The organism is Allobosea sp. GW821-FHT10B12, assembly GCF_059415545.1.
Genome location: NZ_JBWKNL010000013.1, coordinates 1 through 56,537 on the forward strand (window position 1 = coordinate 1; position 56,537 = coordinate 56,537).

The 56,537-nt window shown below is 66.2% G+C and carries 49 protein-coding genes (1 of these 49 running past the window's edge); 17 read left to right on the plus strand and 32 right to left on the minus strand.

Annotated elements, in window-relative coordinates; genetic code table 11:
* Positions 1-245 precede the first annotated feature (245 nt).
* From AC07O0_RS27630 to AC07O0_RS27650, 5 genes are all read right to left on the minus strand, one after another.
* Complete coding sequence (locus AC07O0_RS27630) at positions 246-1,229, minus strand: peptide ABC transporter ATP-binding protein (protein WP_494627632.1); 984 nt, start codon at positions 1,227-1,229, stop codon at positions 246-248.
* Positions 1,226-2,248: an ABC transporter ATP-binding protein gene (locus tag AC07O0_RS27635; RefSeq protein ID WP_494627634.1), complete on the minus strand. Its 1,023-nt coding sequence runs from the start codon at positions 2,246-2,248 to the stop codon at positions 1,226-1,228. The genes AC07O0_RS27630 and AC07O0_RS27635 overlap by 4 nt, the downstream gene beginning before the upstream one ends.
* 4 nt (positions 2,249-2,252) lie before the next feature.
* Positions 2,253-3,158, minus strand: a complete 906-nt coding sequence (locus AC07O0_RS27640) for an ABC transporter permease subunit (protein WP_494627636.1) — start codon at positions 3,156-3,158, stop codon at positions 2,253-2,255.
* Positions 3,159-3,198: 40 nt separating this feature from the next.
* The gene (locus AC07O0_RS27645; protein ID WP_494627638.1) at positions 3,199-4,209 is read right to left on the minus strand and encodes an ABC transporter permease subunit; all 1,011 of its coding nucleotides are present in this window, start codon (positions 4,207-4,209) and stop codon (positions 3,199-3,201) included.
* Positions 4,210-4,490: 281 nt separating this feature from the next.
* A complete protein-coding gene (locus AC07O0_RS27650) occupies positions 4,491-6,083 on the minus strand; it encodes an ABC transporter substrate-binding protein (protein WP_494627640.1) in 1,593 nt (530 codons plus the stop codon).
* A gap of 273 nt (positions 6,084-6,356) precedes the next feature.
* Between AC07O0_RS27650 and AC07O0_RS27655 the strand changes: the two genes are divergently transcribed.
* Entirely contained in the window at positions 6,357-7,691 is a 1,335-nt protein-coding gene (locus AC07O0_RS27655) for an 8-oxoguanine deaminase (RefSeq protein ID WP_494627642.1), read from the plus strand.
* Here the strand turns inward: AC07O0_RS27655 and AC07O0_RS27660 are convergent.
* The 4 genes from AC07O0_RS27660 to AC07O0_RS27675 all read right to left on the minus strand — a co-directional run bounded on the left by AC07O0_RS27660 (position 7,688) and on the right by AC07O0_RS27675 (position 11,065).
* Positions 7,688-8,446 (minus strand): pyrimidine 5'-nucleotidase, encoded by a 759-nt coding sequence (locus AC07O0_RS27660; RefSeq protein ID WP_494627644.1) that lies wholly within the window; start codon positions 8,444-8,446, stop codon positions 7,688-7,690. The two genes, AC07O0_RS27655 and AC07O0_RS27660, sit on opposite strands and share 4 nt — an antisense overlap.
* A gap of 123 nt (positions 8,447-8,569) precedes the next feature.
* Positions 8,570-9,466 carry an acetylglutamate kinase gene (gene argB, locus AC07O0_RS27665; RefSeq protein ID WP_494627646.1) on the minus strand — a complete coding sequence of 299 codons (897 nt, stop codon included), beginning with the start codon at positions 9,464-9,466 and terminating at the stop codon, positions 8,570-8,572.
* 89 nt (positions 9,467-9,555) lie between these two features.
* Positions 9,556-9,927, minus strand: coding sequence for a DUF423 domain-containing protein (locus AC07O0_RS27670; RefSeq protein WP_494627648.1), 372 nt, complete (start codon positions 9,925-9,927; stop codon positions 9,556-9,558).
* Between the two features lie 112 nt (positions 9,928-10,039).
* On the minus strand, positions 10,040-11,065 hold the full coding sequence (locus tag AC07O0_RS27675; protein WP_494627650.1) for a YihY/virulence factor BrkB family protein: 1,026 nt from the start codon (positions 11,063-11,065) through the stop codon (positions 10,040-10,042).
* A gap of 211 nt (positions 11,066-11,276) precedes the next feature.
* On the opposite strand from AC07O0_RS27675, the gene AC07O0_RS27680 reads away from it, so the two are divergent.
* Positions 11,277-11,987, plus strand: coding sequence for an outer membrane protein (locus tag AC07O0_RS27680; RefSeq protein WP_494627652.1), 711 nt, complete (start codon positions 11,277-11,279; stop codon positions 11,985-11,987).
* 11 nt (positions 11,988-11,998) lie between these two features.
* On the opposite strand, the gene AC07O0_RS27685 is transcribed toward AC07O0_RS27680, so the two are convergent.
* The gene (locus tag AC07O0_RS27685; RefSeq protein ID WP_494627654.1) at positions 11,999-12,823 is read right to left on the minus strand and encodes an AraC family transcriptional regulator; all 825 of its coding nucleotides are present in this window, start codon (positions 12,821-12,823) and stop codon (positions 11,999-12,001) included.
* Between the two features lie 68 nt (positions 12,824-12,891).
* Between AC07O0_RS27685 and AC07O0_RS27690 the strand changes: the two genes are divergently transcribed.
* Both AC07O0_RS27690 and AC07O0_RS27695 read left to right on the plus strand, forming a co-directional pair.
* Positions 12,892-14,067: an amidohydrolase gene (locus tag AC07O0_RS27690; RefSeq protein ID WP_494627656.1), complete on the plus strand. Its 1,176-nt coding sequence runs from the start codon at positions 12,892-12,894 to the stop codon at positions 14,065-14,067.
* Positions 14,064-15,194 carry an aminotransferase class I/II-fold pyridoxal phosphate-dependent enzyme gene (locus AC07O0_RS27695; protein WP_494627658.1) on the plus strand — a complete coding sequence of 377 codons (1,131 nt, stop codon included), beginning with the start codon at positions 14,064-14,066 and terminating at the stop codon, positions 15,192-15,194. Before AC07O0_RS27690 ends, AC07O0_RS27695 begins: the two co-directional genes overlap by 4 nt.
* A gap of 2 nt (positions 15,195-15,196) precedes the next feature.
* Here the strand turns inward: AC07O0_RS27695 and AC07O0_RS27700 are convergent, their stop codons facing one another.
* The 3 genes from AC07O0_RS27700 to AC07O0_RS27710 are packed head-to-tail and all read right to left on the minus strand — an operon-like array spanning position 15,197 to position 16,660.
* Complete coding sequence (locus AC07O0_RS27700) at positions 15,197-15,499, minus strand: DUF6958 family protein (protein WP_494627660.1); 303 nt, start codon at positions 15,497-15,499, stop codon at positions 15,197-15,199.
* Positions 15,492-16,028, minus strand: coding sequence for a GFA family protein (locus tag AC07O0_RS27705; RefSeq protein ID WP_494627662.1), 537 nt, complete (start codon positions 16,026-16,028; stop codon positions 15,492-15,494). The genes AC07O0_RS27700 and AC07O0_RS27705 overlap by 8 nt, the downstream gene beginning before the upstream one ends.
* Positions 16,025-16,660 (minus strand): TetR/AcrR family transcriptional regulator, encoded by a 636-nt coding sequence (locus AC07O0_RS27710; protein WP_494627664.1) that lies wholly within the window; start codon positions 16,658-16,660, stop codon positions 16,025-16,027. The genes AC07O0_RS27705 and AC07O0_RS27710 overlap by 4 nt, the downstream gene beginning before the upstream one ends.
* 108 nt (positions 16,661-16,768) lie before the next feature.
* Here AC07O0_RS27710 and AC07O0_RS27715 point away from each other — a divergent pair, with 108 nt between their 5' ends.
* Together AC07O0_RS27715 and AC07O0_RS27720 are read left to right on the plus strand one after the other, a co-directional pair.
* Positions 16,769-17,359, plus strand: a complete 591-nt coding sequence (locus AC07O0_RS27715; protein WP_494627666.1) for an ArsR/SmtB family transcription factor — start codon at positions 16,769-16,771, stop codon at positions 17,357-17,359.
* A 13-nt stretch (positions 17,360-17,372) separates the two neighbouring features.
* On the plus strand, positions 17,373-18,170 hold the full coding sequence (locus AC07O0_RS27720) for an SRPBCC family protein (protein WP_494627667.1): 798 nt from the start codon (positions 17,373-17,375) through the stop codon (positions 18,168-18,170).
* Positions 18,171-18,179: 9 nt separating this feature from the next.
* On the opposite strand, the gene AC07O0_RS27725 is transcribed toward AC07O0_RS27720, so the two are convergent.
* On the minus strand, positions 18,180-19,049 hold the full coding sequence (locus AC07O0_RS27725) for a LysR substrate-binding domain-containing protein (protein ID WP_494627669.1): 870 nt from the start codon (positions 19,047-19,049) through the stop codon (positions 18,180-18,182).
* Between the two features lie 131 nt (positions 19,050-19,180).
* Between AC07O0_RS27725 and AC07O0_RS27730 the strand changes: the two genes are divergently transcribed.
* Together AC07O0_RS27730 and tam are read left to right on the plus strand one after the other, a co-directional pair.
* Positions 19,181-19,885 carry an SDR family oxidoreductase gene (locus tag AC07O0_RS27730; RefSeq protein ID WP_494627670.1) on the plus strand — a complete coding sequence of 235 codons (705 nt, stop codon included), beginning with the start codon at positions 19,181-19,183 and terminating at the stop codon, positions 19,883-19,885.
* Positions 19,886-19,928: 43 nt separating this feature from the next.
* Entirely contained in the window at positions 19,929-20,711 is a 783-nt protein-coding gene (tam, locus tag AC07O0_RS27735) for a trans-aconitate 2-methyltransferase (RefSeq protein WP_494627672.1), read from the plus strand.
* A 10-nt stretch (positions 20,712-20,721) separates the two neighbouring features.
* On the opposite strand, the gene AC07O0_RS27740 is transcribed toward tam, so the two are convergent.
* The 6 genes from AC07O0_RS27740 to AC07O0_RS27765 form a co-directional block, all read right to left on the minus strand.
* Positions 20,722-22,365 (minus strand): Na+/H+ antiporter, encoded by a 1,644-nt coding sequence (locus tag AC07O0_RS27740; RefSeq protein WP_494627674.1) that lies wholly within the window; start codon positions 22,363-22,365, stop codon positions 20,722-20,724.
* 97 nt (positions 22,366-22,462) lie between these two features.
* A complete protein-coding gene (gene kce / locus AC07O0_RS27745; RefSeq protein WP_494627676.1) occupies positions 22,463-23,395 on the minus strand; it encodes a 3,5-dioxohexanoate:acetyl-CoA acetone transferase in 933 nt (310 codons plus the stop codon).
* A gap of 38 nt (positions 23,396-23,433) precedes the next feature.
* Entirely contained in the window at positions 23,434-24,375 is a 942-nt protein-coding gene (locus AC07O0_RS27750; RefSeq protein WP_494627678.1) for a 3-hydroxyacyl-CoA dehydrogenase, read from the minus strand.
* A gap of 196 nt (positions 24,376-24,571) precedes the next feature.
* Complete coding sequence (locus AC07O0_RS27755; protein ID WP_494627680.1) at positions 24,572-27,097, minus strand: branched-chain amino acid ABC transporter ATP-binding protein/permease; 2,526 nt, start codon at positions 27,095-27,097, stop codon at positions 24,572-24,574.
* Between the two features lie 7 nt (positions 27,098-27,104).
* Positions 27,105-27,980: a branched-chain amino acid ABC transporter permease gene (locus tag AC07O0_RS27760; RefSeq protein ID WP_092156502.1), complete on the minus strand. Its 876-nt coding sequence runs from the start codon at positions 27,978-27,980 to the stop codon at positions 27,105-27,107.
* Positions 27,981-28,158: 178 nt separating this feature from the next.
* On the minus strand, positions 28,159-29,418 hold the full coding sequence (locus tag AC07O0_RS27765) for an ABC transporter substrate-binding protein (RefSeq protein WP_494627683.1): 1,260 nt from the start codon (positions 29,416-29,418) through the stop codon (positions 28,159-28,161).
* A 192-nt stretch (positions 29,419-29,610) separates the two neighbouring features.
* Here AC07O0_RS27765 and AC07O0_RS27770 point away from each other — a divergent pair, with 192 nt between their 5' ends.
* From AC07O0_RS27770 to asnB, 7 genes are all read left to right on the plus strand, one after another.
* Positions 29,611-30,297: a GntR family transcriptional regulator gene (locus tag AC07O0_RS27770; protein ID WP_494627685.1), complete on the plus strand. Its 687-nt coding sequence runs from the start codon at positions 29,611-29,613 to the stop codon at positions 30,295-30,297.
* 38 nt (positions 30,298-30,335) lie between these two features.
* The gene (locus AC07O0_RS27775) at positions 30,336-31,112 is read left to right on the plus strand and encodes an SDR family oxidoreductase (RefSeq protein ID WP_494627687.1); all 777 of its coding nucleotides are present in this window, start codon (positions 30,336-30,338) and stop codon (positions 31,110-31,112) included.
* A gap of 188 nt (positions 31,113-31,300) precedes the next feature.
* Positions 31,301-31,738, plus strand: a complete 438-nt coding sequence (locus tag AC07O0_RS27780; RefSeq protein ID WP_494627688.1) for an SxtJ family membrane protein — start codon at positions 31,301-31,303, stop codon at positions 31,736-31,738.
* Between the two features lie 13 nt (positions 31,739-31,751).
* Complete coding sequence (locus tag AC07O0_RS27785; RefSeq protein WP_494627690.1) at positions 31,752-31,901, plus strand: DUF5989 family protein; 150 nt, start codon at positions 31,752-31,754, stop codon at positions 31,899-31,901.
* Positions 31,902-31,915: 14 nt separating this feature from the next.
* Positions 31,916-33,748 (plus strand): carbamoyltransferase family protein, encoded by a 1,833-nt coding sequence (locus AC07O0_RS27790; protein ID WP_494627692.1) that lies wholly within the window; start codon positions 31,916-31,918, stop codon positions 33,746-33,748.
* Positions 33,749-33,854: 106 nt separating this feature from the next.
* Complete coding sequence (locus tag AC07O0_RS27795) at positions 33,855-35,252, plus strand: DUF2793 domain-containing protein (protein ID WP_494627694.1); 1,398 nt, start codon at positions 33,855-33,857, stop codon at positions 35,250-35,252.
* 107 nt (positions 35,253-35,359) lie between these two features.
* Positions 35,360-37,258, plus strand: coding sequence for an asparagine synthase (glutamine-hydrolyzing) (gene asnB, locus AC07O0_RS27800; protein WP_494627696.1), 1,899 nt, complete (start codon positions 35,360-35,362; stop codon positions 37,256-37,258).
* Positions 37,259-37,313: 55 nt separating this feature from the next.
* Here asnB and AC07O0_RS27805 read toward each other — a convergent pair whose 3' ends face one another.
* Positions 37,314-38,075, minus strand: a complete 762-nt coding sequence (locus AC07O0_RS27805) for a hypothetical protein (RefSeq protein WP_494627698.1) — start codon at positions 38,073-38,075, stop codon at positions 37,314-37,316.
* A gap of 220 nt (positions 38,076-38,295) precedes the next feature.
* On the opposite strand from AC07O0_RS27805, the gene AC07O0_RS27810 reads away from it, so the two are divergent.
* Positions 38,296-40,113, plus strand: a complete 1,818-nt coding sequence (locus AC07O0_RS27810; protein WP_494627700.1) for a hypothetical protein — start codon at positions 38,296-38,298, stop codon at positions 40,111-40,113.
* A 22-nt stretch (positions 40,114-40,135) separates the two neighbouring features.
* Here the strand turns inward: AC07O0_RS27810 and AC07O0_RS27815 are convergent, their stop codons facing one another.
* The 9 genes from AC07O0_RS27815 to AC07O0_RS27855 form a co-directional block, all read right to left on the minus strand.
* Positions 40,136-40,666, minus strand: coding sequence for an HAD-IB family phosphatase (locus AC07O0_RS27815; protein WP_494627702.1), 531 nt, complete (start codon positions 40,664-40,666; stop codon positions 40,136-40,138).
* Positions 40,663-41,739 (minus strand): hypothetical protein, encoded by a 1,077-nt coding sequence (locus AC07O0_RS27820; RefSeq protein ID WP_494627704.1) that lies wholly within the window; start codon positions 41,737-41,739, stop codon positions 40,663-40,665. Before AC07O0_RS27820 ends, AC07O0_RS27815 begins: the two co-directional genes overlap by 4 nt.
* Positions 41,740-41,744: 5 nt before the next feature.
* Positions 41,745-42,551 (minus strand): class I SAM-dependent methyltransferase, encoded by an 807-nt coding sequence (locus tag AC07O0_RS27825; protein WP_494627706.1) that lies wholly within the window; start codon positions 42,549-42,551, stop codon positions 41,745-41,747.
* A gap of 21 nt (positions 42,552-42,572) precedes the next feature.
* The gene (locus AC07O0_RS27830; RefSeq protein WP_494627708.1) at positions 42,573-43,322 is read right to left on the minus strand and encodes a TylF/MycF/NovP-related O-methyltransferase; all 750 of its coding nucleotides are present in this window, start codon (positions 43,320-43,322) and stop codon (positions 42,573-42,575) included.
* A gap of 53 nt (positions 43,323-43,375) precedes the next feature.
* Positions 43,376-45,334: a hypothetical protein gene (locus tag AC07O0_RS27835; protein WP_494627710.1), complete on the minus strand. Its 1,959-nt coding sequence runs from the start codon at positions 45,332-45,334 to the stop codon at positions 43,376-43,378.
* Positions 45,335-45,504: 170 nt separating this feature from the next.
* Entirely contained in the window at positions 45,505-46,794 is a 1,290-nt protein-coding gene (locus tag AC07O0_RS27840) for an oligosaccharide flippase family protein (RefSeq protein ID WP_494627712.1), read from the minus strand.
* Between the two features lie 20 nt (positions 46,795-46,814).
* On the minus strand, positions 46,815-47,336 hold the full coding sequence (locus AC07O0_RS27845; protein WP_494627714.1) for a YdcF family protein: 522 nt from the start codon (positions 47,334-47,336) through the stop codon (positions 46,815-46,817).
* Positions 47,337-47,473: 137 nt separating this feature from the next.
* Entirely contained in the window at positions 47,474-50,830 is a 3,357-nt protein-coding gene (locus AC07O0_RS27850) for an ArnT family glycosyltransferase (RefSeq protein WP_494627716.1), read from the minus strand.
* Positions 50,831-50,895: 65 nt separating this feature from the next.
* Positions 50,896-52,122, minus strand: coding sequence for a hypothetical protein (locus AC07O0_RS27855; protein WP_494627718.1), 1,227 nt, complete (start codon positions 52,120-52,122; stop codon positions 50,896-50,898).
* 179 nt (positions 52,123-52,301) lie between these two features.
* Between AC07O0_RS27855 and AC07O0_RS27860 the strand changes: the two genes are divergently transcribed.
* Complete coding sequence (locus tag AC07O0_RS27860; protein WP_494627720.1) at positions 52,302-54,584, plus strand: ArnT family glycosyltransferase; 2,283 nt, start codon at positions 52,302-52,304, stop codon at positions 54,582-54,584.
* Between the two features lie 8 nt (positions 54,585-54,592).
* On the opposite strand, the gene AC07O0_RS27865 is transcribed toward AC07O0_RS27860, so the two are convergent.
* Together AC07O0_RS27865 and AC07O0_RS27870 are read right to left on the minus strand one after the other, a co-directional pair.
* A complete protein-coding gene (locus AC07O0_RS27865) occupies positions 54,593-55,540 on the minus strand; it encodes a glycosyltransferase family 2 protein (RefSeq protein WP_494627722.1) in 948 nt (315 codons plus the stop codon).
* A gap of 166 nt (positions 55,541-55,706) precedes the next feature.
* Positions 55,707-56,537: the 3' portion of a glycosyltransferase gene (locus tag AC07O0_RS27870; protein WP_494627724.1), read on the minus strand. Its footprint extends 336 nt past the window's final position; 831 of the gene's 1,167 nt are visible here — the last part of the coding sequence; the start codon falls outside the window, past its right edge; it ends in the stop codon at positions 55,707-55,709.

The following is a 56,537-nucleotide window of genomic DNA, read 5'->3' on the forward strand; positions in this document are numbered from 1 at the left end:
ACTACGTCCCGCCGGTGCGCCAGTACCGCGAGGTCTCGCCAGGACACGCCGTCATGATCTGGGGCGAGGAATGGGAAGCCAAGCCGGTGATCGCCAAGGTGGCGTGAGCCGTCTCGTCATTGCGAAGACCGTAGTAATGAAGCCGTCCGGGAGCGGCAGAGCTGCTCTCGGACCGTTTTTGTTTTCGCTGGCAATGACACCGGCCTGCTCGGTGCAGGCCTATCAATCGATAGCCGTTTCCGCGCTCAAGCCGCCGTCTTCGCCAAGAACGTCTCGGCGTAGTGGCACGCGACCTGCCTGCCGTCGATCTCGCGCTTCTGCGGCCGCTCGGTGCGGCAGCGATCGGTGACGAAGGGGCAGCGGGTCGAGAAAACGCAGCCGGCCGGTGGATTGAGCGGCGAGGGTAGTTCGCCACGCAGCACGATTTTCTCGCGCTTGTCGCCGCCGACACGCGGCGTCGAGGCGAGCAGCGCCTGCGTGTAAGGGTGGAGCGGGCGGGCGTAGATCCGCTCCTTCGGGCCGTGCTCGATGGCATTGCCGAGATACATCACCATCACGTCATGGGCGATGTGCCGGACGACGCTGAGGTCGTGCGAGATGAAGAGATAGGCGAGCTTGAGCTCGTCCTGCAGGTCGGCGAGCAGGTTGAGCACCTGCGCCTGGATCGAGATGTCGAGCGCCGAGACCGGCTCGTCGGCGACAACCACCTTCGGCGAGAGGATCAGCGCGCGGGCAATCGCGATGCGCTGACGCTGGCCGCCGGAGAACATGTGCGGATAGCGGGCGTAGTGTTCCGGCCGCAGCCCGACCTTGGCCATCATGGCGCGGGCCTTCTCGGTGCGCTCGGCCTTGGAGAGGCTGGTGTTGATCAGCAGCGGCTCCTCGAGGATCGTGCCGATCTTCTTGCGCGGGTTGAGCGAACCATAGGGATTCTGGAAGACGAACTGGACGGTGCGGCGCAGGCGCCGCTGCTCGCTCGCCGGCGGCGAGACGGCGTCGAGCCCGTCGAGCGTGAGCGACCCTGAGGTCGGCTTCTCGATCAGCGTCGCCATGCGCGCAAGCGTCGACTTTCCGCAACCGGATTCACCGACGACGGCCAAAGTGCGCCCGGCCTCGACCGCGAAGGAAACCTTGTTCACCGCCTGCAATTGCGCCGGCGGGCGGAACAGCCCCTGCCTGACCTGATAGGTCTGCGTCAGGTCGTGGGCTTCGATGACGGGATTGCTCATCGGGCCGCCTCCGTCGCCAGGCCGGCATCGTCGCGAGCACGCTCCGCCTCGCGCTGGGCATCGCCGAGCGGGTAGTGGCAGCGCACATGGCCGTCAGCCCAAGGCCGGAGCTGGGGCTGGACGCTGCGCGAATGCTGGGTGGCATAGGCGCAGCGCGGGCTGAACAGGCAGCCTTTCGGGCGGTCGTTCAAGCCGGGCACCATGCCGGGGATCGTGGCGAGGCGGCTTTCGCCTTCGCTGCGTTCCGGCAGGGCGGCGAGCAGCGCGGCGGAATAGGGGTGCTGCGGAGCGGAGAACAGCGCGTCGACCTTGCGCTCCTCCATGATCTGCCCGGCATACATCACCATGATCCGCTGCGCGGTCTCGGCGACGACGCCCATGTTGTGGGTGATCAGGACGAGCGCCATGTTGCGCTCGCGCTGCAGCGTCATCAGCAAATCGAGGATCTGCGCCTGGATGGTGACGTCGAGCGCGGTGGTCGGCTCGTCGGCGATCAGCAGGCGCGGATTGCAGGCGATCGCCATTGCGATCATGACGCGCTGGTTCATGCCGCCGGAGAGCTGGTGGGGATAAGCCTTGAGGCGGCTTTCCGGGGCGGGGATGCCGACCTGCTCGAGCAGTTCGATCGCGCGGCGCTTGGCCGCCTTGCGGTCCATGCCTTCGTGCTTCTGCAGCGTCTCAGCGAGCTGGAAACCGATGGTGAAGCAGGGGTTCAGGCTGGTGCTCGGCTCCTGGAAGATCATCGCCACGTCCTTGCCGGTGAGCTGGCGGCGCTCGCGGGCGGACATGGTCAGGAGATCGCGGCCGTCGAAGCGCAATTTGTCGGCGCGGACGCGGCCGGGGTAGCCGACAAGGCCCATCAGAGCGAGCATGGTGACTGATTTGCCGGAGCCGGATTCGCCGACGACGCCGAGCACCTCGCCTTCGTCCAGGGTCAAGTCGATGCGGTCGACCGCGCGCAGGGTTCCCTGGGATGTCGGGAACTCGACGCTGAGGTTTTCGATCTCGAGCAGGGGCATGGGATCAGCGCTTCAATTTGGGATCGAGGGCATCGCGTAACCCGTCGCCGAGCAGGTTGAAGGCGAGCACGGTGATCAGGATGGCAAGGCCCGGGAACGTGACCACCCACCAGGCGCGCAGCACGAATTCGCGGGCGTCGGCGAGCATGGTGCCCCATTCCGGGGTGGGCGGCTGGGCGCCGAGGCCGAGGAAGCCGAGTGCCGCGGCGTCGAGGATCGCGGTGGAGACACCGAGCGTCGCCTGCACGATCAGCGGCGCGGCGCAGTTCGGCAGGATCTCGGAGAACATCAGCCGGGGCGTTTGCGCGCCGCTGACCTTGGCGGCGACGACATAGTCCTTCGAGGTTTCGGCGATGACGGCGGCGCGGGTGATGCGGACATAATGCGGCAGCACGACGATGGCGACGGCGAGCATCGCGTTCATCAGCCCCGGGCCGAGGATCGCGACGATGACGATGGCGAGCAGCAGGCTCGGCATGGTCATCAGGATGTCCATCACCCGCATGATGGCGATGTCGGCGAGGCCTTTGAAGAAGCCGGCGATGAGGCCGAGCACGATGCCGACGACGATCGCGATGGCGACGACGGCGATACCGATGACCAGCGAGAGCCGCGCGCCGTAGATGAGCCGCGAGAGGATGTCGCGGCCGATCGCATCGGTGCCGAGCGGATAGGACAGCGAACCACCCTCCTGCCAGAATGGCGGCTTCAGGAAGACGGCATTGTTGGTCAGGTTGGGATCGTGCGGGGCGATCAGCGGCGCGAACAGCGCGCAGAGCAGCACGATGCCGATGACGACGAGCCCCGCGACCGCGCCGCGGTTGGCGCTGAAATAGGTCCAGAACTCGCGGGCGGGATGCGGTGGCGCGCCTGTGGGCGTCGCGGGAACTTGCAAAGTCTCGGCGCTCATGGGCGAAGGCTCCGATGAGAGCGAAGGGACAAAAGAGCGATCATCGTGCGTGCCTGATGCGCGGGTTGATCAGGCCGTAGAGCAGGTCGACCAGGAGGTTGACGCTCATCACGACCATGCCGAGCAGCAGCGTGCCGCCCTGGAGAATGGGGTAGTCGCGCCGGCTGATCGCCTCGATCAGCCATTTGCCAACGCCCGGCCAGGAGAAGATCGTCTCGGTCAGGATCGCGCCGGTGAAGAGCGTGCCGACCTGCAGGCCGATTACGGTGACGACCGGGATCAGCGCGTTGCGCAGCCCGTGCAGGGCGACGACCCGCAGCGGCGCCATGCCCTTGGCGCGGGCGGTGCGGATATAATCCTCGCCGAGCACTTCGAGCATGGCCGAGCGGGTCATGCGGGCGATGACGGCGAGCGGCACGGTGCCGAGCACGATCGCCGGCAGCAACAGATGCGACAGCGCCGACCAGAAAGCGTCGATGTCGCCCGCGAGCAGACTGTCGATGGTGAGGAAGCCGGTGACCGGCTCGATGAAGTACTGCACCGCGATGCGGCCCGAGACCGGGGTGATGCCGAGCTGCACCGAGAACAGCAGGATGAGCAGCAGCCCCCACCAGAAGATCGGCATCGAATAGCCGGTGAGCGAGATGCCCATCACGCCATGGTCGAAGATCGAATTTCGCTTCACCGCGGCGATGATGCCGGCTGGGAGGCCGATAATCAGCGCGATCAGGATGGCGCAGAGCGCGAGTTCGATCGTGGCCGGGAAAAGCTGACCGAACTCGGAGAGCACGTTCTCGCGCGTCACGATCGACTTGCCGAGATCGCCCTGCACGACACGCTCGATATAGCGGCCGTACTGGACGAGGAGCGGCTGGTCGAGGCCGTATTCCTTCAGCAATTGCGCATGGCGGGCGGCATCGATGCCGCGCTCGCCGGCCATGGTCTCGATCGGGTCGCCCGGCACGAGCCGGACCAGGAAGAAGGCCAGCAGCGTGATGCCGATGAAGGTCGGGATGACGAGGCTGACCCTGGTCAGGATGAAGCGAAGCATGGTTGTGCCAGTCTTATTGGCCGGGCGTCTCGCCGCGCGGCGGCCGATCTTGTGATCTTAGTCAAATTCGAATTCCGGCGCAGCGCAAACACCAGAACGCCGCAAAGATCAAGAACGCGGCAGCAAAATCGGTGGATCGCGAGGGTGAGCGCCAGTCGAGACGGCACTGGCGGCGAAAGACCTGCAAACACCAATGCCGAGGTGCGCAATAATCGGAATTTTCGAGGCGCCGGCGAAGCAATGAATGCTCCGCCGGCGCCGGGGTTATTTGACGCAGAGCATCACTTGCCGATGTCGACGCCGTAGAAGACGTGACGGCTGAACGGCGAGAGCTTGAAGTCGATCACTTCCTTGCGGACCGGCTTGAGCTGGACCGCATGGGCGATGGTGAACCAGGGCGCCTGTTCCTTGAAGATCACCTGCGCCTGCCGGTAGAGCTTCTCGCGCTCGGCCTGATCGGTGATCGTCTTGGCCTTCGTCACCAGCTCGTCGAAGGGCTGGTAGCAGAACTTGGCGACGTTGCCGCCATTGTTCTTGGAGGCGTCGCAGCCGAGCAGCGTGTGCAGGAAGTTGTCCGGATCGCCATTGTCGCCGGTCCAGCCGAACATGCCGGTCTGGTGCTCGCCCGCCTGCAGGCGCTTGCGGTACTCGCCCCATTCGAAGGTCTTGATCTCGGCCTTGATGCCGACCTTGGCGAGGTCGGCCTGCATCAATTCCGCGATGCGCTTGGCGTTGGGGTTGTAGGGACGCTGCACCGGCATCGCCCAGAGGTCGATCTCCAGGCCGTTCGGGTAGCCGGCCTCGGCCAGCTCCTTCTTGGCCGCCTCCGGATCATAGGGGTCGTCCTTGATGGTCTCGTTATAGGACCACATGGTCGGCGGGATCGGGTTGGTCGCCGCGACGCCGCTGGTGAGATAGACCGCGTCGATGATCGCCTTCTTGTTGATCGCCTTGTTGACGGCGCGGCGGACCTTGACGTCGTCGAAGGGCTTCTTGGCGGTGTTGTAGGCGAGATAGCCGATGTTCAGGCCCGGCTGCTCCAGGATCTGGACGTTGGCGTCCTTCTTGATGGCGTCGAGATCGGCCGGATTCGGATAGGGCATGACATGGCATTCGCCCTTCTGCAGCTTGGCCCAGCGCACCGAGGCGTCAGGTGTGATCGCGAAGATCAGGTCGTCGATCTTGGCCTTGCCGGCCCAGTACTCGGGGAAGGCCTTGTAGCGGATGATCGCGTCCTTCTGGTACTGCACCAGATAGAAGGCGCCGGTGCCGACGGGCTCCTGGTCGAGCTTCTCGGGCGTGCCGGCCTTCAGCATGGCATCGGCGTATTCCTTCGACTGCACGCCGGCATATTGCATGGCGAGGTCGGCTAGGAACGGCGCCTCCGGCTGGTTCAGCGTGATCTTGACCGTGTAGTCGTCGACCTTCTCGACCGACTTCAAGAGCTTGGGCATGCCCATGTCGTTGAAGTAGGAGTGGTTCGAGCTGGTCACCTTGTAATAGGGGTGCGCCTCTTTCCACTGCCGCTCGAACATGAACATGATGTCGTCGGCGTTGAAGTCGCGCGTCGGCTTGAAGTTCTTGTTGGAATGCCACTTCACGTTCTTGCGCAGATGAAGGGTGTAGGTCAGCCCATCCGGCGAGACGTCCCACTTCTCCGCCAGGGCCGGCTGAACCTTGACGCCGCCGCGCTCGAACTGGACGATGGTGTCGTAGATCTGGGTGTTGGCGTCGAAGGACGTGCCGGTGGTGTTGACGCTCGGCGCGAAATTCTCCGGGCTGCCTTCCGAGCAATAGACCAGCGTCTTGGCCGCCAGCGGTTGCGCCGCCATCAGTGCCGAGGCCGACAGCGTCGCCAGCAACAATTTCTTCATGGGATCTCTCCTTGAGCCACGCTTCGCCTCGCAAGGCGAACGTTTTCCCCGTTGGACCGGAAGCCTCGCGGATGAAATCCCGTGGGCCGCCTTGCCAACAGCTTATTGAAAGACAAGCAGCGCGAACAGCCATCCAGCGTTCGCGCTGGGCGTGTGTTTTCGCGACGCAAGGTGCGGAAATACCTCCCCCGGAAGACCCAGCCCATAAGGCTGGCCTTCGTTATCACCCAAGCCTATGTCATTATTGAAGAATCGCTCGTAATCGGACCCGCCATGCGTCTCTGGATCAGGAACCCGCTCGCCATCCTCGCCGAAAATGCCGGGGGCGGGGTCGTGATCGAGGACGGGGTGATCGTCGAGCTGATCGCGAGTAGCGGCTATCCGGCGCTGCCGGTGACCGAAAGCTTCGACGCCTCGGCTCACGTCGTGTTGCCGGGATTGATCAATACCCACCACCACTTCTACCAGACGCTGACCCGCGCCCATCCGGCGGCGATCGACCGCGAGCTCTTTCCCTGGCTGAAGGCGCTCTACCCGCTCTGGGCACGGCTGCGGCCGGAGGATCTGCGGCTGGCGGTGCGCGCCGCGCTGGTCGAACTCATGCTTTCCGGCTGCACCACAGCCGCCGACCACCACTATCTCTATCCGGCCGGGCTGGAGAACGCCGTCGACATTGCCGTCGAGGAGGCGCGGGCGCTCGGCATCCGCGTCACCATCTCGCGCGGCTCGATGAACCTGTCGCAGAAGGATGGCGGCCTGCCGCCTGACGAGGTGGTGCAGGACGAGGACACGATCCTTGCCGATTGCGAGCGGGTGCTCTCCCTGTTCCATGACCCCAAGCCCGGCAGCATGGTGCAGATCGCGCTCGCGCCCTGCTCGCCCTTCTCGGTGACGACCTCGCTGATGGCGGCCTCGGCCGAATTGGCGACGCGCTTCGATGCACCGCTGCATACCCATCTGGCGGAAACCGAGGATGAGGACGCCTATTGCCGGGAGGTCTATGGCAAGCGCCCGCTCGATCTCCTGGAAGAAGCCGGCTGGCTGCGGCCAAAAACCTGGCTGGCGCACGGCATCCATTTCTCCTGCGAGGAATGCGAGCGGCTGGGCAAGGCCGGTGTCGGCGTCTGCCATTGCCCGACTTCGAACGGCGTGCTCGCCTCGGGCTTCTGCAAGACGCGGGAACTGGAGGCGGCAGGGGCGCCGGTCGGCCTCGGTGTCGACGGTTCGGCCAGCAATGACGGCTCGAACCTGATGGAGGAGCTGCGCCACGCGCTGCTGGTCAACCGGCTGCACTACACGAGCGCAAGCGCGGTGACGGCGCGCGACACGATCCGCTGGGCGACCGAGGGCTCGGCGCGTTGCCTCGGGCGTGCCGATATCGGCAGGATCGCCATCGGCCTGCAGGGCGATCTCGCGCTCTACAGACTCGACGAATTGCGCTTCTCGGGAGCGCATGACCCGATCGCGGCGCTGGTCCTATGCGGCGCCAACCGAGCCGACCGCGTCATGGTCGGCGGGCGCTGGCGCGTGATCGACGGCGAGATTCCGGGGCTGGACCTCACCTCCCTGCGTCGCGCCCATGGGCTAGCGGCTGAGCGTTACGCCTAAGGCCCGGCGAGCGGGATGGTCTCGCCCGCCCGCATCAGTGGTTTCAGGAAGCCGGTCAGATCATCGGTGACGAAATGGACGTGGGCGGCCTCGACCACCGCCTGCTCCGAAGCGTCGCGGAAGGGATCGGTCGTGCGCGGTACGATCAGCACCGTCTTCATGCCGAGGTCGTTCGGCACGATCAGGTTCTTGTCGATGTCCTCGAACATCGCCGCCCGTGCGGGATCGACCGCATGCTTGGCGAGGAAGTTCTCGTAGGTCGCCCGCTCAGGCTTGGGCAGGAAGCCGGCCTCGACGATGTCGAAGATGTCCTCGAAATGGTGGAGGATGCCGAGCTTGCCGGCGACGTTCTCGGCATGGCCGCGCGAGCCGTTGGTCAGGATCAGCTTACGGCCGGGCAGGGCGGCGATCGCCGCGCCGAGATCGGGATTGGGATCGAGCATCGTGAGGTCGATGTCGTGGGCGAAGGCGAGGAAATCGTCGGGATCGACGCCGTGCTCCGACATCAGCCCGTTCAGCGTCGTGCCGTAGCGCTCATAGTAGTAGCGGCGCAGCTCATGCGCGGAGAGGCCGTCGAGCCCGAAGAGCTGGAGCAGATAGAGGCTGATCCGCTCATTGACCTGCGGCCAGACCTGCGCCTCGTGCGAATAGAGCGTGTTGTCGAGGTCGAAGATCCAGTGGTCGACATGGCCGAACGCCGCCTGCTCCGGAAGGAGCGGGATGGCGGTGGCTGGGATGGTCGCGTTCTGGTTCATGGGGGCATGTCATGTGGGGGCAGCCATCATGACATGCAAGATGCTTGCAAAGTCCTTGCGACGGAGAGGTACACCGTCGTGCTCGGGTCTGCGCTTCGCTTCGCCCGAGAACGACGGCCAGTGTCACTTCCGGATGATCGTGCCCGAGCCGGTGTCGGTGAAGAGCTCGATCAGCGCCGCATGCGGGACCTTGCCGTCGAGGATGACGACGGCCTCGACGCCCTTCTCCAGCGCGTAGATGCAGGTCTCGATCTTCGGGATCATGCCGCCGGAGATGGTGCCGTCGGCGATCAGGCGCCGGCACTGCTCGATGGTGAGCTCGGGGATCAGCTGCTTCTCCTTGTCGAGCACGCCCGGCACGTCGGTGAGCAGCAGCAGGCGCTTGGCACCCAGCGCGCCGGCGATCGCGCCTGCGAAGGTGTCGGCGTTGACGTTGTAGGTCTGGCCGTCGGCAGCGGCGCAGACCGGCGCCAGCACTGGGATCAGCTCTTCCTTCAGGATCGCCTTGAGCACGGTGGTGTCGACCGTCTCGGGCTCGCCGACGAAGCCGAGATCCAGCACCTGCTCGATCTTCGAATCTGGGTCGACGATGGTGCGGGTCGCCTTCCTGGCGGTCACCATGTTGCCGTCCTTGCCGCAGAGCCCGATCGCCTTGCCGCCTTCGCGCGAGATGTAGCCGACGATCTCCTTGTTGACCGAGCCGGCCAGGACCATCTCGACCACGTCGACGGTGGCGGCGTCGGTGACGCGCAGGCCCTGCTTGAACTCGGACTTGATGCCGAGCTTCTCCAGCATGCGGGCGATCTGCGGCCCGCCGCCATGGCAGACCACCGGCTTCAGGCCGGACTGCTCGAGCAGCACCACGTCCTCGGCGAAATCCTCGGCGGTGGCGGCGTCGCCCATGGCGTTGCCGCCATATTTGATCACGATCACCTCCTGGTCGTAGCGCTGCATATGCGGCAGCGCCTGGACGAGCAGATCGGCGGCTTGCGAGGGCGTGAGATTGTGAGGGGCGTTCATCGGCAGGCTCCGCGAAGGCGCAGGGAGGCAGCCGCGCCGCGCCGCGTTCTAACTGAAGATATCGGGCTACGAAAGCGCGCCGATGCCGGTCAGGCGCGCTTGGCGAACAAGGCGGCGACGACGAGCCCGAGCCAGCCGCCGAGCATCATGAAGCCGCCGGCCGGCGCAGCGCCGAGGAAGAGCCGCTCGCCGTGGAAACCGCGCATCGCGAGATCGGCCGAAAACAGCGCGACGCCGAGGATCAGCAGCGAGATCGCAAGCCGCGCCGGCCAATCGGCCAGCAGTTCGGCCCGCCGTGCTGCGCAGGCGGCGATCACCGCAGGGGCATGGAAAAGCAGAATCTGCCCGGCGATCTGGGCGTTGTCGGAGGCGCCGGAATGCGTGCCGGCCGCGAGCAGCGTTACGCCTGAAAGCCCCATCAGCATGGCGATGGTGAGGTGGATGCGGGTCGCGGTGATCATGGGCATGTCCGTGTGGTTGGCCACGCAAGGGCCTTCGTGTTGAAGAGCAGACGCTGCGGTCGCGGACAAGGTCAAGCGGATGTGGCTGTGGCATCGTGCTCCAGCCGGCAGCTCAGCTTCGGCCTGGAGCGTTGCGGCTGAGTTGCGTCACCGGCGCCGGTGCCGAGCCATGGCGGCTCTGGTGCTCCAGTTCGGCATTGAGCTCGGCGCCGGCCAGCACGATCGTCGCCGAAAGCCAGAGCCAGGTCATGAACACGACGATGGTGGCGAGCGAGCCATAAGTCGCGGTGTAGCGGCCGAGCGTGCTGACATACCAGGAGAAGCCGATGGAGGTCGCGACCCAGAGCAGCGCCGCGGCGATGGCGCCGGGCAGCACCCAGGCGAAGCGCGGCGGCTTGCGGCTCGGGCCGATCCAGTAGAGGCAGCCGATCGCGGTGATGCCGACGAGGAAGAAGGCTGGCCAGCGCAGCCAGCGGATCAGCACTTCCAGCTCGTGGCCGAAGGGGAAGAGCGCGGTCACCACCGGCAGGCTCGCGATCAGCGCCAACGCCAGGATGAGAACGATGAGGGCACTCAGCGTGGTGCCGAGCGAGACCAGGTTGAGGCGGATGAAGCCGCGACGCTCGCGCACGCGATAGATGATGTTGAGCGCATCGAAGGCCGCCTTCATCGCGGCGTTGGCGCTCCAGACCGCGACGAGGAAGCTGATCAGGAAGGTCAGCGAGAGATTGGCGGTGTCCTGGCTCGCCAGCCTGATCGCCTGCTCGCGGATCAATTCGCGCGCCGCCAGCGGAAAGACGATGGTGACGTCGTCGAGCTGGCCGACGATCGTCGCCGGGTCGGTCAGCATGCCGTAGAGCGTCACCAGCAGCGACAGGGCCGGGACCAGCGAGAGCAGAGTGAAGAAGGCGACCGCGCCGGCGAGCGAAAGCACGCGCGCTTCCTGGATGCGGGCGCTGAAGCGCAGCAGCACATCCTTCCAGCCGCGCCAGGGCAGAGTGATCGGGCTCCTGGCGCCGCGTCCGCGCCGGGCCTGCCGCAGGGGCTCGCCGACCCGGCGCGAGACCAGGCCGTGGACATAACCCGCGACCACAGCCGCGAGCCCGGCAGCGCCCGTCAGTCGCTTGAAATAGGCCATGAGCGCTCCGCTGCAGGGGCTCTCGATCCTAGACACCTCCATCGCGCAGGCAACGTTGCGGCAAGTGTTTTCGTTCCGGAGGATCGGTGGCCGTCGAGCCTGCTTAGCGGTTCATTAACCTTAACATTTTCATAATCGTGCTCCTGACGCCATGGCGGCGCCGGTCGGATCGTCCGTCCGGACACAGTTGCCGTTCGAGCCCGAGAATTCGATGAAGACCGTTCTGAAAGCCGCCACCGCAGCCATCGCCCTGTTGGGCGCCGGCGCCTCATTGGCGGCCGATCTGCGCGGGAGGGGAGTCCTGCCGCCGGCGCCGGAGCTGCCGACCTTCTACAACTGGAGCGGCATCTATGTCGGCGGCCAGGTCGGCTATTCCTGGGGTTCCGATCGGGCGAGCGAGTTCGCAAGCGCTGGCCGCGTGCCACTCGGCCGCTCCTTCGACTACAGCCCGTCTTCCTTCATTGGTGGTGCGCGCCTGGGCTTCAACTACCAGCTCGGTTCGATCGTCGTTGGCGTCGAGGGCGATATCGAGGGCATGAATGCCCATGCGGGGCAGGGCGATCTCGGCGGCGTGGTCCGCGTCCGGCAGGACTGGCAGGGTTCGGTGCGCGCCCGCCTCGGCTACAGCCTCGACCGCATCCTGGTCTACGCCACGGCCGGCGCGGCCTTCACCAAGCTCGAATATTCCTATGTCACTCCGCTCGGCGGGCTGAGCGAGATCAGCAACACCTCCAGGACCGGTTGGACGGTCGGCGGCGGCGTCGACTACGCCCTGACCGATAACGTTATCCTCGGCCTCGACTACCGTTACACCGATTACGGCCGCTTCGATCATGTCGGCGCCGGCGCCTATCTCGGCCGCACGGTCGAGCACGAGCCGTCGGCGCATGCGGTCCGCGCCAGCCTCGCTTACAAATTCTAAGATATCGCGCCTCAACCCGCCCTGCGGAACATGCCGGGCGTGATGCCGTGCACGGCGCGGAAGCTGCGCGAGAGATGGCTCTGGTCGGAAAAGCCGGCGGCGAAAGCGGCGTCTGCCAGGCTGGCGCCGTCCTGGATCAGCCGGTTGGCTCGGCGCAGGCGGCGGTCGCGGATGAAGATGGCCGGCGTCGAGCCGGTGAGCTTCTTGAAGTCGCGGATGACCTGGAAACGGGTGACGCCGGCGGCCGCGGCAAGGCCTTGCAGATCGAGTTCGTCGGCGAGCCCTGCCTCGATCACCCCCTCATAGCGCGCGAAGCGGCGCTGCGCGCCTGAACGATCGAGCGGCTCGGCCGGCCGTTCGGCGTCGCCATGCCGAAGGATCAGGCGGCGCAGCGCGGTCAGCAGCGAGGCTTCGGCGCGGGTCGCATCCGCCGAGGTCGATTCCACATGGGCGGCGGCGAGGAGCCGGGAGAGCTCGGGATCGTCGAGCAGCGCCTGCGGGAACAGCGGCGCCTGCGCCTGGCCGAGCTCGGCCGCAACCTCAGAGAGGAGCGCGACCGAGGGATAGAAGGTGCGGTAGGCCCAGCCTTGCTCGGCGCCGGCCTCGCCGTCATGCCATTCCTCGGGATTGACGACGAGCACCGAGCCGGCCGGAGCCAGCACCTCCTGCTTGCCGACGCGCACCCGCTCGCAGCCTTCGGTGATCAGTGCAATCACATAGCCTTCATGGGTGTGGCGGTCATAGCGATGCTCGCGAAAGCGCGCCGCGAGCAGGCCGAGATCGCGGAAGGCGGCGTGGCGCCAGAACGCCTGACTCTCCTGCTGCGGCACGTTCATCGGTCAATCTGGTTCAAGACGCTGCCCGGCCCGCTCTCCTAATCCTGAGATACGGACAGGAGAGAACCATGCTGCACAATGACCCCATCGCCAGGCTGACGCCAGAGGTCGTCGCCTGGCGCCATCACATCCACGCCAATCCCGAGCTCGGCTTCCAGGAAGTCGAGACCGCGCGCTTCGTCGCCGACAAGCTGCGTTCCTTCGGCCTCGCGGTGCAGGAGGGTATCGGCGGCACCGGCGTGGTCGGTACGCTGCGCTCGGGTTCCGGCAAGCGCGCCATCGGCCTGCGCGCCGAGCTCGATGCGCTGCCGGTGATCGAGCGCACCGGCCTGCCTTACGCCTCGAAAAAGGAGGGTGTGATGCATGCCTGCGGCCATGACGGCCACAGCGCCATGCTCCTGGGGGCGGCCAAGCTCCTCAGCGAGACCCCGGAGTTCGACGGCATCGTGCATTTCATCTTCCAGCCCGCCGAGGAGAACGAAGGCGGCAGCATGAAGATGATCGAGGCCGGGCTGTTCGAGCGCTTCCCGGTCGAGGCGGTCTATGCCGTGCACAACTGGCCGGGCGTGCCCTTCGGCACGATTGCGGCCCGCGCCGGGGCGCAGATGGCGGCGGTCGACAATTTCGAGCTGCGCTTCTCCGGACTTGGCGCCCATGTCGCGATGCCGCATCTCGGCGACGATCCGATCCTCGCTGCCGGGGCCTTCATCCAGAGCGTGCAGCGCATCGTCTCGCGCGCCGTCGATCCGCAGACGCCGATCGTCGTCAGCCTGACGCAGGTGCATGGCGGCAATGTCGGCAACATCGTGCCGAAGGAAGTCTGGCTGCAGGGCACCTGCCGCTTCTTCGATCCGGCGCTGTCCGATCGTTGCGAGGCGCTCATCGGCGAGATCGCGCAGGGCGTCGCCGCCTCGCATGGCGTCGGCGCGATGCTCGACTATAGGCGCGGCTATCCGCCGGTGATCAACACCGCCGAGACGGCGGCGCTGGCGGCGCGAGCAGCCGCTGCGGCGGTCGGGCCGGAGAATGTCATGGCCGAGTTCAAGCCGAGCCTGGGCTGTGAGGATTTCGCCTTCATGATCCGCGCCGCAGGCGGATGCTATGCCTGGATCGGCGCCGGCGATGTTGGTCCCGGCGAAGGCCTGCACGGCGACCGCTATGTCTTCAATGACGGCATCGTCCCGCATGTCCTGCGCTACTGGCAGAACCTCGTCGCCAGCGCGCTGCCGAAGGCTGCGCCATGAACGCGCATGTCCCAACCCGAAGGGTGATCGAGCGCCGCTGTGGCGGGCGCATCCTGCTCGACGGCATCGACACGATCATGCTCGGCGCCAACGATTATCTCGGGCTCTCGACCGATGAGCGCGTGCTGGCGGCGACCAACGAGGCCTTGCGGCTTTATGGCAGCGGGACCGGGATCTACCCGGTCTTCGCGACGACGCCTTTGCACGAGGCGCTGGCCGAGAACCTTGCCTCCTTCCTCGGTGTCGAGGCGGTGGCGCTGTTCTCCTCCGGCAGCAGCGCCAATGGCGGGGTGCTGACGACCTTGGTCGGGGCCGGCGACGTCATCATTTCCGACCGGCTGAACCATGCCAGCATCATCGATGGCTGTCGGCTGAGCCGGGCCGAGGTCGAGACCTATGAGAACCGCAATATCGCGGGCCTGCGGCGGGCGCTGGAGGGGACACGGCGGGCCAAGCGCCGGCTGATCGTCACCGACGGCATCTTCAGCATGGAGGGCGGCGCGGCGCCGCTCTCCGAAATCCAGGCGCTGGCGCGCGAATTCGACGCGCTGCTGATGATCGACGAGGCGCATGCGACCGGCGTGGTCGGGCCGGGCGGTACCGGCACGGCACCGCTCTGCGGGCTCGCCAATGGCGCGCACGACATGCTGCTGACCGGCTCGCTATCGAAGGCGCTGGGTGGGGCGAGTGGCGGCTTCGTCGCCGGGCCGCGCGCGCTGATCGAGACGCTGAAGGGCAAGTCGCGCAGCTGGATCTTCACCATGGGGATGACCACGGCGAACGCGGCGACGGCGCTGACGGCGCTGAAGATCTGCCGCGACGATCCTTCGCCCCGCGAGCGGCTCTGGCGCAACGTCGCTCACCTACGCGAGGCGCTGCGCTTCTATGCGCTCGCCTGCCATGACAGCGACAGCGCCATTACCGCGGTCAAGGTCGGCGGCGAGGAGCGGGCGCGGACGATGACCACGCGGCTGACCCGGGCCGGCGTCTTCGCCCCGGCGGTGTCCTTCCCGATCGTGGCACAGGGCGAGGCGCGCCTGCGTCTGCAGGTCAGCGCTGCGCATGAGACGGCCGAGCTCGACGAGGCGGCAGCGGCACTGGCGACGGCGTTCGCCGAGACGGGCTGAGGTCAGCTCGCAGCGAGCCGGTAGAGATGCACCGGCTTGCGCGGGGCGCGCTTGATCACGCCCTTCGCCTCGAGGTCAAGCTGGACCGCCTTCAGCCACCAGCCGGCCGTGGCGCCTTGCGGGAAGAGATCGTCCGGAAGAAGCGGCAATAGCGCTTCCTTGGCGTCCGGGACTGTCAGCCCGGGCGCCGCTTCCGGCAATGCCGCGAGCAGCGCCTTGCGCATCGCGAGGTACTTGGCGCGGTCGACCCGCTCGGATTTGCCGGGCTTGTTGACGTTTTCGATCTCGATCTTGTCGTCAGGCATCGATCGTCCCCGCTGTCGTGATCTTCGGGTTGCGGAAGCCCATGGCGATCCAGGCGCCGAGCAGCTTCAGGTAGAACGAGACCGTGTGGGTCTTGAGGTTCGGGATATCGGCCGGTAGGGCCGAGGCGTCGGGCAGGTCGCCGGCCATGGTCCGCAGTTCCGGCTTGGGCCGGGCGCCTTCAGGCCAGAGATGCGTGTAAAGGCTGAGCCAGTGCGCGCCCTTCATCTCCAGGAAGACTGGCGTATTGCAGCAGGTTGCGACGACGCGGCGCGAGCCGGCATCCGGCTTGAGCCGGAATTCGCGCAGGCTCTCCGTGCCCGTGACGATCTCGACCCTGTCCTTGCGGTATTCGGCTGATGGCGTCGCGCCATAGGCGGTGAGGATGTCGCTGCCACCCGGCAGTCTCGCCAGTCGGGCCGCGGCGGCCCGGCAGCTGTCGCACAGGCATTCGGAAACGAGGATCGGCGCTCCCCGCACCTTCAGCCGGGTATGGCCGCAGGCGCAACCGATCGTCATGGACTGGCTCATGCTGCGCGCTCCTCTGCAACGTGGAACAGGTGGCGGATATAGCGGTCGAGATGATCGAGGCTTTCGCGCGCCAGATCGGGATCGTTGCCGGCCTTGGCGAGGACGAAACCGCCCTGCAGCACAGCCTGGGTGTACCGGGCCAGGCTCGCGGCGGTCCAGTCGGCACGGATGCCGCGGTCGCGGCGGGCCTGCTCGATATCGGCCTCCAGCGTCACGGCATGGCCGAGGATGCTGCGGCCGCAGGCGTCGCGGATCTCCGGCGCGCTGGCATGGACCTCCTGCGCCAGCGTCCCGACCAGGCAAGTGAATTCGTAGATGTCGCCAGCGATGATCGCCTTGCGGAAGGCGACATAGGCAAGGACGCGATCGAGCGCGTCGGCAGGCTGGTGATAGGGCGCGGCCGCGAAGAAGGGCGTGACCTGCTCGGTCCAGAACTCGGCCGCGGCGACGCCGAGCGCCTCCTTGCTCGCGAAATGATGGAAAAAGGCGCCCTTGGTGACATCGGCCGCGCGACAGAGATCGTCGACGCTGGTGGCGGCGAAGCCCTTGGCCCGGATGACGTCCCGCGCCGCTTCGAGCAGGCGGGTGCGGGCATTGCCGCGTTCGGGGGATTGTTTGGTCGGCCTTGGCATGGTCAATACATACCATTCAGTTGGTATGTTGCAACCGGTTTCTTGCTGACGGCTGAAGAGGTGGTTCGACGCATTGACAAAAAATTTTGTCAATGCGAACTTTGAGGCATGCTCGACCTCGATGTCATCGACGATCCCGCCCGTGCCGCCGTGGCGCTCGATCCGGTCAAGCGGCGGATCTTGGCCGAACTCTCCGAGCCGGCTTCGGCCGCTGCGCTCGCGGGTCGGGTCGGGCTGACCCGCCAGAAGGTCAACTATCATTTGCGGGCGCTGGAAGAGCATCAGCTGGTCGCGCCGGCTGGCGAGCGGCACTGGGGCGGGCTGACCGAGCGCTTGCTGGTGGCGAGCGCCGCTTCCTTCGTCGTGTCGCCGGCGGCGCTGGGCTCGCTCGGCGCCGATCCGGAGCGCAACCGCGACCGGCTCTCGGCGAGCTATCTGATCGCGCTCGCGGCCAGGGTCGTGCGCGAGGTCGGGGCGCTCTGGCGCGAGGCGCGCCGGCAGGAGAAGCGGCTGGCAACGCTCTCGCTCGACAGCGTCATCCGCTTCCGCTCGGCGGCCGAGCGCGCCGCCTTCACCCGTGAGTTGAGCGAGGCCGTGGCCGGTCTCGCCGTCCGCTATCACGACGACAGCGCCCCGGGCGGGCGCTCGCACCGGCTCGTGGTCTGCGCCTATCCGGCGCCCGAGCCGAGCAATTCCTGAAAGGATCTGGATCATGCCGATCAAGAAGGACGGAACCGGCAAGCGCTGGGTCGAGATGGAGGTTCTCGTTCCCGGCACGCCCGAGCAGGTCTGGCAGGCGATGGCGACCGGGCCGGGTTACAACACCTGGTTCACGCGCACGACGATCGAGGAAAAGGTCGGCGGCAAGCTCAGCTTCAGCTTCGGGCCGGAGATGAGCTCGTCCGGCGAGATCAATCTGTGGGAGCCGCCGCATCGCTTCGGCTACACCGAATATGAATGGGGCGAGAAGGCCCCGCCGATCGCGACCGAGATCAGCATCACCAGCCGCTCCGGCGATCAATGCCTGGTCAGGATGGTGCATTCGCTGTTCGCCTCCAGTGACGACTGGGACGATCAGATGGAGGGGTTCGAGGGCGGCTGGCCCTTCTTCTTCGCGGTGCTGCGGCTCTATCTCACGCATTTCGCCGGGCAGAAGGGAGCCTGCTTCCAGGCGATGCAGGCGACCGAGGGTGAGCATCTTTCCGCCTGGAAGCAATTGACCGAGACGCTCGGCCTGTCCGGAGCCAATGTCGGTGAGCGCCGCGAATTCCTGGCCGCGCCGCAGGCCTTTTCGGGAATCGTCGAGCAGACCGAGCAGAGCCGGAAGCAGCGCCATGTCCTGCTGCGCTCCGATGACGGCGTCGCGCTGATCGGCAGCTATGGGATGGGCGACAAGGTCAATCTCAGCGCCTGCCTGTTCTTCTATGGCGATGATGCCGACAAGCGCGCCGCCGAGAACGAGCCGAAATGGCAGGGCTGGCTCAAGGACAACTTCGCGGCGGTTGGCTGAGCCTTCGCATCAGCCGCGTTGCGCCAACAGCCAGCTTCTGACCGCTGCCGTCTGCTCTGCATGCCGCGGCTTGCGGGCGCTGACGACATAGAAGTCGAGGCCGCCACGCATGCTGGCCTGGGTCGCCAGCGCGAGGCGGCCGGCGGCGAGGTCGGGCTCGACCAGAAAGCGGCTGGCGAGCGCGATGCCCTGGCCGGCGATTGCCGCGTCGATCGCGAGCGCCGTCTGGTTGAAGCGCGTGCTGCGGATCGCTAGCGGCATGGCGCGCCCCAGCGCGCGCTCGAAGAACTCCGGCCAGAGATCGTGCCCGTCGCGCAGCAGCGGCAGGCGCGCCAGCTCGTCCTCGCTGGGGCACAGGGCAGGCTGACAGATCGCGACGATCTCGTGCTCGAACAGCAGGTCGGCGGTCAGGCCGGGGCCGAAGGGCGGGCGGCCCTGGCGGATGGCGATGTCGACGCCATCGGACTGGAAATTCGCCAATGCGTCGCTGGCGAGGATGCTGAGTTCGAGCTGCGGATGGGCGGCGGTGAAGGCGGGCAGGCGTGGCACCAGCCATTTCGCCGCGAGGCTCGGCGTTGCGCTGATCGTCAATCGCAAGGGTTGCGGGCGCAGCGTGTCGGTCGCTTCGGCCAGCAGAGCGAAAGCGCGGGCGACATGGGTCGCATAGCTGCGGCCGGCGCTGGTCAAAGCGAGCAGGCGCGGCTGGCGTTCGAACAACTTCAGGCCGAGCTCGTTCTCGAGCCCGCGAACATGCTGCGCGACTGCGCCCTGGGTGACGCCGAGCTCATCGGCCGCGGCGCGGAAATTGAGATGCCGGGCCGCCGCCTCGAAGGCGCGCAGTGCATTGAGCGAGGGCAGGCGCTGCTGCGGTTCAGTCATGCAGTAGTTTTTCTATCGATATAACGTTGGCCAACTCGCTGGCGAGTTTATGCGGCTAATGCGAGAAAGGCGAGAACGAGCGGTGCGGTTGGCAGCGCCTGCACGCCCTTGGCAAACAGATGGAGCGTCCCATGGCAGGAGAAAAAGTCGCTATCGTTACCGCCGGCGGCAGCGGCATGGGCGCGGCCGCGGCGAAGCGGCTGGCGCAGGACGGGTTCAAGGTCGCGATCCTGTCGTCCTCCGGCAAGGGCGAGGCCCTGGCAAAGGAGCTCGGCGGGCTCGGCGCCACCGGCTCGAACCAGTCGAACGACGACCTGAAGCGACTGGTCGACCAGACTCTGGAGCGCTTCGGCCGCATCGACGTGCTGGTCAACAGCGCCGGCCACGGCCCGCGCGCGCCGATCACCGAGATCACCGACGAGCAATGGCATACCGGGCTCGACGTCTACTTGATGAACGTGATCCGGCCGACCCGGCTGGTCGCGCCGGTGATGGCGGCGCAGAAGTCGGGCGCGATCATCAACATTTCGACCGCCTGGGCTTTCGAGCCGGCCGCCAATTTCCCGACTTCGGCCGTGTTCCGTGCCGGGCTCGCAGCCTACACAAAACTCTTCGCCGACCAGTACGCGGCGCAGAACGTGCGCATGAACAATGTCCTGCCCGGCTGGATCGACTCGCTGCCGCAGCTTGATGAGCGCCGCGCCGGCGTGCCGATGCAGCGCTACGGCACCAGCGAGGAGATCGCCGCGACGATCGCCTTCCTCGCCTCGGACGGCGCCGGCTACATCACCGGCCAGAACCTGCGCGTCGATGGCGGCTTGATGCGCTCGCTCTAGAGGCGTAGGCCGTCGCTCCGATTGCAGAGACGGAGCGGCGGCGATGGCGGGCAAGGTTGACTGGGATGCGAACCAGTATCTGCGTTTCGAGGACGAGCGGACACGCCCGCCGCTCGACCTGATCCAGCGCATTCGCCTCACGGACCCGCAGCGCTGCATCGATCTCGGCTGCGGGCCGGGCAACAGCACCGAACTGGTCGCCGCCCGCTTTCCGGGGGCGGCGGTGGAAGGGCTCGATTCCTCGCCGGACATGCTGGAGAAGGCGCGCAAGCGCCTGCCGCAGCTCTCCTTCACGCTGGCCGATCTGGAGAGCTGGTCCGCGGATGGTCGCTACGACCTGATCTTCGCCAATGCGGCGCTGCAATGGATCCCCGATCACCCGGCTCTGTTCGCGCGATTGGCGAGTTCGCTGGCGCCTGGCGGTGTGCTCGCGGTGCAGATGCCCAACAATCTCAGCGAGCCCTCGCATGTCTCGATGGACAAGGCGGCGGCCGAGGGGCCGTGGGCCGGGCGCCTCGCCAATGCGCGGGCCTCGAAGGCGGTGATCGGCTCGTTCTCGGATTATCGGACATGGCTGATGGAGGCCGGCTGCCATGTCGACATCTGGCAGACGACCTATGTCCACGCGCTCGCCGGGCACGACGCGATCGTCGAATGGTTCAAGAGCACGGGCCTGAAGCCCTATATCGACCCGCTGCCGGCCGATGAGCGCGAGGCCTTCCTCGCCCTCTATCGCGAGAAGATTGCAGCCACCTATCCGGTCGAGCCGGACGGCAAGGTGCTGCTGCGCTTCCCGCGCCTGTTCATCCTGGCGGTGCGGGGATAAGCCCCGGCGACTAATGCGGTCCGGTCTTCGTCTCGGCCAGCACATCGTGCAGGACGAGTTCATGCGCCAGCGCGTTGAAGGTGGCGTCGTCGATCTCGCCGCTCTTGAGCAGGCCGCGCAGGGCCTCGCGCTCGGCCGCCAGGGCGGTGTGGCGCAAGGCGCTCTCGGCCCGCTGCAGCGCCACTGCTTCCTCGCGCGGCGTCTTGCCGTCGTCGAGCAGGGCGAGGCGGCGCCGATAGGTCGCGATCAAGCCCTCCGCCACTGCCTGGTCGACGGTGGCGGCGCCGTCGGTGCCGCCGCGATGGGCGACGCTTTCCAGACGAGCGATCGCGGCTTCGGTGGCGGTGATCCGCGCCCGCCGCATCTCGGTGGCGTGGGCAGCCCCCTGGCCGGCGGCGAGCCCGCGCACGAGCGGCGGCAGGCCGATGCTGGCGATCACCAGCCAGAGCAGGATCACGCCCGCGGCCAGGAAGATCGCGGCATCGCGCCCCGGAAAGGGCGAGCCATCAAGTGCGAGAACCGGCAATGACAGTACACCGGCGAGCGTGACGGCGCCGCGCACGCCGGCGATCGAACCGGCGAACCTCGTCCGCGCCGTGGTGCGGATCGGCGTGAGACGAAGACGCAGGACAATGGCGCGGCTCAACGCGATCGCGACGGTGATCCAGACAAAGCGCAGCAGGATCAGGCAGAGCGTCAGCGCGACGATGATGCCGAGCGGCTGCCAGAGCCAGTGCGTATCGATCAACGCTGGCGGGACGGTCCGGATGATCGCCGGCAATTGCAGGCCAAGCAGGACGAAGAGCGTACCGTTCAGGAGGAAGGCGAGCATCGTCCAGAAGGAGTGGGCGAGCATATAGGCGGAGACGCTGAGCTGGTTCGCGGTCCGCGTCCGCCCGACCGTCAGGCCTGCGACGACGGCGGCGAGCACGCCGGAGGCATGCACGGTTTCCGCCGCGAGGAAAGCGGCGAAGGGCAGGAGCATGATGACCAGAACCTGCGCCTCCGGCGCGATCCGGTCGAACTTCGCCAGCAGTTTCAACGCCCAGGAGACGACGATGACCGCGAGCAGGCCGGCTGCGATGCCGCCGGCGACAGCGAAGAGGAAGGCGAGCGAGGCCTGCCAGAGCGAGAAGCTGCCGGTCAGCGCCGCGGCGGTGGCGAAGCGGAAGATCACCAGCCCGGAGGCATCGTTAAGCAGCGATTCCCCTTCCAGCACGTGTATCAGGTCCTTTGGCACGCTCTCCTTGTCGACGATGGAAGAGACCGCGACAGCGTCGGTCGGCGAGAGCACGGCGGCGAATGCGAAGGCGACCGGCAACGGCATGGTCGGCACCAGCCAGTGCAAAGCGAGGCCACAGAAGAGGGTGGTGAAGAAGACGAGGCCGAAGGCCAGCGACAGGATCGGCCGCATCAGCCGGCGATATTCGCGCTTCGGCGCCTCCCAGGCATCGGCGAAGAGCAGCGGAGCGATGAAGAGCAGGAGGAAGAGCTCGGGCTCGATATGAGGATGGAAGCCGGCCGTCGGCCAGGCCAAGGCGGCGCCGAGCGCGATTTGGACGATCGGCAGCGGGACGACCCTGAGCAGCCGGGTCAGTGGCTGCGAGGCCACCACAGCGATGACAAGGATCAGGATGAAGGTGAAGATCTGCATCGGTTCCGCGGCCGGCCCGGTTCGCTTGGGGTCGGCCGCGAGGTTTATCGTCCGGCCTCCGATGAGCCAAGCTCACCGGAGGCCGGTGCAAGCAATTTCAGAATGCGACCTTGTCGGCGCCCTTGAGCTGGAGCTGCTCGCGGGCATCGTCGGGCGTTGCGACCTCGAGGCCGAGGCCCTCGATGATCTTGCGCGCGGCCTTGACCTGGTCGGCGTTCGACTTGGCGAGCTGGCCGGGACCGAGCCAGAGCGAATCCTCGAGGCCGACGCGCAGGTTGCCGCCCATCGAGACCGCCATCGCCGCGATCGGCAATTGATGACGGCCGGCGCCGAGCACCGACCAGTGATAGTCGTCGCCGAAGAGCCGGTCGGCGGTGCGCTTCATATGGGCGACGTCCTCGGGATGCGGGCCGATGCCGCCGAGCAGGCCGAAGACCGACTGGACGAAGAAGGGCGGCTTCACCAGCCCGCGGTCGACGAAATGGGCCAGTGTGTAGAGGTGGCCGATATCGTAGCACTCGATCTCGAAGCGCGTGCCGTTTTCGGCGCAGGTCGTCAGGATGTTCTCGATGTCCTTGAAGGTGTTCTTGAAGACGCGGTCGTTGGAGCCTTCGAGATAGGGCCGCTCCCAGTCGTGCTTGAACTCCTTGAAGCGGTTCAGCATCGGGTAGAGCCCGAAATTCATCGAGCCCATGTTGAGCGAGGCGACCTCGGGCTTGAAATGCGCGCAGGGCTTCAACCGCTCCTCGACCAGCATGGTCGGGGCGCCGCCGGTGGTGATGTTGATGACGCAGTTCGAGCGCTGCTTGATCACCTTGAGGAAGGGCTCGAAGGCCTCCGGCGACTGGTCGGGCTGGCCGGTGACCGGGTTGCGGGCATGGACATGGACCAGCGCCGCGCCGGCTTCGGCTGCGCCGACGGCCGCGTCGATGATCTCGTCGGGCGTCACCGGCAGATAGGGCGACATCGACGGCGTGTGGATCGCGCCGGTGACGGCGCAGGTGATGATGACTTTGCGGTTCTTGGCCATGCGATCTAAATCCTTCGCTGATCCCTAATCTTCGAAACTCACGCCGGCTTGCGCTTTGCCGCGCGCTTATGCGCCTGCAGGGCGGCGAGGCGGCTGTCGCGCCAGTCGCTGAGGCGCTTGACGCGGCCGGCTTCCTGCGCGCCGCGCCATTCGCGCATCACCTCGGCGACCGTCTCGGGCTTGAACGGATTGCCGAGCCCCTCCGAGGATTTGACCATGCGGTCGAGCGACTGCGAATAGCGCGAACAATAGTCGGGGATCCCGCCCGGCGCATTGAGCTCGATCGTCTCGAAGGGCCCCATGAACGACCAGCGCAGGCCGAGCCCGTCGCGGATGGTCTTGTCGACGTCCTCGGCACTGGCGACGCCCTCGCCGACGAGGCGGAAGGCCTCGGCCAGCAGCACCGCCTGCAGGCGGTTGAGCACGAAGCCGGGCTTCTCCTTGCGCAGCATGATCGCGACCTGGCCGGCCTGCTCATAGATGCGCTTCGCCTTGGCGACGATCTTGGGATCGGTCCAGGGCGCTGGCGCCAGCTCGACGATCGGCACCAGATGCGGCGGGTTGACAGGATGGGCGACGAGGCAGCGGGCGCGACCCTTCAGCTCTTCCGAGAAGGTCGAGGCCATGATGAAGGAGGTCGAGGAGGCCAAGATCGCGGAGGCCGGCGCGAGCGCGTCCATCTGCGCGAAGAGCTCGCGCTTGGCCTCGACCGTTTCCGGCCCGTTCTCCTGGACCAGCGCGACACCCTTCAGCGCGTCGGCGAGGTCCTTGGCGACGCGGATGCGGGCGAGCGAGCCCGCGGGATCGTCGACGAGGCCATGGCCGGCGAGCTCCTTCAGGTTCTTGCCGATATGGATGCGGGCGGCCTTGGCGGCTTCCGGCTTGACGTCATGCAGCGCGACCTCGAAGCCATGGCTGGCGAAGACGGTGGCCCAGGCGCGGCCGATCAGGCCCGAGCCGACGATGGCGATCTTGGTCATGCGGGAACATCCACAGTCAGACGAGCGGGAACCACGCCGTCATTCCGGGGCACGCCGGAGGCGTGAACCCGGAACCCATAACCACAAGTGGGCATGGGCAAGGCGCGACAATGGTGGCGATTCTTCCGGAACCGGCAACGGTTATGGGTTCCGGGCTCTTCGCTGCGCGAAGCCCCGGAAAGACGGGGGATGCTCATCACAGCCACAGCACCTGCCGCCGCAGCGCAAGGTCCTGGCTCAGCGCCCGCGACGGGCCGATATGGGTGACCTGGCCGCGCTCGAGCACGACGGTGCGGTCGGAGAGGGCCAGCGCCAGGTCGAGATGGTGATCGACGATGACGATGGCGATCTCCTTGCGCAGCTTGTCGAAGGCCTCGAACAATTCCTCGACCACCGCCGGTGCCAGGCCCTCGAAGGGCTCGTCGAGCAGGAGCACCTTGGTGTCGCCGGAGAGGGCGCGCGCCACCGCGACCATCTGCTGCTCGCCGCCGGAGAGATAGTCGGCCGGCGACTGCCAGCGTTCCTTGATGCGTGGGAAGAAGGCGAAGATCTTCTCGTCCTCCCAATGCGTGCCATTGCCGGTGCGCCGGCGCAGGCGGCCGAGCTCCATATTGTCCTTGACGCTCATGCCTGCAAAGAGGCCGCGCCCCTGCGGGACGTAGGCCACGCCGGCGCGGGCGATCTGGGCCGGCGGCAGGCGGGCGATGTCGTCGCCGGCGAGGCTGATCGTGCCTGAAGCGGGCGGGGCGATGCCGGTGATGGTCTTGAGCAGGGTCGACTTGCCGGCGCCGTTGCGGCCGAGCAAAGCGACGATCTCGTTCTCGTGCACGCCGAAGCTGACATCACGCAGGATGTGGCTCTTGCCGTAGAAGGTATCGACTTTGTCGAGGCCGAGCAGGACCTTGTCGCCGGCGGCGCTCTCGCGCGGCTTCTCGGCCAGCGCATGGGCGCCGGAGCCGATATAGACCTCCTGCACCTTGGGCGAGGAGCGGGCGTCCTCGACCGTGCCGTCGACCAGCACCGAGCCCTCGTTCATCACCGTGACATGGTCGGCGATGGCGAAGACGCGGTCGATGTCGTGCTCGACCAGCAGCACCGGCAGATCGGTCGAGATCGACTTGATCAGGTTGCCGACGCGCTCGCGTTCGGCTGCGGCGAGACCGGCGAGCGGCTCGTCGAGGAGGAGCACGCGCGGACTGGTGGCGAGGGCAAGCGACATGTCGAGCAGGCGCTGGCCGCCATAGCTGAGCGAGCCGGCTTCGGCCTGTTCGATGCCGGAGAGGCCCATGGTCGAGATGACCTGGCGGGTCTCGTCGTTGACCTGATCGAGGCCGCCGGCTGCCTGCCAAAGCCCGAAGCGCTCCGGCGCCCGCGCCTGCACGGCGAGCCGGACATTCTCGGCGACGGAGAGCGCCGGGAAGAGGTTGGTGATCTGGAAGGCGCGGCCGATGCCCGCCCGGGTGATCGCCTCGGGCGAGAGGCCGGCGACATTGCGCTCGCGCAGGCGGACTTCGCCGCGATCGGGCGTGAACATGCCGGAGATCAGGTTGAAGGCGGTGGTCTTGCCGGCGCCGTTCGGGCCGATCAGCGCATGCAATTTGCGATCGCGCATGGTGATGTCGACGTTCTCGACCGCCTTGATGCCGCCGAAGCTCTTGGCGATGCCGGTCGCGGTCAGGATCGTGCCATCGCTGGCATCTCCGGGCTTCATGAAGGCGGGAAGCTCGACCGCGCCGGCCTTGCGGGCCGACATCGCTGCATCTTCAGTCGCCTGCTTGCGGAAGGGCTTCAGCAGGCGCTGGCCGACGCCGACGAGGCCATCCGGCGAGAAGACGATGAAGGCGACGAAGAGCAGGCCGAACCAGAACAGCCAGTTCTCGGTGACGCTGGAGAGCAGGTCGCGGAAGACGACGAAGAAGAGCGCGCCGAGCGCTGGGCCGAGGAAGGAGCGCATGCCGCCGATCACCACCATCGCCAGCAACTCGCCGGAGAAGGCGACCGAGATCGGCTCGGCCGAAGTCATGCGGTTGTTGAAGAGGAGGAGCGTGCCGGCAAGGCCTGTCAGCGCCGCCGAGACGGTGAAGGCGACGAGCTTGTAGCGGGTGGTGGCATAGCCGAGGAAGCGGGCGCGCTGCTCGTTCTCGCGGATCGCGACGAGGACAGTGCCGACCGGCGAGCGATGGAAACGCCAGAGGCCGTAGACCACGGCGAAGCCGATCGTCGCGACGAGCATGTAGAAAGGCAGGGCGATCTCGAAATCGATGCCGGCGAAGAGCGGGCGCTTGATGCCGCCGAGACCATCCTCGCCGCCGGTGACCGAGGTCCAGCGGAAGGCGACCGAATAGATCATGGCGGCGAGCGCTAGGGTCAGCAGCGAGAAATAGACGCCGCGGCGGCGCAGGATCAGCGCGCCGAAGGCGAAAGCGATCAGGGCGACGAGCGCGACCGCGAGCAGGATCGGCAAGGCGAACTGGCCGGGCAGCCAGTTGCGTTGGATCAGGCCGGCGGCATAGGCGGCAATACCGAACCAGGCGCCGTGACCGAAGGAGACCAGGCCGGTGGTGCCGACCAGCACGTTGAGGGCCATGCAGGCGATGGCGAAGACCACGACTTCGGTGGCCGAGGTCGTGCCGAGCCCGACCGCATGCATCAGCGAGGGCAGGATCGCGAGGCCGAGGGCGGCGAGGACGAGCGGGAGGTAGTCGCGCTGGGAGCTGGTCATGTCGGCCTCACTCGAAGCGCTGGATGCGCTCGCCGAACAGGCCGCGCGGACGGAAGAGCAGGACGAGCAGCATCATCAGGTAGATCACCGCGGTCGACCATTGCGTCAGGCCGAGGCCAATGGTGATGCCCTTGACCAGGCCGACCATCAGCGCGGCGACGACGACGCCCCAGAAGGAACCGAGACCGCCGATGACGACGACGACGAAGGCGGGGGTAATGATCTCCTGGCCCATGGCGGGATGGATCGAATAGATCGGTGCCAGCAGCACGCCGGCGAGGCCGGCAAGGCCGATGCCGATGCCGGCGACCGTCATCATGTAGGGCTGCAGCGAGATGCCGAGCGCGCCGACCATGTCGGGGTTCTGCACGCCGGCGCGGACGACCCGGCCGAAGGCGGTGCGCTGCAGCAGGAACCAGAGGCCGAGCACGCAGGCGGCGGCGATCAGGATCAGCAGGGCGCGATAGCGCGAATAGATGAAGTCGCCGATGAAGAGCTGGCCGCGCAAGGCGGGCGGGATCGAGAAGGAGAGCGGCGGCGCGCCGAAGATCATGCGTAGCGACTGCTCGGCGACCATGGCGAGGCCGAAGGTCAGCAGCAGCGAGAGGATCGGGTCGGAGCGGTAGAAGCGCTGGAACAGCCCGCGCTCGATGACGATGCCGATCAGCGCGACCAGCACGGGCGAGGCGATGATGGCGCCACCGAAGCCGATATGGGGGGCGAGCACGATCGTGAGATAGGCGCCGATCGCATAGAAGGCGCCATGCGCCAGGTTGACGATGCCGCCGAGCGAGAAGATCAGCGACAGGCCGAGCGCGATCAGGAGGTAATAGACCCCGTCGAGCAGCCCGTTCAGCACCTGCTGGATGAAGAGGGTGAGCAAGGGATGGCCTTTGTCCGGTTTCTGTCAGCGGCTTGAGGGGCGCGGGAGCCCTCTCCCGGAACGGGGGAGGGTTGGGAGGGGGCAGAGCCGACGCCGGTCAGATGTGGCGCTAAGCCCCCTCTCCACCTCTCCCCCGTTCCGGGAGAGAGGGCCTGTCGCGGTTCCGGCGCCTGTCGCCTCAGCTCATCTTGCAGACGGCTTCGTCGCCCTGGGTGGCGATCACCTCCATGTCCTCGTTCGGGCCGGGCACTGGCGGCGAGGAGGTGAAGAGGTCCCACTGGTTCTTGACCTGTGCCGCTGGCAAGGCGGTGATCGTGTACATCTCGCTGATCAGCTGGTGGTCGGAAGCGCGGAAATAGCCCTGGCGCGGCTTCATCACGTCGAACTTCGCGCCCTTCTCGAGATGCTCGAGGATCTTGGCGGTGTCGGTCGACTTCAGCTCGTTCATCGACTGGGCCATGACCTTGACGCCGACATAGTCGCCCCAGGCCTGGTTCTCCGGCGGCTTGCCGTATTTCTTGGTGAAGGCGGCGACGAAGGCCTTGGTCGAGGGCGTGTCGATCAGGTGATGCCAGACGCAGGGCCAGATGCCACCGAAATTGTCCTTGCCGGCGGCCCAGGCGAGGGCGGTGTCGAAGCCGAAGCCGGCGACCGGGAAGGTCAGGCCGAACTCGGAATACTGCTTGAGGAAATTGGTGATCTGGTTGCCGGCGAGATTGGAGATGACGAGATCGGGCTTGGCGGCGCGGATTTCGAGGAGCAGCGCCGAGAAGTCGGTCGCGTCGGTCGGCACCAGCTTGTCGGCGGCGAACTGGCCGCCATTGGCCTCCATGAAGCGCTTGGCGACCTTGCTGAGGTCATGGCCGAAGGCGTAGTCGGCGGTGAGCGAGAACCACTTCTTGCCCTTGACCAGCCCCTGCGCCAGCAGCGAGCGGCCGGCGCTCTTCACATACATCGAGTTCTGGTGCTCGACATGGAACATGTAGCGGTTGCAGCTCTCGCCGCGCAGCGCGTCGGAATTGCCGCCGGTATTGAGGAACAGCGTCTTGTTGCGGGCGGCGACCTGCGAGATCGTCAGGCAGGAGGCCGACGAGATCTCGCCGATGATACAGGCGACCTTGTCGCGCTCGATCATGCGCTCGGCCTTGGTCGAGGCAGTCTGCGGATTGACCGAGTCTTCCTTGAGCAGTTCGAGCTTGCGGCCGTTGATGCCGCCGGCAGCGTTGATCTCTTCGGCGGCGAGATCGGCGGCCATCACGCCGTATTCGCCGAGCGGACCGAGGAAGCCGGTGCGCGGCGTCAGGTGCCCGAAGCGGATCGCATCGGCGCTCTGTGCGAGGATGACCGCCGGGCTGGCGACGAGGCCGGTGGCCGTCGCGCCGAGCCCGACGAGCGTCTGACGACGCGAGAGGCCCTTGATCCTTGACTGCTCTGACATTCCGTTCCTCCCAGAACTCTCCCGCGCTCTTCGGCGTCGGATCGTGTGGATCGTCTTCTTCACTCTGCGGTCTCGAACCGCTTGTCGTGATCTGTGATCACAGTTAGGTTGGCAGACATGATTGCCCGAGTCCAGCCCTCAGATGTGCCGCAAGCGCGGTCCGCTTCCTCAGCCCTGGGGAAGGTGGGCGAGGTGTCGGCGCTCGACGAGGTCGGCTCGCTCCAGCACGAGACGCTGGGCGAGCGCGTCACCGGCGAACTCAGGGCGCTGCTGATCGCCGGGCGATTGGCGCCGGGTGAGAAGCTCTCGCTGCGCCGTGTCGCCGAGGCGCTCGGCGTCTCGATGATGCCGGTACGCGAGGCGGTCAGCCGGCTCGCTGCCGACAAGGCGCTGGAGGTCCTGCCCGGCCGCGCGGTGCGAGTGCCGGTGCTGACGCTGGCGCAGTTCCGCGAGCTGACCCGGATCAGGCTGGTGGTCGAAGGCTTTGCGGCCGAGGAGGCGACGAAGGTCATCAGCGACGCGCAGATCGCCGTGGTTGCCCAGCATGAGGCGGCGTTCCTGGCGGCGGCGAAGGACCCGCCGGACCCGGCCGCTGCGGTCGGCGCTAATCGCGACCTGCATTTCGCGCTTTACGAGGCGGCCGGCATGCCGTCGCTGATCGAGATGATCTCCCGGCTCTGGCTGAAAGCCGGGCCGATCCTCAATCTCGACATGCGGCACGAGCCGCGTCGGCTCGACGGTGGCAGCGCCGTCGTCGCGCATGCCCAGTTGCTGGCGGCCTTGCGGCGGCGCGATCCGGCGGCGGCGCGGCAGGCGCTGGTCGAGGACATCAGCGCCGCGGCCGAGCATATCGAACGGACGGCGCGGCTGGCGGAGTAGGCGGTCGGCCTGAGAACGAAGGACAAGGGACGGAAACGATGGATCTGACGATCAAGGGATTGCGCGTGCTGGTGACGGCGGGCGCCAATGGCATCGGCCGGGCGACGGCGCGCGCTTTCGCAGCGGAGGGCGCCAAGGTCCATATCTGCGACGTCGACGAGAAGGCGCTCGCCGAGATGGCTGAGAGCGATCCTGCGATCACGCGCTCGGTCTGCGACGTTTCCGACCGCAAGGCGGTGGCGCGGCTGTTCGAGGAGGCGCTTGCCGCGCTGGGCGGGCTCGATTGCCTCGTCAACAATGCCGGCATCGCCGGGCCGACCGGGCGTGTCGACGAGATCGCGCCGGAGGACTGGGATTCCTGCGTCGCCATCGACCTGACCGGCCAATTCAACTGCACTCGGCTCGCCGTCGAGCACCTCAAGCAGTCGAAAAATGCCTCGATCGTCAATCTTTCCAGCCAGGCCGGCAAGCACGGCTTCCCGCTGCGCTCGCCCTATGCGGCGGCGAAATGGGGCGTGATCGGCTTCACCAAGGCGCTCTCGGCCGAGCTCGGCGAATTCGGCATCCGGGCGAACGCGATCTGCCCCGGCCTGGTGGATGGGCCGCGCATCCAGAGCGTGATCGCCAACAAGGCGCGCTCGCTCAACGTCTCGCATGACGAGATGACGGGCCGGCTCTTTGCCGGCGTCTCGATCAAGCAGTTCGTCGATCCCAACGACATCGCCAAGCAGATCGTCTTCCTGGCCTCGCCCTTCGCCAAGACGATCTCCGGCCAGGAGATCTCGGTCTGCGGCGATACGCGGATGCTGAGCTGAGGGGCGTTGGCGATTCGTCATGCTCGGCCCTGTGCCGAGCATCCACGTCTTGAGCACCGCCCTCGATCCACGAAGACGTGGATGGTCGGGACGAGCCCGACCATGACGAGAAGCGTCTTGCGACCTGCTCGCCCTCGACCTTCCCCCTTTAATCGCCTAGAGGATGCCGCCTGAACAGGAGCGGCGGCTTGTCGAAGGGCGTCCATCACGAATTTCAGGCCGGGGGCGGCCATGACGACCACGAAGGATCGAGCGATCGCTCCTTCGGCTTCGTCTTCGCGGCCGTTTTCGCGCTGATCGGCCTCTACAATGCCTGGCACCACGGCCGGGCCTGGCCCTGGCTGGCGCTGGTCTCTGCCGGCTTCCTCGCGGTCGCCTTGATCCGGCCGGCGGTGCTGGCGCCGCTGAACCGGCTCTGGATGAAGTTCGGCCTGCTCCTGGCCATGATCATCAACCCGATCGTGCTCGGCATCCTGTTCTTCCTCGTCTTCACGCCGATGGCTTTCATCGCCCGGCTGGTCGGCAAGGACTTCCTGCGGCTGAAGAAGCAGCCGGAGGCGAAAAGCTACTGGATCGTCCGCGATCCGCCGGGGCCGGAGCCGGTCTCGATGAAAGACCAGTTCTGACGGGATTGCTGCGATGTCGTTCCTGCGCGAGTTCTTCCGCTTCATGGCGGCGCGAAAGAAGTTCTGGCTGGTGCCGATCCTCTTGATGTGCATGCTGCTCGGCGGCCTGCTGTTCCTGACCAAGGGCAGCGCGATCGCGCCCTTCATCTACACGCTGTTCTGAACGCAGCGGCCACGATGCGCATTCTCGGGATATCGGGACTCTACCATGACAGCGCGGCGGCGCTGGTCGTCGACGGGCGCATCGAGGCGGCAGCGCAGGAGGAGCGCTTCACCCGGCGGAAGCATGACGCCGATTTCCCCAAGCACGCGGTCGAGTACTGCCTCTCGATCGCCGGCTGCGGGCTGGATCAGCTCGACGCGGTCGTCTTCTACGACAAGCCCTTCATCAAGTTCGAGCGTCTGCTCGAGACCTATCTCTCCTTCGCGCCGCGCGGCTTCACTTCGTTCCGCATGGCGATGCCACTCTGGTTGCGCGAAAAACTGTTTCAGAAGCAGATCATTGCCAAGGAGCTGAAGAAACTCAGCCCCGGCTTCGATGTCGAGAAGCTGCTCTTCACCGAGCATCACCTGTCGCATGCGGCGTCCGCCTTCTATCCCTCGCCCTTCGAGGAGGCGGCGGTGCTGACCATGGATGGGGTCGGCGAGTGGGCGACCATGACGCTCGCCATCGGCAGGGGCAGTGACCTCAAGGTCCACAAGGAGCTGCATTTTCCGCATTCGCTCGGGCTGCTCTACTCCGCCGTGACCTATTACATCGGCTTCAAGGTCAATTCCGGCGAGTACAAGGTGATGGGGCTTGCGCCTTATGGCGAGCCGCGTTTCGCCAAGCTGATGCTGGAGAAGCTGGTCGACCTGAAGGAGGACGGTTCCTTTCAGCTCGACCAGAGCTATTTCAACTATGGCGTCGGCCTGACCATGACCAACGACAGGTTCGCCGCGCTGTTCGGCGAGCCGGTGCGTGGCCCCGAGCAATTGCTGACTCAGTTCCACATGGATATGGCGGCCTCGATCCAGGCGGTGACCGAGGAGATCGTGCTCCGGCTCGCGCGCTCGATCCGCGCCGAGACCGGGCAGAAGAACCTCTGTCTCGCCGGCGGCGTTGCGCTCAACTGTGTCGCCAATGGCAAGCTCCTGCGCGAAGGCCTTTTTGACGGGCTCTGGATCCAGCCGGCGGCCGGTGATGCAGGCGGGGCGTTGGGGGCAGCGCTCGCTGGCTATCACCTCTTTCACGGCAAGCCGCGCGAGGTGCCCGCCAAGGGCGACGCGATGCGCGGCAGCTATCTCGGGCCGGAGTTCTCGCCGGCTGAGATCGAGGCCGAGCTGACGGCAGCCGGGGCGAAATTCACGGCGATGGACGAGGCCACCCTGATCGAGGCAACCGCCCAAGGCCTCGCCGATGGCAAGGCGGTCGGCTGGATGCAGGGGCGGATGGAGTTCGGGCCACGCGCGCTCGGCGGTCGCTCGATCCTCGGCGATCCGCGCTCGCCGGCGATGCAGAAGACGCTCAATCTCAAGGTGAAATACCGCGAGAGCTTCCGGCCGTTCGCGCCCTCGGTGCTGCGCGAGGACGTCGCCGACTGGTTCGAGCACGACGGTGATTCGCCTTATATGCTGCTCGTCGCCGATGTGCGCGAGGGGCTGCGGCGCGAGATGACTGAGGAGGAGAAGGCTCTCTTCGGCATCGACAAGCTGAACGTGCCGCGCTCGACCATCCCCGCCGTCACCCATGTCGACTATTCGGCCCGCATCCAGACGGTCCATGCCGAGACCAATCCGCGCTATCACCAGCTGATCTCGCGCTTCAAGGCCCTGACCGGCTGCCCGGTGGTGGTCAATACCTCGTTCAATGTCCGCGGCGAGCCGATGGTCTGCACGCCGGGCGACGCCTTCCGCTGCTTCATGGGCTCGGAGATCGAGCTGCTCGTCGTCGGCAATTGCCTGCTGCGGAAAGAGGATCAGGATCCGGCGCTTAAGCTCGACTACAAGGACGCGTTCGAGCTCGATTGAGCTGAAACGGGGATAGATCGGCAATCAATCCCCGCTGCTTTCGGAGCCCGCATAATCGGCCCGCACGGTGCGCCTCCTGCGTGCCGCTTTGACCTTGCGAGGCTCCATGAGCGAAACGCCGCGTCTTGGCCTGCCCCTGCTCGCCGCCGGGCAGGCGCAGAAACACGTCACCCACAATGATGCGCTGATGCGGCTCGACGCGCTGGTGCATCTCGTCGTCGCGAGCCGGACGCAGACCGTGCCGCCGGCATCGCTGGGCGAAACCGCCGCCTACATCGTTCCAGCTGGTGGCACCGGCGTCTTTGCCGGCCATCAGGACGATCTCGCCATCTTCGAGGACGGCGCCTGGAGTTTCCTCGATCCGCGTGCCGGCTGGCAGGCTTGGGTGAGCGACGAGGCCGAGCACCATGTCTGGACCGGCACGCAATGGCGCCGTTCGCAGCCGGAGAGCAGCCTCGGCGCCGAGCTCTGGGGCGTGAACACGGCCGCCGATACGACGAACCGGCTCGCCGTCTCGGCCGATGCCAGCCTGTTCAACCATGCCGGCACCGATCATCGCCTCAAGCTCAACAAGGCGAGCGCGGCGCGCACCGCGAGCCTCCTCTTCCAGGACAACTGGTCCGGCCGGGCCGAGATCGGGCTCGCCGGCGACGACCAACTCCGGGTCAAGGTCAGTCCTGACGGCGTGAGCTGGATCGAGGCGCTGGTTGTCGATCGGACAAGCGGACTGGTCGCTCTGCCAGCGAGTTCGTGGGCGCGCGAGACGCCGCAGCCGAACCTGCTGATCAATGGCGACTTCCAGATCAACCAGCGCAATTTCGCCGGCGGCGCGCTGGCGGCGGGCGTCTATGGCCATGATCGCTGGAAGGCGCATAGCGGTGGCGCCAATCTCGGCCGCAGCGGCTTCGATCTGACGTTGGCGTCGGGGGCGATCGTGCAGGTTCTCGAGCCGGAGCTGTGGGGGCTGTCCTCGTTTGCTCAGCTGCCGCTTTGCCTGTCGGTTGGAGATCTCAGCGGTGGATCGCTGGCGGTCACGATCGGCAGTGTCTCGGGGACGATCACGGCCGGGGCAGGCCGTCGTTCGGTGGTGCTGACACCAGCGATCGGCGACAGCGGCAATCTGGCGGTTCGGCTAGCGCCGTCCGCGGGGAGCGTCAGTTTCCGCAGGATCAAGCTCGAATTCGGTGACGACGCCACGCCGTGGCTCGCCCGCAGTGCCACGCAGGAACGCCAGCTCTGCGAGCGCTATTACTGGCGACCAGACACCCCGCTGTTCCTCGACTGCTATCATGTGGCGGGCGGCTATATGCGGCAGTTGCTGACCTTTCCAACGGCAATGCGTGTCACGCCGACAGCAAGTTTCTCCGTTACCTCGGAAAGCAATGTCTTGGAACGGGTAATCACCCCTCATTCCGGTAGCGCAGCGCTCGTCTCGATCCGCGCTTCGACCACCGGCAATGCCTATACCAATTTCACCAATATTACCTTCAGCGCCGAACTCTGACAGACTTGGCTGCACACACCACAGGACAGCCAGCCCATGCCGGGCTTTTGCCCGGAAGTTCCCTCGGATAAGAGGAGCGCTCCTTCGCTGCGGAGAATGCTCGGCCGATGTGCGGTCTTTTTGGTTCTGTCGGTTTCGAGCCCGAGCGCGCCCGCATCGACATCGTTGCGCATCGCGGGCCAGATGGCAGCGGATGGCAAGTCTTCCAGAGTCCGGTTGGCCCGGTTGCGCTGGGCCATCGCCGCCTCGCGATCATCGACGTGTCCGATGCCGGCCTGCAGCCGATGGCGGATGGGTCGGGCCGTTACCAGCTCGTCTTCAATGGTGAGATCTACAACTATATCGAGCTGCGCGAGGAGATGCGGGCGAAGGGCGAGGTCTTCGCCAGCGAATCCGATTCCGAGGTGCTGCTGCGCGCCTACATGCTCTGGGGCGAGGAGGCGTTGCCGCGTCTGCGCGGGATGTTCGCCTTCCTGATCTGGGACGATCGCGACAAAAGGCTGTTCGCCGCTCGCGACCGCTATGGCATCAAGCCGCTGTATTATGCCGCGACGCCACGCGGCGTCGCCTTCGGCTCCGAGATCAAGCAATTGCTCGGACTGCCCGGCATCTCTGGCCGGATGAACATCGCCCGTGTGCATGATTTCCTTGCTTCGGGGGTCTCCGACCACACCTCCGAGACGATGTTCGAAGGCGTCGTCCAGCTCCGCGGTGGTGAATGCGTCACGATCGACGCCAGCCGCGACGGCGCACTCGCCGTGCCGATCCGGCGCTGGTACCCGGCGACGGCGGGCGAGATCGTGATCAGCGAGGCCGAGGCGGCCGAACGCTTCCGGGAGATGTTGACGGACGCGGTGAAGCTGCATCTGCGCTCGGATGTGCCGGTTGGCTCCTGCTTGTCAGGTGGGCTCGATTCTTCCAGCATCGTCTGCCTGATGTCGCAGATGATGGGCTCGGGGGCCGGCGGCTCCCAGGTCAATACCGTCTCGGCCTGCTATACCGAAAAGAGCGTCGACGAAAAGCCGTTCATGGATGCGGTGGTAGCGCAGGCGCACACGCAACCGCATTTCATCTTCCCGAAGCCGGAGGAGGTGTTCGCGCGTGCCTCCGACATCACCTGGCACCAGGACGAGCCCTTCGGCTCGACCTCGATCTTCGCGCAATGGTGCGTGTTCGAGGAGGCGCGCCGCGTCGGCGTCAAGGTGATGCTGGACGGGCAGGGCGCCGACGAGCAGCTCGGCGGCTATCATTTTGGCTTCTCCTTCCATCTGGCCGGCCTGATTCGGCAGCTGCGGCTGGCCGAGGCGCTGCGCACGATGCAGGAACGGCAGGGCTGGCATGGCGCGGCGATCACACAACAGCTCAAGCACGCGCTGATCCCGCTGCTTCCGGCGGGGCTTGCCGGCAGGCTGCGCAATCGGCACCGGGCGCTGACCCAGCATGACTGGCTCGGCGGCGAGTTGCTGCACGCGCAGGGGGCGAGCGAAACCGCCCTCGAGCGTGCCGGCGCCGAGCTCGGCCTGCCGCCGGTCAGCGATCTGCGCACGCTGTGCATGAACCTGACCTATGGCTCGAATCTGTCGATGCTGCTGCATTGGGAGGATCGCAACTCGATGGCGCATGCGATCGAGGCGCGCGTGCCATTCCTCGACCATCCGCTGGTCGAGTTCAGCCTGGCGCTTGGCAACGACCACAAGATTGTCGGCGGCGACACCAAACGGGTTCTGCGGCGGGCAATGGAGGCGATCCTGCCGCCGGCGGTCCTGCAGCGGCGCGACAAGCTCGGCTTCGCCACCCCGGAGCAGGCCTGGTTTCGCGGTCCGCTGAAAGGAATGATGGCCGAGGGGATCGAGGCGACGCTTGCGCGCTATCCCGGGTTGTTCAATGCCAATGGTGTGCGTGCGCTTGCAACCGACATGCTCGAAGGCCGCAAGCCGGTCGATTTCCTGCTCTGGCGGATCGTCAATCTCGGCATCTGGGGCGAACGATTCGGCGTAGGGGTCTGACCCAGCCGCCAGGAAAGCTTGGGTCGTTCCATCGGCGAGCCGGCTCGCGACTTCCTCAGCGTAGTATCCGCAAGCCGAGCTTGACACTATTCGCTGCGGTGTCGGTGGCAAGCTGGCGCGACCAGGCCCAGAACTTGTCCGACCAGCGCTCCGGATGGACGCTGAGCTGCACGAAGGGGGGCCGGTGCGTCTGCAGGTGCTCGCCGACGGCGGCGGAACTGGCGACGCCCGGGGCACGCTTGCCGCCGATGGTGTCGCGCAGATTGGTCAGCCGCGCATCGAAGCTCCGGCCGGTGTCGGTGAAGAACAGGAACTGGGACCAATCCGCTGACAGGATGCAATCCTTGACGCCGCTCTCGACAAAGGAGCGGTGATTCCAAAGTTCCATGTTGTTGTGCTTCGCCAGCGGGCTGCCGTGCATGGCAATGCTGCGTACCGGGACGATCTCGCGCAGCGCGGCGAGATTCCTCAGATACAGCGCATGGGCCTTGTCGGGATCGTATTTGGCGACATGGAAGTCTTCGTAGTGATAGCCGATCTCGTGACCCATCGCGGCGATCTCGCGAATGATTGCAGGGTTGAACGCGCTGCCGACCGTCCGGAAATAATAGGTTGCCGGCGCGCCACGCGCCGCCTCTTCATGCGCCATCGCCAGCGCGTTCTCGGGCCGCCGGTCGACGTCATGACGCAGGATGATGACCGGCTCACCCGGCCTGGCCCCGTCCAGCCAGTCTCCGACCCGCACCGGTCGGTATCCGGTGGCCAGAGCGGCATCGACAATGCCGACATAGGCCTTCAAAGTGAAATCGCGCGCCATGGACCCCTTCCAAACGGCGCCCTTGTGACGGCTCCGGGCCCGCCATGCAAGGGGAGGGTGCAAGGCTTAGAGTAATTGCGGAGATTGGACCGCGTTTCACTGCGATTGCTCGCCAAGTACTAGCCCTGTATGTCGCAAGGATCGGCGATCTGATCGGCAGACGGAAACGGCAATGCGACTAGTAGTCCTTATAGCGGCCTGTCTGCTGGCGACGATGGCCGTGGCCGAGTCCTGGGTCGATGTTCCGCTGGCTCAAGCTCCCGACGGCTCGGCCCTGCTGGTTTCGGCTGATGGACGGCAGTTCGCTTATCGGGCCCAAGGCGAGCAACCCAAACCGTTGCCGCGCGACTTCATACCGCAGGCGCAGCTTCAGCGTTCGCCCGGCGGCAATCTGGCGATTGGCCGCTGGGCACTGCGGGATGGCATTGCTGCCGCCGTCGAGCAAGGCGACGGATACCGAGCGCTCGGCATCGAGGAGAGTCTGGCCACCAGGCTCTATTTCCTGCACGCGTTCAACATGGGCAAGAACGCCTATCTCGTCATCTACGATGTGGACGAGACGATGCCGTCGGGCCGGTCCGGGCGTGTCGTGCGCGACGGGGTGGACATCTATAGGGCGACTCCCGCTGGCGATACGCTTCGACTGGAGAAGGTCGCCGACAAGCTGACCTTGTCGGGCATCGACGCTCGTTATCAGGACCTCGCACTGTCGGACGGGCATCTGCTTTGCGCGCAAACAGCTTGTGTGCGGCTGACCGAGGACGCCAATGGCCAGATTGCTCTGACGGAGATCAGGCGCGAAGGCTGGACAGGGCGGATCCTGATCGAGGCGGCAGCCGTCGACGGCGGGGTACGTGGCCTGTTCCGCCTCGACTACGATGACCGCTTTCGGTCGCCGCCGGCTGTCGGCGAGGTGATCTACCGCGACTGCGCGATCTGGCCGCTCGGCGATTGCCGGGATGTGCCGGCGGACTGGTTGCCGAAGGGCTATACGCCGGCGGGGGTACCTGCGGCCTTGGAAACCTGTGCCGAGGTCGAGGCCCTGCTTCGCCGCGATATTGCGCGTATGCCTGGGCACGGTTTGACCTATCTCGGAATGAACAACCATGAGGGCCGGCTGCCTTGGGGCCAGGTCTATGTCCTCGACGGCATGCTTGACGTGATCGAACGTCTGGCGCTGCCGCAGCCGCGCTTCGATGCCTTGCGCGAGGACATGCGCCGTCGCGTTGAACTGGAGCTTGGGTGGTGGTCGCGCCTCGCTGAAACCGACAAGCCCTGGTTCTGGTCACGCCGATACTCGCTGGAGCGGGTCGATATTCTCTCGATCGTCCATCTCGGCCGGATGGCCAGAGTGGTTGGTCGGGCCATGAGAGCGGGGGTACTCGGTGACGATCGCTTAGCTTCCGCGTTGCGACAGGAAATGACCAGCTTCGGACGCTCGGTCGAACGCCTCGACGGCGCGGGACTCTTCATTAAGAAAGGTGCTCCGTTCTGGCTCGATGGTGCCAATACACCCTGGAACTTCCATAGCGGCTGGATCGAAGGTGTCTCCGAGTTGCACCGGCTGCAGCCGATCTCGCCTGATCTGCAGGGAACGATCCGCAAAATGACCGCATCGTTCCTTGCGATCGAGATATCAGAGAAGCGTCCACGTCTGTGGCAGTACTGCACCGGTCCATGCCAGGAAGGTTGGAATGCAGCTTCAGGGACCTCGGTCAACACGCCTAACTGGGAAGGTAACAAAACCAGGACCAGTACTGCGCATGTCAGCTATCGAACCATGGACGTTCGGGCCGTGCTCGACGCGATGAAAACCTTCGGTGACGCAGCGCCGGCTTGGTTCCCGGCTTATGTCTCGGAACTCGTCGAGCAGGGCTGGATCTACCCGATGGGCGCTGCGCCTCTGCGTCAGTTCGGCCTGTCGCCAGTGCTGTCGCCGGCATTGATCGCGGCTTACGGGCGGGCTGCAACTCCCTTCGACAATCACAACCAGATCTGGGCGATCGACGCGGCTGCCAAGCGCTTCAGTTGCCAGTAGATCCGGGGAACTGTTGCTCCCCTCAAACCCGCAGCACCTGCTCGAAGCGGTCGAGCAGCGGGTTGTCGGAGGGGTGGTCGGCGATTGCGAAAGTGCGGCGCCAGCTCTCGGCCGGGAAGCGTTCGTCGATGAAGCGCGCCTTGCCCTCGCCATGGAGATGCCGGTAGGCGCCGTCGACGAAGGACGAACCGAAGGCGTGGTCGAAGCCGAGCAGGCGGCCCAGCGGCTCGACATAGTCGTTGGGCGAGGCGGAGAGCAGCACCGTCGTCGCGCCCTTCGCCTTCCAATCGTCCAGCAGCGCCAGCCTGTCGGCGATGACCGCGGCCTGCAGGCGTGCGCACAGCGCCGTGACCGCCTCCTGCGAGGCGAACTGGCGCCCGAGGCGGCGATGCGCCTGTGCCGCAAAGCCGGCGCGGTCGAGGAGGCGCAGCCTGCGCAGCAGCGCGGCGCCGAGCAGCACAGGATCGCGTATCAGGTTCTGCCGCACGAGCTCGGCGAAGCTGTCATGCGCGATCAGCGTGCCGTCGAGATCGAAGACGCAGAGGTCCTTCACGCGCCCCTCCGCAGCAGAGCGAGGAAACCGAGCGGGTCGGTCAGCGGATTGATGTCCAGCCTTGCGCTGACCGCAGTGCGCAAGGCGGCCCGCGCTTCGCGCATCCGGCCCTTGGCGAGATAGCCTGCAAGCGCGAGCAGGTTGAGCGGCAGCAGGGCCGTGCGCAGGCCGGTCGCAGGGGCGGGCGCCCGTTGCGGCGGGCCGAGCAAAGGCTCGAAATAGTTGGCGCCGTCGACGAGGCCCTGATGCACCGAGCCCCAGATGCGCGGATTGCACTCGATGAAGCCGAAATCGCCGGGGCCGCGCCGCTTCAATTCGAACATGGCAAAGCCCGACCAGGGCGCCTGTGCCAGGACCTGCTCGACCAGCGTGCGCAGCGCCGGCAGGTCGTCATAGGGATAGCGCTCCCGCACCACGCTGGAGCCGCCGGTGACTGGGTATTCGCAGACGCGCCGATGGGCGTAGCCGACGAGGATGCGCCCGTCCTCGAAATAGCCGGAGAAGCCGACGCCCTCGCCCTCGAAATAATCCTGGATCACGCAGTCGCGCGGCGCGGTCCCCACCCGCTCGCGCATGGCCGCGCGATCGGCCTCGCTGCGAAGGTAGAAGACGCCGGCGGCGGATGAGCCGCGCGTCGGCTTGACGACGAGCGGCAGCGGGGCGTCGAGCGTGTCGTGAGCGCGCGGGGCGGGCGCCCCGATGCGCTGCAGCAATGCGCCGAAGGCGAGCTTGTCGTCGAGCGAGGCATAGAGCTCGGGCGAGCCGACATAGGCGAGCGCCCGGCCGAAGCGCTCGCGCGCCGCCATCAACAGCCTGATCTCCTTGCTGTTGATCGGGATCAGCAGGTCGACGTCGCGCTTGGCGACGAGGGCAGCCAAGGCCTCGACATAGGTGTCCGGATCGGACGGCCCGGCCGTCAGGATGTGGACGTCCCGGACCCAGCGCGAATGGACGCTGCCGACGAAGGGGCGATGGTCGGTCGCGATCACCTCGACGGACGGGTAGGCCGTCCGCAGGAAGCGCGCGACGACCGCCGCCTTGTAGCTCGAGACGTCGGTGATCAGAACCCGCATGGGTTCTAGGACAGCTTGGCGCCGGCCTCGGGAGCGCGGGCGATCGCCAGCCTGGTGCCGGCGACGATCGAGACCGGAATGCCGGTCGCCTGCGACCACTCGTCGACGGCGCGGCTGACATCCTCGATCATGCCGTAATCGTGCCAGATCAGGACGCCGCCCGGCTTCATGTGGGCAAGGCAGTTGGTGGTGTCGACCTTGACGTAGTCGTAGAAATGGCAGCCGTCGATGAAGGCGAGATCGAACGGGCCGGCCAGCTTGGCGTAGTCGAGCTTGGCCGAATCGCCGAAGACCTGCGTGACCTGCCCGGCATAGGGCGAGGTGCGGTACTGGATGCCGACGCGGGTGCGGTCGGTGATGTTGTTCATCATCTCCGGCACGTGGATCTCGAAGCCGCCCGCCCAGTCCTCGGGCAGGTCGAGGGTCGTCATGCGCGCACCATCCGCGCCGTTGGCGACGAGGTTGAGCGTGGTGTTGCCGTCGGAGGTGCCGACCTCGATCATGGATTGAGCTTTGACATGCGAGGTGATGGCGCAGATCGCCAGCACTTCCTGCGCGTCGAGGGAGAGGTCGCGCTTGCGGTCGTAGCTGCGGAAGACCTTGATGTCGGCGCTCTCGATGCCCGGGAAAATGTCGCGCAGGTCGACGCGCGGCGCTGCGCCGAACGACCAGCTGCCGATGCGGTAGGCCTCGGGATCGCGCGGCTTGATGCCGAACGGGAACATGCGGCGCCATGCCAGCGAGGCCGCGCGGCGCGGATCCTTCAGGGCCCGGGGGATGTTGACGAGGATCTTATGGATGCTGGGATACATGGGGGCTGCTCCGCACGGCTCTTAGCGCTTGATCAGCAGAGCGTGCCCATTGATGTTGTGGACATAGATCAGGTCGTCACGCGTGCGCAGCTCGTCGACGCAGCGGGTCACGCCATCACAGCCGACGAAGCCATAATCGTCGAAGACGATGACGGCGCCGGACGGCATGCGCGGCAGCACGTATTCGACGCAGTCGCGGGCCGACTGGTAGACGTCGACGTCGATATGCAGCAGTCGGACGCGCTCGGACTGGAGCTGAGCGCCGGTCTGATCCGGGAAGATGCCGACGAGGGTCTTGGTGTTCTTGACGCCGAGCGAACGGGCGAGCTCCTCGACGATCGAGGTGTCGGTGTCGCGATGCTCGCCGCCACGATAGTCGGAATCCTCGTCTCCCGCCTTCACGACGCCCGCGAAGGTGTCGCAGAGATAGACGGTGCCGGAGCCGCCGAGCAGCGTCTCCTGCTTCGCCATCATCACGCCGGAGCCGCCGCGCCAGACGCCGATCTCGACGATGTCGCCACCGACCTTGGCCGTCTCGCGAACGAGCGACCAGAGCTCGTACATGCGGTAGATGTCGACCAGCGTGTTGTGCTTGGCGACCTCGAAGGCGGCCATGAACTCGGCGTCGGAGAGCCAGGGCGCCAGGGTCGCGTTGGGATGGGCCTGGCTGTAGGAATAACCGGCCTGCTGCTCGCTTGCGGCGCGCGGGATCCGGTAGATTGCGAAGCCGGTCGCCCGCAATACGGTCTTCACCAGGGTCTTGGGCAGCATGGCGGGTGCAATACCTTTCGTCGTGCGCGGGGCGGGCGGCCCGTCAACCCATCTCAGATGTAGAGCTTCTTGATCCGGTCGATCACCCGGATCGCCTCATCGAAATCGATGTTGATCAGCTGCGTATATTCGCGGATCGACTGCCAGCGCGGCTGGTTTTCCTGCTCGACCATCGCCAGCGCCTTCTCGCGGCTGAGCGCGCCCTGCCGGATCTGGTTGGAGCGGAACGTGTCGTACTCGGTGAAGCCGGCGACGGTGTAGTAGATGTAGTTGTAGAAGGGCGCCGTGCCGTCGCCGATGCGCCAGGTCGACGGCGAGTCCGGCGAGGTCTCCCAGTCGTACTGGTTGATCAGCACGTCGTCGATCTCCTCCTCGATCCAGGGGAGGAAGTCGAACATCGACAGATAGTTCTGCTCGATGGCGTAATAGGAGAAGAACGCCGTCAGCGTGTTCGGCAGCGAGCGGTTGAAATAGGCCGGGTTGGCGGCGAAGCGCATGCCGTACTTGCCGAGCATCTTGAGCTTCTCGACCGAGGGCAGCGTCGACGGCTTGTGGATGGTGGCGGCGGCCGAGCTGACGCCGAGGAAGCCGGTCTTGAAGTCGGTCTTCTCGTACTGGTTGGTGCAGAAGGCCATGGCCGAGATGCCGGTCTCGCGCATGATCCGGTTGGCGTGCCACATCACCTGCTTGTCGCCGGCCATGAACAGCGGAATCAGGCCGATATCGGGCTTCTTCAGCCAGGCCAGGACGTTGGCGCGGATATTCGCGCGCTTCGCCTTGATGTCGGCCGAGACCCAGAGATGCTCGATGCCGAGCTGGCCGCAGATGCGCGCCTGGTTGCGCCGGGCGAGGTCGGTGACCATGCCCCAGTCATAGCTGAAGCAGAGCGGCGTCATGCCGTATTTCTGCTTGAGCAGGTGCAGGCCGTAGCTCGAATCGCGCCCGCCCGAGAAGGCCATGATGCAGTCCGGCGAACCGTCCTTGGAGCGCAACCGGTCGAGCATGTCCTCGAGCTCATGCTCGGGACGTTTCGCCCACGGCTTGTAGGCGTGGCAATAGTTGCAGACGCCGTCGCCATCATAGGCGATGAACGGCATCGTCTCCGGCAGCAGGCACTTGGAGCAGCGGCGCATCGCCTTCATCGCATCGCGATAGCGTTCCGCCTTGTCTTCGATCCTGCGCTGCGTCTGCAGCATCGGGCTGACCGACGGCGCTGCGAGCGCCTCGCCGGCCAGGGGGAAGGTCTCGATCTCGTGGGTGTCGAGCCGCAGCACGGCGCCCATGCCGGCATGGAGCTGGACGATCGTCGCGTCCGCGAAGCCCGGAATCGCCTTGTCGCCGGTGCAGAGACGCTTGGTGATAAGGTGTTCCGAGGTGAAGAAGAAGCCCGAGCCGGTCTTGCTGATCGCGTAGTGCAGCGAGCCGGTGTTGGTGCCGAGCAGCATGACGTTGTGCTGCTTGAGCAGGACCGCGATCGAGGTCTCGCCGACGATCTTCGCATAGGCGTCGCGCAGGGCCTGGGGAAGCGAAGCGCCCGCCGAGATCGAACGCTGCAGCATCGCGGCGATGACTTCGGTGTCGACGTCGGCGCGCGGCTCGATGCCTTCCGGCTTCAGTTCGGCCCAGAGCTCGTCGACGTTGACGACGATGCCGTTGTGGATGATGACGATGTCGTCACGCCGGACCGGCTGATTGTTGGCGTCGATGCCCTGAAGCCCGTTCGTGACCAGGCGGGCATGGGCGATCGCCGAGATCGTCGAGCTGCCGGCGGTGTCGAAGAAGCTGCGCCGGGTCCGCTCCATGACCTGACGATAATCGTCCGTCTTGAGCATCTGGCCGGCCGAGACCGAGTCCTTGTGGACGACCAGCATGTCGGGGGTCGCCACGGCGATGCCGGCGGCCTCCTTGCCTCGGCTCTCCGACAGCAGGAAAAGATCGCGCAGGGCGACCTCCCACTGGGGAAAACTCAGCGCATGATCGCGCTTGATAGAGATACCGAAAATTCCGCACATGCCCGCAGATCTTTGTCGTTAGGTAGATCGGCGCGAATGTCCGGCCGCGACCTCGATTTCGGCGTAGCAGCTATCCGATTGTGTTGGGGATATCAAGACAGAGCATCGATCTGGCGTGCCGTTTCACTCGCCCGGAGCTGGCGCTCCTGCGGCGGAGTCCGACCTATCCTTCAGATGAACAGACGCACCCGTAGGACAAGCCGGGAGATGAGCACGACCGCAAGGCCCATGGTGATGACGGAAAGCCCCATGGCGATCGCGGCGCCTTCCATGCCGAAGCGCGGGATCAGCAGGGCGTTGCCGAGGAAATTCACCGCGAGGCTAAGGGTCATCGCGGCGCTCTGGAGGGTCGGGTGGTTCGCCTGCGACAGGATCAGGCTGTAGCACAGCGGAGCCGCAGCGAAGGGCAAGGCCAGCATCAGCCAGAACAGCGGTTGGCGGGCGGCCGCGAAATCCTGATCGCCGAACAACAGCCCTGCGACATGCGGATAGAGCGTGTAGGCGGCCAGCGCGCCGAGCCCCATCACCAGCGTGACGCCGAGCCCGAGCATCCGGCTGAACCGCAGGATTCCGGGCTTGTCGCCGTCGGCCATGCTGCGGGCGAGCTGCGGCGAGATGTTGTTGCGGACCACGACGACCGCCTGCAGCGCGGCTTCGAAGATCAGGGCTGCGATCGAGTAGATGCCGGCGATGCGGTCGTTGAGCAGGGCGCCGAGCATCAGCACGTCGACCCGCGTGTTGAGTTCGCCGACCATGCCGGCAGGCAGGATCCTGATGCCGAAGCGGAGATGGCGCATGCTTTCGCCAAGCGCCTCGCGCCATCCGCTGCGCAGCGGCACCACGCTGGCGACATAGCTGGCCGAGGCGCACAGCAGGATGAACTCGCCAAGCGACAACACCACCGCGAGCGAATAACCCGGTGCGCCGAGTGCGGTGAGGACGCCGAGGCTGACCAGAATGAAGACGTAGCGCCCGGCCTGAAGCACGGCGAAGGCGCGCATGTGCTGCAGCCCGTTCACGACGCCGAGAAGGAACTTGTTGAGTGCGAACGGGATCAGGCCGGGCGCTGCAAGGACCCAGGCTCCGGCGAAGTCGGGCACGGCTGGGAACAGGCGCGCCAGGAGCGGCGTGCCGAGGAATGCGCACAGGGTGACCAGCGATGCGATGGCGAAGCAGGCGAGCAGGCCGCCCTGAACGATCCGGCGCAGCTTCACGGGGTCGTCGGCCCCGGTGGTCGAGACCGCCTGCAGGGCGGAGAACTGCAGGCCGAACGCGGCGAGCTGGGACAGGAAGATGTAGATGGCGAAGACGACGTTGAACGTGCCGAGCGCCGCCGGGCTGTACCAGCGGCCGATCGCGATGTTGAGCGCGATGCCGGCGAGGGCCAGGAAGGCGAGAGAGACCAGGTTCCAGGCGAGACCGGTCGCAAGGCCGGTCCGCCCGGCAGCGCTTTTCGACACGACGGAGGCTTCCGGTTGCATCAGGCGGCTTCCAGCTTGCGCGAAGCGACGGGGCCGGCGAGCCGCAGGCGGGCGATCGCTGCGCTGACGACCTCTTTCGGCAGCAGCATCGAGAGGTAGGCCAGAGCTTCGTAGTTCAAGCGCTCCAGCCGCGCCAGCGCGCCGAGACCGTCGGGCGTCGCCTGGAAGCGGAGCGGTGCGGTCAGCCCGGCATCGCCGGCCAGGAGCGATAGCCGCAGCAGATGGTAGCGGTCGCTGACGAGGATGACGGCCGAGGGCTGGCCGACCGCCTGGCGTATCGCAGCATTCGCACCGGCAAGGTTCGAAACGGAGTCATTCGAGCCGGTGTCATGAGCGACCTGCTCCGGCCGAACGCCGCTGGCGAGCGCGTCGTCGCGCATGTCGCGGGCGCCGAGATAGCCGCGGCCCGGACGCCAGCCGCCGACGGTCACCAGGAAATCCGCCTGGCCCGTTTCCAGGAGCCTGACCGCGGTCATGGTCCGCAGACGCCGGAAGACCGGACGGTCATCATAGAACGCCACGGCCACCACCGGCCCCGCACCGATGTGCGCGGGCGCGGGGGGCTGAGCGGCAAACACTCGCGAACTGAGCTCGATCCACGCCAACCCGCCGCCATAACCAAGGAGTGCGAGGGCGCCGAGAACGAGCAATGCTCGCCTCATCGCGCGGGCGCCCCCGTCTCGGCGAAGGGGATGAGCGGCAGCGCCAACCCCGAGCGCGCGGCATCCGAGGTCAACGAGGCTTCGATCCGGTGGATGTCGACATAGCCGTATTGCTGCTTGCTGATATCCGCGACCGATTGCTCGATGGCGAGCAGCAGCTGCCGCTCGTTCTGGAACACCACACGTACGCTGCGCGGAATGCAGGGTGGAGTCAGGACCCAGGACATGGTCTCGGTCTTGTCTGCCCAGAGCTGGATCGGTGGCAGTTCGAACGCCTGGACCTCGTCCTTCTGTTTGATCGGGATCACCGACATCAGGCTGAAGTTGCGGACCGGTTCGAGTTCGCACTTGATCAGCAGGGTGGGGGTGATCCGCCCATAGCCAAAGATCGAGGCCTTGAGGTTGATCCGGAGGTCGCCGGCCTTGAACAGGTCCTGGAGCTGAGCCTCGCGGGAGGCTGTCTCCTTGTCCGAGATCGGGCGGAACGGCGGAGGCGATATCAGGGATGCCGAGCCGCTGATGCGTTGCAACCCGAGCGTCGGGAACGGCCAACGTTCATCGAGCGCAGCCGAGGACGGTTGGGTCCGCAATTGCAGGCCGAGGCGAGGGTTCAATGATCTCGCGCTGAAAACCCACCCCTTGTTGACGGCATCAACCGTGGCGCGATCGGATTCCGCCTGGGGGTCTGCGGAAAAGACGACCGAATTCGCGGTCCAGCCATGGACCCTCAGCGTATTACCGTCGCGCAGGCGGAAGACCACCCGGGCCCCGCGCTTGGTGCGCTGGTCGCTGGTGCCGATGCGCGAGAGTGCCGGCACCAGCCAGCCTCCAACGCTCTTGGGCTCTTCGGTCAGGAGGCCAGACCAGATCGTCTCTCTGATGAGAATCGGTGAGCCGACCAGGTCGGTACTAGCTTCCAGGTCACCCAGTCGCTTGGCGACTGGAGGATAGCTGACATACTCGACGATCATGTCGGCCAGGCCCGAGCCGGACAGGGTCGCCTGCATGAGGATGCGGCTTTCGTCGCTCAGCTCGAAATCGGCGGCATTGATGGCGTTCGGGTCGTTCTGCGTTCTGATCGGCTTGGACAGGATCGCGTCCCAGCGGAGGAGTTGCTTGACCATCCCGCGACGGCGCGTCAGCTCGGCGACACCGCTCTGCGGGTCGAGCGTCAGCCTGGTGCGCACGCCATCGACGAAGCCGGGCCCCTGGTCCGTGGTCGCGTAGAGCTGGGTTTCCTTGTCGACCATCGGGACCGCCTTGGCGATCTCGGTCTGCTCGATCGGCGCGTTGGTCTCCCGTACGCGATAGAAGCCCCAGCCATTGCTGCGGGCAATCGGCCTGATCAGATGCGGATCACGCAGGAGTGCCGCGAAGGCGCTGTTGTTGATCTCGGGCAAGGAATAGCCGGGCGCGTAGATCCATTTCAGCCCGCGCTTCAGCAACGCGTCCCGCAGCGCGCGCGGATCGTCCATCACGAACAGATCGGTGAGCGTCGTATCGACGTGGAAGCGGAAGCGGGGCGAGCTGTAGAAGCCGAAGCTGGCTTGCCTGAAGGACAGCGCCATATCGTCGGGCGCCATCAGGTTGCGGGCGATGCCCTCGATTGCCGCTTCGTCGAGCACGCTGCCATCGCGCTTGGCCTGCTCGGTTTCGAGCAGGCGCCGAGAGATCATGTCCTCGTTGCTGAAGTAGACGCGCATGTTGGCATAGCCCAGCCGGAACACGTCGTAGAGCTGGAATGAGATCAGCATCGCGACGAGCAGGCAGCTGGCGAATGCAAGCGGCGTCAAGACGGACTCCCTCGGGGCGGCACCGCCGCGTCCCCGCGAACCGGGGGCGAAGCGTCCGAGCCATGAGGTGAGCGCGTAATATCCTTTCCCGACGGCTTCGTCGGGAATGAGCCGCCCGAGCCCGATCATCGCCAGCGCAATGATCATCGGAACGACCGTGAGCATATAGCGGGCGTTCTTGACGGCGAGGTCGGTGCCGGCCAGCACCGACAGGAAGATCACACCGATATAGCCCAGCAGCGCGACGAGCAGGGGGATGGCAGCGTCGCTGCCGCGTGCTGCGAAGATCGCGATGGCAGTGGCGCGCCGATCGGACCGGGCGAGATTCCGAAGCAGGATCAGCACGGCGATGAGCGTGCCGACGCTCGGCAGAAAGCCGAACAGGTCGGTTCGGGTGAACGGCATCAGGACGCCGAGCACGAAGCGGTCGGCGAAGGTCTCCAGACCGCGTTCGCCGCGGAGGAATTCGGGGACGCCGAGATTGGGAAGATCCCAGACCGGGACGGAGTCCTGGATCGGGCTGCCGAAGATCGCGACATTGCGCAGATAGTGGGGGAGCGCCATGATCGCGATGGTGATCGTGATGATCGCGATGCCTTCGACCAATCTGCGGAGCGAGCCGCGCCAGCAGACCACGAGCATCGGCAGCGCGATCGCCATGGCGAGAATGCCGATCGAGTGCGTCATCGCCGCGCAGCCGATTGCGTAGCCCGCGAGCAGGAAGGCGCCGCGGCCGCCGCTGGTCACGGCATGGATCGTCAAGGCGATCGCGGCGGCGAAGACGGCGATGCGCGTCGCGTCGATGTGAGCGGTCAGCGCGATCTCGAAATACACCGGCACCGAGATCGCAAGAAATGGGGTCAGCCAGAGCCGCCAGCTCAGGCGGCGGTCCGAAGCAAAGACCAGCGCCGCGGCCAGTGCAGCGCTGGCGACGGCGAACCAGAGCGAGATCAGCTTGGCAGCGCCGGCGATTTCGGACGTGCCCTGCAGCATGAAGGCCAAGGCGATCAGCGAGCCGTAGGTCGGCGGGTGAGTCCAGGGCGCGATGAAGCCGCTCGAGGACAGTGCGGTCTTGAGCGGGTAGATGTGGGCATCGCGCTGCTCGTACAGCAGCCGGCCAAGCTGCATGTATTCGAGCGGGTCATTGCCGTGCAGCGGCAGGATAAGCAGCTCGAACGCCAGGCAGAGCGCCGGGATCGCGAAGAGCAGCATGCCCCAGAACGCGATGCTGGAGCCGAAAGGGTGCTGCCCCCAGGCCTGGTGGAGGCGATGCAGATCGGCCGCCAGCGAGCGGAACCTGAGCAGACAGACCAGCAAGGGGGCCGCGGCGAGGACTGCGACATAGAATGTGGTGCTGCGACCCGGAACGACCCAGAAGAGCAGTGTCAGAAGCAGGCCCAGGGTGATCGGCCCGAGAATAGTAGCGCTGGCGATGTATGCCGCGAGCCAGTGGGGGCGGGAAAGCGACGGTCTAGCAAGCGCCCAGCACGCTGCGGCATACAATAGAAACAGGATATATAGCTGAGCCGCCGCAACAATCTGCACCTCGTAGCCGATCATTGAGCGCTCCTCTCGGGAGGTCGACTTGACCCCCCGGGGCCGAATGCCTGCCGGTGAGGTTCGCGTCAAGCTGCTTCGTCGTGATCCTGTCTATCGGTGCCGGCCTTGAACAGGCGCGGCAGAACCAGCCACAGGGCCAGGCTTCGCAGCCCGGCAATGACAGCAAAGCAAAGCAGGGCAGGGACCGGCTCTGTCGCCAACTGGAAGACCAGAAGTCCCGCAGCAAGAGCGGTCAGATGGATCGCGAAGGCCCGACGCTCCGCGCCGGCGAAGGCGACGAGCTCGGCATGCGGCCCGCCGAGCGCGATGGCGCCGGTCAGCAGGCAGGCGATCGGAATATAGGCGCCGGTCGCCGCGATACGGCCTTCGATGACGACGAGGTTGAGGGCCTGGGCCCCACCCGCCAGCAAGGCGACGAAGAGCAGGACGCCGGCGAGATAGATCAGCGCGAACATCACGGGAGACGTCGACGAGCCTCGACCGCGCCAGGCACCCGACGCGACGATGAAGGATGTCGCAGCGGAAGCGAGCAACTGCATCGGCGCATCGGCGATCCGCAGCGCCAGGGCGATGTGGCCAGTCGTGGCATGGTCGGCGAGGCGGCCGACCGTGATCAATGGCAAGGCGACGAGAGTCTGCGAAGCGAGCGCCGCCGGCAGATTGAAGAAGATCAAGCGATGCCAGCGTGCCAGCACACCGGCTGTCCAGCGTGGGCGTATCAGCAGCCGCAGCAAGGCGCCGTGTCCCGCCGAAACCATGACGGCGGCTAGAGCAACGCCGATGATCTCGCCAGCGACCAGCATGGCCAGCGGCGGCCAGCCGGTCGCCAGGAGCGCGATCTGCGCCGTGAACTGGCCGATGGCTTGCGCCAGGATCAGGGCACTGAGTCGCATTTGGTCGCCGGACCGCAATAGCCAGGCGTTGACCAGCAACAGCATGCCGCGCGCCAGGAAGGCGACCAAGAGCAGCAGCGCGAAGCCATGATGCGGGTGCTGGGCCGGGAGATCGGGGTTGAGGGCGAAAGCTGCTGCTACCGCTACCAGTGAGCTCGCCGGGAGGATCAGCAGGGCGTTGCGCGTGACACGTACCGCCTCTGCTATCGAGGGAGCCGTGACAATGGCCCGCTCGAGCCGGAAAACGGCGAACACCGCAAAGACCAGCCCGATGGCCTGCAACCGTCCGTAGAAGCCGAAAACCGCAGGTGCGACGACGATTGCCACCACCAGCGCCAGCAATGCTGAGGCAATGCGTGCGCCGAAGGCGAGGGCGATCAGGCTACGGGGTCCGGTCATGCCGCTTCTTGCGATCCACGAAAGTGGCGTCGCCATCGCGAACGGCCATCGCCGTTATTGCCGGCTCGCCGTCGGAGGTAAAGCGCATGCTCGGCATGGCGGCTTGATCCGCATCATTCGAACCTGCGAGAATGCCGACGCTCTTGCGGCATGCCGTCGCTGCCACGATACCGGCTCTTATGCTTCTTCTCCCAAGCCTCGCCGTACTCGGCGCGTTCGCAATGCTCGCGATTGCGACGGCGACGCTGCTATGCAACCGGGGAGGGTGGGGTTCTGCCGACCGGCCACTGGCGCTCGCAGTCGGTGTCACTTGTGCGCCGGCCCTTGCCGGTGCGGCGCTGCTGCCATTCTTCCTGGCGGGCTGGCATCCGATCAACGCGCGCGCCCTGCCTTTCGCACTCGCAGCGCTGATGTTGACCCTGGCGGGTTGGCATTTGCCGCTGCGTCTTCCGGACGTCTGGCGCAGACCGGGACTGGCGGCCCTCGCCATCATGTTGACCGCGGCTGGCCTCTTACTGGCGCTGCTCGCATTGCCGCTGATCGAGAACGATGCGCTCGAATACGCGGCTGTCGCCCGCTTCCTGGCGCTGGAAGGCAATCTGCAGCGCTACCCGCTCGTCATGGCCGACCCGGCGAGCGGGCTTTATGCGCCTTCCATCCACCCGCCGCTGTTCCATCTGGCGTTGGTCTGGGGGCAGGCCTGGTTTGGCGAGAATATCTTCATGGCGCAGCGGCTGATCGCGCTGTGGTCAGCGGTTGGGGCGACCTGCGTCGTCGGCGTGATGGCCTGGCGCGAGAGCCGCGTCGCAGCGGCCTGCGCGATGCTGCTGCTGACGGCGACGCCCTTCTGGCTCGGCAGCGTGGCCGGCTATGGCATCGACGCGATGCGGATCGCGTTGTTCACAGCAGCCGTAGCGAGCGTTCTCGTCGTCGTCGAGGTCGCAAATCTGCGTCGCGCCACGAGCGTGGGCCTTGTAAGCGGGCTTGCGATGTGGACGCATGGCATCGGCATCCTCGCGCCCGCCTTCGCAGGGCTCTCGCTTGCACTGTTCCTGCTTCCGGCACGGCAGTGGCGTCCCGTGCTGGCGTTCGGCCTGGTTGCTCTGCTTGGCGGTGGCGGCTGGTTGCTGCGCAACCTCTGGCTATTCGGCACTGCGATCGGTGACGACTGGCCCGCGGCAAACTGGCCAAACCTGGCATTTGCGGCGGATCTCGCCGCCCGGCGCGGTCTCGTTACCTTGCCTGAGCAGATCATCCATGGGGCCTTGCGTCCCTGGGCCGATATCGGACTCTTTGGCCCGGCCTTCTGGCTTACCTTGTTGGCGCTTCCGCTCGGCGTGAGGCGGCCGCGCGGCCCGCTGACGATAGCAATCGTCGTGGTCTTCGGCTTCACGGCGCTGGCCTTGCTGAGCGTCGCAGCCGGTTCGCTCCTGGTGGTGAAGAACCCGCGCTATGTGCTGACGGTGGCGCCGTTCGCGGCGATTGCAGCCGGCATCGGCTGCGCCCGGCTGCTGCGCGCGGGGCCGGTGCTGCGCCGGGCCGTGCAGGGTGTCCTGGCGCTGGCGCTGATCTGGGGAGCGATCAATCTCGGCATCAGATCCTATGGCCTGGCTGATCTACAGCTCGCTCTCTCAGGCGCGGAGCGCGGCTTCCTGAAGAAACCGCGCGTCACCGGCGGCCCCCTGCTCGAACGGCTGGAAGGCCTGGAGCCGGGGCGCGTGCTCAGCTTTCGGCCGCCGGAAGTCGCGATCTATGGCGGGCACCCCTGGATCGATCACATCGATCCGCGGCTGAAGGATCTGCACAGCGCCGATGTGGCGACTGCGGCAGCGTGGCTGGCGCGCCATGACGTCCGCTTCGCGCTGCTGCCGGACTACAGCCCGGTCACCCATGGCCGCTCGAGTCTCGGTCTCCTGCTCGGCGATCCCGCCTGGGCCGAGCCGCTCGCGGCGCATCGCGGCGCGCGGCTGTTCCGATTGCACGGAACGCCGGCGGCCATCGACTGTTCGCCGCAGCCTCTGGCCGCCGCGATCGAGAGGTCTACCAGCGTCGGCCTCGGCGATGTGCTGGCGCGGCTGTCGGGCATTCCGCACCTGCGTCGGATTTTACCCGGCTACGCGCCGCGTATCGAGCAGGACACAGTCTTTGACTGGTCGAACGCCGGCGCGGGAGAGCTGGAGATCCCTGTCGTGCAGCCGTTCGAGGGGCGCTTTGCCGCCACGCTGCAATTGTCGGGAACGGGTGTCTTTGCCGTGGATGCCGTCATTGCGAGCAGGGACGGCGAATCGACGGAGATCCGGCTCGTCGACGCACTTGCCGATCCGAGCCCGCGCGCGGTTTCCGGACAATGGTTCACCGGTCCGGGCCAGACGCTACGCGCGCTGCGCGTCAAGCCGCTGGCGCCGGCCAGCGGCAGGGTCGAGTTGCACAGCGCGAGCCTCTGCCGCGTCGCGGAGCGCTGACGATTTCGTCAGCGCAGGTGCTTGTTGGAGTCCATGTCGAACCACATCGCGAAGAAGATCGACTGCATCGCGGTCGAGAACGCGAACAGCATCGCCATGGACGACATCGGCGGAGCGACCCCTTCGATCACCCACAGCCCGATCACGCGCAGGAACATGAAGACGCTGAGCAGCAGCATCAGGACGCCGAGCACGTAGAAGAAGATCAGCGGGTGGAAGTCGCGGACGATATACTTCTCCCACAACCGGCTGAGGAACCCCCGAACGAGGACGTTCGAGATGGTGAAGATCACGCGGCGGATCTTGATGCCGCTGACCTCGCCGACGCCGTAGACCGGGCGAATCGGCACGTCCCGGACACGGAAATTCTCGATGTTGAGCTTGATCAGGACGTCGTTCGGCTGGCCGTAGCGCTTGTACATGTTGTCCCAGTCGAGCGTCTGGAGCACGGCCTTGTTCGCGACCGTGTAGCCGGTCTGGGAATCGGCGACATGCCAGTAGCCGGAGGCGATCTTGGTCAGCAACGACAGGACCGAGTTCCCGAAGAAGCGGCGCTTCGGGATCAGGCGGTAGGAGCCGCGCCAGATCAGCCGATTGCCCTTCGAGTAGTCGATGCCTTCATCGAAGACGGGATCGAGCAGGTTCGGCAGGTCAGCCGGATCCATCTGCGCGTCGCCAGCCATGACGACCGCTGCGTCCATATCGTTGTCGCGAGCCCATTTGTAGCCGGTGGCGATGGCGCCGCCGACACCCTGGTTCTCCTGGTGTTCGAGCAGGACGATCTTCGGATTGGAAGCCGAGAGCTCCTGGACGACAGCAACGGTTCGATCTTTGCTCTTGTCGTCGATGATGACAATCTTGTCGACAAATTCCGGCATTGTCGAAACGACTTTGCCAATCTGCGTCTCCTCGTTGTGGCAGGGCACAACGACGCAAACAGTCTTGTTCTTGTACATCGGAAGATTGCTTTTCTCGAGAGGCTGGCTACCCAGGCGAAGGCGCGCCTTGATTGCACAGAAAGGGGGGTGTTTCAAGGTTATCCCGTGCTTCGGCAGCCGTACTTTTCGTTTTCGCGTGGGGTCTTTCTCTGCCACGGGCTGGATGAGCGAATAGCGTCGACACCTAATCTGCTCGGAGCGCCGCGACCTGTGCGGTGAGCCGTTCATAGAGCGTGATCAGCTTGGCCTGCTCCCTGCTCCAGCTGAGGTCGCGCGCCGCGACGAGCGCCTTGGCGCGCATCACGGCGAGCGCGTCCGGATCAAGCGATGAGAGAGCAGCTGCAATCGCCTCGGGCGTCGCCTCGGCCGCGGCAAGCCCGCAACCGTGCTCCCGAACCAGATCGGCCAGATCGGTCTGATCCGCGACCAGCAGGGCCAGGCCGGCCATGAGATATTCGTAGGTCTTGTTCGGCATCGCGAAACGCGTCTGGCCCGTGTCGCGCGGAGCGCAGAAGACGCCGACATGAGAGCTTGCGGCTGCCTGGATGACGTTGTCGTAAGGCACGCTCGGCTCGAAGCTGATGCGGTCAGTGGCGCCGGACGCGGCGGCGAGGCGCCGGAGCTGTTCCAGATAGCTCGGAAGGCCGTCGCCCCGCAGCGTCAACTGGTATTGCGGCAAGAGCGGCATGGCCCCGATCAACGGTTCGATGCCGCGTCCGCCTTTCATGATCCCGTGGAACAGCAGGCGCACGGGCTCGCCAGGCGGAGCCGGAACCACGGATTGGTAGGCTGGCGCGTTGCCGATCACGACCGGGCGGACGGGCAGTTCATAGATCCGCTCGAGCGTTTCGGCGATACCGTGGCTCACGGTCACCACCGCATTGGCTGCCTTGATGAAGCGAGATTCGATGGCGCGCGTGTGTTTCTGGGCAACCAGGCGCCAGACCCAGTTGTCGGCGTGCTCTTCGCCCGCCAGTTCGTGGCTGTCATAGACGATGAACGAGCCGGCCGCGCG

What these genes read in the sequence shown, in the direction of transcription:
- AC07O0_RS27710 (WP_494627664.1), bottom strand. Translation starts at nt 16,660, where the DNA reads ATGCCAAGGCCGACCAAACAATCCCCCGAACGCGGCAATGCCCGCACC.
- argB (WP_494627646.1), bottom strand. Translation starts at nt 9,466, where the DNA reads ATGAACGCCCCTCACAATCTCACGCCCTCGCAAGCCGCCGATCTGCTC.
- AC07O0_RS27725 (WP_494627669.1), bottom strand. Translation starts at nt 19,049, where the DNA reads ATGACTGAACCGCAGCAGCGCCTGCCCTCGCTCAATGCACTGCGCGCC.
- AC07O0_RS27635 (WP_494627634.1), bottom strand. Translation starts at nt 2,248, where the DNA reads ATGCCCCTGCTCGAGATCGAAAACCTCAGCGTCGAGTTCCCGACATCC.
- kce (WP_494627676.1), bottom strand. Translation starts at nt 23,395, where the DNA reads ATGGCCAAGAACCGCAAAGTCATCATCACCTGCGCCGTCACCGGCGCG.
- AC07O0_RS27825 (WP_494627706.1), bottom strand. Translation starts at nt 42,551, where the DNA reads ATGTATCCCAGCATCCATAAGATCCTCGTCAACATCCCCCGGGCCCTG.
- AC07O0_RS27795 (WP_494627694.1), top strand. Translation starts at nt 33,855, where the DNA reads ATGAGCGAAACGCCGCGTCTTGGCCTGCCCCTGCTCGCCGCCGGGCAG.
- asnB (WP_494627696.1), top strand. Translation starts at nt 35,360, where the DNA reads ATGTGCGGTCTTTTTGGTTCTGTCGGTTTCGAGCCCGAGCGCGCCCGC.
- AC07O0_RS27705 (WP_494627662.1), bottom strand. Translation starts at nt 16,028, where the DNA reads ATGAGCCAGTCCATGACGATCGGTTGCGCCTGCGGCCATACCCGGCTG.
- AC07O0_RS27670 (WP_494627648.1), bottom strand. Translation starts at nt 9,927, where the DNA reads ATGATCACCGCGACCCGCATCCACCTCACCATCGCCATGCTGATGGGG.
- AC07O0_RS27690 (WP_494627656.1), top strand. Translation starts at nt 12,892, where the DNA reads ATGCTGCACAATGACCCCATCGCCAGGCTGACGCCAGAGGTCGTCGCC.
- AC07O0_RS27660 (WP_494627644.1), bottom strand. Translation starts at nt 8,446, where the DNA reads ATGAACCAGAACGCGACCATCCCAGCCACCGCCATCCCGCTCCTTCCG.
- AC07O0_RS27865 (WP_494627722.1), bottom strand. Translation starts at nt 55,540, where the DNA reads ATGTACAAGAACAAGACTGTTTGCGTCGTTGTGCCCTGCCACAACGAG.
- AC07O0_RS27860 (WP_494627720.1), top strand. Translation starts at nt 52,302, where the DNA reads ATGCTTCTTCTCCCAAGCCTCGCCGTACTCGGCGCGTTCGCAATGCTC.
- AC07O0_RS27680 (WP_494627652.1), top strand. Translation starts at nt 11,277, where the DNA reads ATGAAGACCGTTCTGAAAGCCGCCACCGCAGCCATCGCCCTGTTGGGC.
- AC07O0_RS27750 (WP_494627678.1), bottom strand. Translation starts at nt 24,375, where the DNA reads ATGACCAAGATCGCCATCGTCGGCTCGGGCCTGATCGGCCGCGCCTGG.
- tam (WP_494627672.1), top strand. Translation starts at nt 19,929, where the DNA reads ATGGCGGGCAAGGTTGACTGGGATGCGAACCAGTATCTGCGTTTCGAG.
- AC07O0_RS27775 (WP_494627687.1), top strand. Translation starts at nt 30,336, where the DNA reads ATGGATCTGACGATCAAGGGATTGCGCGTGCTGGTGACGGCGGGCGCC.
- AC07O0_RS27805 (WP_494627698.1), bottom strand. Translation starts at nt 38,075, where the DNA reads ATGGCGCGCGATTTCACTTTGAAGGCCTATGTCGGCATTGTCGATGCC.
- AC07O0_RS27650 (WP_494627640.1), bottom strand. Translation starts at nt 6,083, where the DNA reads ATGAAGAAATTGTTGCTGGCGACGCTGTCGGCCTCGGCACTGATGGCG.
- AC07O0_RS27790 (WP_494627692.1), top strand. Translation starts at nt 31,916, where the DNA reads ATGCGCATTCTCGGGATATCGGGACTCTACCATGACAGCGCGGCGGCG.
- AC07O0_RS27755 (WP_494627680.1), bottom strand. Translation starts at nt 27,097, where the DNA reads ATGACCAGCTCCCAGCGCGACTACCTCCCGCTCGTCCTCGCCGCCCTC.
- AC07O0_RS27785 (WP_494627690.1), top strand. Translation starts at nt 31,752, where the DNA reads ATGTCGTTCCTGCGCGAGTTCTTCCGCTTCATGGCGGCGCGAAAGAAG.
- AC07O0_RS27855 (WP_494627718.1), bottom strand. Translation starts at nt 52,122, where the DNA reads ATGACCGGACCCCGTAGCCTGATCGCCCTCGCCTTCGGCGCACGCATT.
- AC07O0_RS27765 (WP_494627683.1), bottom strand. Translation starts at nt 29,418, where the DNA reads ATGTCAGAGCAGTCAAGGATCAAGGGCCTCTCGCGTCGTCAGACGCTC.
- AC07O0_RS27675 (WP_494627650.1), bottom strand. Translation starts at nt 11,065, where the DNA reads ATGGCCTATTTCAAGCGACTGACGGGCGCTGCCGGGCTCGCGGCTGTG.
- AC07O0_RS27835 (WP_494627710.1), bottom strand. Translation starts at nt 45,334, where the DNA reads ATGTGCGGAATTTTCGGTATCTCTATCAAGCGCGATCATGCGCTGAGT.
- AC07O0_RS27685 (WP_494627654.1), bottom strand. Translation starts at nt 12,823, where the DNA reads ATGAACGTGCCGCAGCAGGAGAGTCAGGCGTTCTGGCGCCACGCCGCC.
- AC07O0_RS27850 (WP_494627716.1), bottom strand. Translation starts at nt 50,830, where the DNA reads ATGATCGGCTACGAGGTGCAGATTGTTGCGGCGGCTCAGCTATATATC.
- AC07O0_RS27700 (WP_494627660.1), bottom strand. Translation starts at nt 15,499, where the DNA reads ATGCCTGACGACAAGATCGAGATCGAAAACGTCAACAAGCCCGGCAAA.
- AC07O0_RS27645 (WP_494627638.1), bottom strand. Translation starts at nt 4,209, where the DNA reads ATGCTTCGCTTCATCCTGACCAGGGTCAGCCTCGTCATCCCGACCTTC.
- AC07O0_RS27720 (WP_494627667.1), top strand. Translation starts at nt 17,373, where the DNA reads ATGCCGATCAAGAAGGACGGAACCGGCAAGCGCTGGGTCGAGATGGAG.
- AC07O0_RS27830 (WP_494627708.1), bottom strand. Translation starts at nt 43,322, where the DNA reads ATGCTGCCCAAGACCCTGGTGAAGACCGTATTGCGGGCGACCGGCTTC.
- AC07O0_RS27630 (WP_494627632.1), bottom strand. Translation starts at nt 1,229, where the DNA reads ATGAGCAATCCCGTCATCGAAGCCCACGACCTGACGCAGACCTATCAG.
- AC07O0_RS27730 (WP_494627670.1), top strand. Translation starts at nt 19,181, where the DNA reads ATGGCAGGAGAAAAAGTCGCTATCGTTACCGCCGGCGGCAGCGGCATG.
- AC07O0_RS27695 (WP_494627658.1), top strand. Translation starts at nt 14,064, where the DNA reads ATGAACGCGCATGTCCCAACCCGAAGGGTGATCGAGCGCCGCTGTGGC.
- AC07O0_RS27715 (WP_494627666.1), top strand. Translation starts at nt 16,769, where the DNA reads ATGCTCGACCTCGATGTCATCGACGATCCCGCCCGTGCCGCCGTGGCG.
- AC07O0_RS27655 (WP_494627642.1), top strand. Translation starts at nt 6,357, where the DNA reads ATGCGTCTCTGGATCAGGAACCCGCTCGCCATCCTCGCCGAAAATGCC.
- AC07O0_RS27640 (WP_494627636.1), bottom strand. Translation starts at nt 3,158, where the DNA reads ATGAGCGCCGAGACTTTGCAAGTTCCCGCGACGCCCACAGGCGCGCCA.
- AC07O0_RS27740 (WP_494627674.1), bottom strand. Translation starts at nt 22,365, where the DNA reads ATGCAGATCTTCACCTTCATCCTGATCCTTGTCATCGCTGTGGTGGCC.
- AC07O0_RS27820 (WP_494627704.1), bottom strand. Translation starts at nt 41,739, where the DNA reads ATGCGGGTTCTGATCACCGACGTCTCGAGCTACAAGGCGGCGGTCGTC.